This is a genomic window from Mesorhizobium sp. M1338 (assembly GCF_040318045.1).
GTDB lineage: Bacteria > Pseudomonadota > Alphaproteobacteria > Rhizobiales > Rhizobiaceae > Mesorhizobium.
The window spans coordinates 1-56369 of record NZ_JAMYLL010000038.1 but is presented as its reverse complement, the minus strand read 5'-3'; the positions used below and the strand labels follow the sequence as shown (position 1 = coordinate 56369).

Annotated in this window: 45 protein-coding genes and 1 pseudogene; 19 read left to right on the top strand and 27 right to left on the bottom strand. The window is 64.2% G+C overall.

Translation table 11 applies throughout. From position 1 onward, the window contains the following. Positions 1-163: 163 nt before the first annotated feature. From NKH19_RS25235 to NKH19_RS25175, 13 genes and pseudogenes are all read right to left on the bottom strand, one after another. Positions 164-1135 carry a branched-chain amino acid ABC transporter permease gene (locus tag NKH19_RS25235; RefSeq protein ID WP_352870320.1) on the bottom strand — a complete coding sequence of 324 codons (972 nt, stop codon included), beginning with the start codon at positions 1133-1135 and terminating at the stop codon, positions 164-166. Positions 1136-1178: 43 nt separating this feature from the next. Continuing rightward, complete coding sequence (locus tag NKH19_RS25230; protein ID WP_352870238.1) at positions 1179-2066, bottom strand: branched-chain amino acid ABC transporter permease; 888 nt, start codon at positions 2064-2066, stop codon at positions 1179-1181. A 7-nt stretch (positions 2067-2073) separates the two neighbouring features. Further along, complete coding sequence (locus NKH19_RS25225) at positions 2074-2784, bottom strand: ABC transporter ATP-binding protein (RefSeq protein WP_352870239.1); 711 nt, start codon at positions 2782-2784, stop codon at positions 2074-2076. Further along, on the bottom strand, positions 2777-3556 hold the full coding sequence (locus NKH19_RS25220) for an ABC transporter ATP-binding protein (RefSeq protein WP_352870240.1): 780 nt from the start codon (positions 3554-3556) through the stop codon (positions 2777-2779). Before NKH19_RS25220 ends, NKH19_RS25225 begins: the two co-directional genes overlap by 8 nt. Positions 3557-3567: 11 nt before the next feature. After that, entirely contained in the window at positions 3568-4776 is a 1209-nt protein-coding gene (locus NKH19_RS25215) for an ABC transporter substrate-binding protein (RefSeq protein ID WP_352870241.1), read from the bottom strand. Positions 4777-5023: 247 nt separating this feature from the next. After that, on the bottom strand, positions 5024-6787 hold the full coding sequence (locus tag NKH19_RS25210; protein WP_352870242.1) for an ABC transporter ATP-binding protein: 1764 nt from the start codon (positions 6785-6787) through the stop codon (positions 5024-5026). Between the two features lie 208 nt (positions 6788-6995). Beyond that, positions 6996-7940, bottom strand: a complete 945-nt coding sequence (locus tag NKH19_RS25205) for an acetamidase/formamidase family protein (protein WP_352870243.1) — start codon at positions 7938-7940, stop codon at positions 6996-6998. Continuing rightward, entirely contained in the window at positions 7930-9525 is a 1596-nt protein-coding gene (locus NKH19_RS25200; RefSeq protein WP_502911019.1) for an ABC transporter substrate-binding protein, read from the bottom strand. Before NKH19_RS25200 ends, NKH19_RS25205 begins: the two co-directional genes overlap by 11 nt. Positions 9526-9637: 112 nt before the next feature. Beyond that, positions 9638-10558, bottom strand: coding sequence for an ABC transporter permease (locus tag NKH19_RS25195; protein WP_352870245.1), 921 nt, complete (start codon positions 10556-10558; stop codon positions 9638-9640). Continuing rightward, on the bottom strand, positions 10555-11421 hold the full coding sequence (locus tag NKH19_RS25190) for an ABC transporter permease (RefSeq protein ID WP_352870321.1): 867 nt from the start codon (positions 11419-11421) through the stop codon (positions 10555-10557). Before NKH19_RS25190 ends, NKH19_RS25195 begins: the two co-directional genes overlap by 4 nt. Positions 11422-11440: 19 nt before the next feature. After that, positions 11441-12058, bottom strand: coding sequence for an ANTAR domain-containing response regulator (locus NKH19_RS25185; protein ID WP_352870246.1), 618 nt, complete (start codon positions 12056-12058; stop codon positions 11441-11443). Further along, positions 12055-13149 carry a transporter substrate-binding protein gene (locus NKH19_RS25180; RefSeq protein WP_352870247.1) on the bottom strand — a complete coding sequence of 365 codons (1095 nt, stop codon included), beginning with the start codon at positions 13147-13149 and terminating at the stop codon, positions 12055-12057. Before NKH19_RS25180 ends, NKH19_RS25185 begins: the two co-directional genes overlap by 4 nt. A 778-nt stretch (positions 13150-13927) precedes the next feature. Continuing rightward, a pseudogene (locus NKH19_RS25175) lies at positions 13928-14156 on the bottom strand (cupin domain-containing protein); the annotation flags it as partial. Positions 14157-14223: 67 nt separating this feature from the next. Here NKH19_RS25175 and NKH19_RS25170 point away from each other — a divergent pair. Next, positions 14224-14346, top strand: a complete 123-nt coding sequence (locus tag NKH19_RS25170) for a hypothetical protein (RefSeq protein WP_352870323.1) — start codon at positions 14224-14226, stop codon at positions 14344-14346. A gap of 205 nt (positions 14347-14551) precedes the next feature. Here the strand turns inward: NKH19_RS25170 and hpaR are convergent, their stop codons facing one another. Next, positions 14552-14947 carry a homoprotocatechuate degradation operon regulator HpaR gene (gene hpaR / locus NKH19_RS25165; protein ID WP_352870322.1) on the bottom strand — a complete coding sequence of 132 codons (396 nt, stop codon included), beginning with the start codon at positions 14945-14947 and terminating at the stop codon, positions 14552-14554. A 503-nt stretch (positions 14948-15450) separates the two neighbouring features. Here hpaR and NKH19_RS25160 point away from each other — a divergent pair. The 3 genes from NKH19_RS25160 (at position 15451) to NKH19_RS25150 (ending at position 18114) form a co-directional block, all read left to right on the top strand. After that, positions 15451-16305 (top strand): MetQ/NlpA family lipoprotein, encoded by an 855-nt coding sequence (locus NKH19_RS25160; RefSeq protein WP_352870248.1) that lies wholly within the window; start codon positions 15451-15453, stop codon positions 16303-16305. Between the two features lie 86 nt (positions 16306-16391). Continuing rightward, a complete protein-coding gene (locus NKH19_RS25155) occupies positions 16392-17480 on the top strand; it encodes a methionine ABC transporter ATP-binding protein (RefSeq protein WP_352982951.1) in 1089 nt (362 codons plus the stop codon). Next, on the top strand, positions 17461-18114 hold the full coding sequence (locus NKH19_RS25150) for a methionine ABC transporter permease (RefSeq protein ID WP_352870250.1): 654 nt from the start codon (positions 17461-17463) through the stop codon (positions 18112-18114). The genes NKH19_RS25155 and NKH19_RS25150 overlap by 20 nt, the downstream gene beginning before the upstream one ends. 624 nt (positions 18115-18738) lie before the next feature. Here NKH19_RS25150 and NKH19_RS25145 read toward each other — a convergent pair. Together NKH19_RS25145 and NKH19_RS25140 are read right to left on the bottom strand one after the other, a co-directional pair. After that, positions 18739-20478 carry a hydantoinase B/oxoprolinase family protein gene (locus tag NKH19_RS25145; protein ID WP_352870251.1) on the bottom strand — a complete coding sequence of 580 codons (1740 nt, stop codon included), beginning with the start codon at positions 20476-20478 and terminating at the stop codon, positions 18739-18741. A gap of 1 nt (position 20479) precedes the next feature. Continuing rightward, positions 20480-22564, bottom strand: a complete 2085-nt coding sequence (locus tag NKH19_RS25140) for a hydantoinase/oxoprolinase family protein (RefSeq protein WP_352982949.1) — start codon at positions 22562-22564, stop codon at positions 20480-20482. Positions 22565-22784: 220 nt separating this feature from the next. Between NKH19_RS25140 and NKH19_RS25135 the strand changes: the two genes are divergently transcribed. The 5 genes from NKH19_RS25135 (at position 22785) to NKH19_RS25115 (ending at position 29276) form a co-directional block, all read left to right on the top strand. Then, complete coding sequence (locus tag NKH19_RS25135) at positions 22785-23612, top strand: ferredoxin--NADP reductase (protein WP_352870253.1); 828 nt, start codon at positions 22785-22787, stop codon at positions 23610-23612. Positions 23613-23822: 210 nt separating this feature from the next. Beyond that, on the top strand, positions 23823-24869 hold the full coding sequence (gene deoC / locus NKH19_RS25130; protein WP_352973071.1) for a deoxyribose-phosphate aldolase: 1047 nt from the start codon (positions 23823-23825) through the stop codon (positions 24867-24869). 77 nt (positions 24870-24946) lie between these two features. After that, the gene (locus NKH19_RS25125; protein WP_352870255.1) at positions 24947-27319 is read left to right on the top strand and encodes an aldehyde dehydrogenase family protein; all 2373 of its coding nucleotides are present in this window, start codon (positions 24947-24949) and stop codon (positions 27317-27319) included. Between the two features lie 189 nt (positions 27320-27508). Beyond that, positions 27509-28240 carry an SDR family oxidoreductase gene (locus NKH19_RS25120; protein ID WP_352870256.1) on the top strand — a complete coding sequence of 244 codons (732 nt, stop codon included), beginning with the start codon at positions 27509-27511 and terminating at the stop codon, positions 28238-28240. A gap of 190 nt (positions 28241-28430) precedes the next feature. Further along, positions 28431-29276, top strand: a complete 846-nt coding sequence (locus tag NKH19_RS25115) for a fumarylacetoacetate hydrolase family protein (RefSeq protein ID WP_352870257.1) — start codon at positions 28431-28433, stop codon at positions 29274-29276. 195 nt (positions 29277-29471) lie between these two features. On the opposite strand, the gene NKH19_RS25110 is transcribed toward NKH19_RS25115, so the two are convergent. The 6 genes from NKH19_RS25110 to NKH19_RS25085 all read right to left on the bottom strand — a co-directional run bounded on the left by NKH19_RS25110 (position 29472) and on the right by NKH19_RS25085 (position 36002). Continuing rightward, the gene (locus tag NKH19_RS25110; protein ID WP_352870258.1) at positions 29472-30470 is read right to left on the bottom strand and encodes an ABC transporter ATP-binding protein; all 999 of its coding nucleotides are present in this window, start codon (positions 30468-30470) and stop codon (positions 29472-29474) included. 15 nt (positions 30471-30485) lie between these two features. Further along, positions 30486-31547, bottom strand: a complete 1062-nt coding sequence (locus NKH19_RS25105; RefSeq protein WP_352870259.1) for a Gfo/Idh/MocA family protein — start codon at positions 31545-31547, stop codon at positions 30486-30488. Next, positions 31544-32383, bottom strand: coding sequence for a carbohydrate ABC transporter permease (locus NKH19_RS25100; protein ID WP_352870260.1), 840 nt, complete (start codon positions 32381-32383; stop codon positions 31544-31546). The genes NKH19_RS25105 and NKH19_RS25100 overlap by 4 nt, the downstream gene beginning before the upstream one ends. A 228-nt stretch (positions 32384-32611) precedes the next feature. Then, positions 32612-33541, bottom strand: a complete 930-nt coding sequence (locus NKH19_RS25095) for a carbohydrate ABC transporter permease (protein ID WP_352870261.1) — start codon at positions 33539-33541, stop codon at positions 32612-32614. A gap of 242 nt (positions 33542-33783) precedes the next feature. Beyond that, positions 33784-35040 carry an ABC transporter substrate-binding protein gene (locus tag NKH19_RS25090; protein WP_352870262.1) on the bottom strand — a complete coding sequence of 419 codons (1257 nt, stop codon included), beginning with the start codon at positions 35038-35040 and terminating at the stop codon, positions 33784-33786. 2 nt (positions 35041-35042) lie between these two features. Then, on the bottom strand, positions 35043-36002 hold the full coding sequence (locus NKH19_RS25085) for an N-acetylmuramic acid 6-phosphate etherase (protein WP_352870263.1): 960 nt from the start codon (positions 36000-36002) through the stop codon (positions 35043-35045). Positions 36003-36200: 198 nt separating this feature from the next. Between NKH19_RS25085 and NKH19_RS25080 the strand changes: the two genes are divergently transcribed. Genes NKH19_RS25080 through nagA form a run of 4 tightly spaced genes read left to right on the top strand, consistent with a single transcriptional unit; the run spans position 36201 to position 40070 of the window. Beyond that, positions 36201-37082 (top strand): glucosamine kinase nucleotide-binding domain-containing protein, encoded by an 882-nt coding sequence (locus tag NKH19_RS25080; protein WP_352870264.1) that lies wholly within the window; start codon positions 36201-36203, stop codon positions 37080-37082. After that, entirely contained in the window at positions 37079-37861 is a 783-nt protein-coding gene (locus NKH19_RS25075; RefSeq protein WP_352870265.1) for a GntR family transcriptional regulator, read from the top strand. Before NKH19_RS25080 ends, NKH19_RS25075 begins: the two co-directional genes overlap by 4 nt. Continuing rightward, complete coding sequence (locus tag NKH19_RS25070) at positions 37858-38901, top strand: SIS domain-containing protein (RefSeq protein WP_352870266.1); 1044 nt, start codon at positions 37858-37860, stop codon at positions 38899-38901. The genes NKH19_RS25075 and NKH19_RS25070 overlap by 4 nt, the downstream gene beginning before the upstream one ends. Next, the gene (gene nagA / locus NKH19_RS25065) at positions 38898-40070 is read left to right on the top strand and encodes an N-acetylglucosamine-6-phosphate deacetylase (RefSeq protein ID WP_352870267.1); all 1173 of its coding nucleotides are present in this window, start codon (positions 38898-38900) and stop codon (positions 40068-40070) included. The genes NKH19_RS25070 and nagA overlap by 4 nt, the downstream gene beginning before the upstream one ends. 22 nt (positions 40071-40092) lie before the next feature. On the opposite strand, the gene NKH19_RS25060 is transcribed toward nagA, so the two are convergent. From NKH19_RS25060 to NKH19_RS25040, 5 genes are all read right to left on the bottom strand, one after another. Continuing rightward, positions 40093-41607, bottom strand: coding sequence for a malonate--CoA ligase (locus NKH19_RS25060; protein WP_352870268.1), 1515 nt, complete (start codon positions 41605-41607; stop codon positions 40093-40095). A 183-nt stretch (positions 41608-41790) separates the two neighbouring features. Then, positions 41791-42531: a GntR family transcriptional regulator gene (locus NKH19_RS25055; RefSeq protein ID WP_352982945.1), complete on the bottom strand. Its 741-nt coding sequence runs from the start codon at positions 42529-42531 to the stop codon at positions 41791-41793. 409 nt (positions 42532-42940) lie between these two features. Further along, positions 42941-43618: a ribulose-phosphate 3-epimerase gene (rpe, locus tag NKH19_RS25050; RefSeq protein ID WP_352870270.1), complete on the bottom strand. Its 678-nt coding sequence runs from the start codon at positions 43616-43618 to the stop codon at positions 42941-42943. Between the two features lie 213 nt (positions 43619-43831). Next, on the bottom strand, positions 43832-47692 hold the full coding sequence (locus NKH19_RS25045) for a DUF7929 domain-containing protein (protein ID WP_352870271.1): 3861 nt from the start codon (positions 47690-47692) through the stop codon (positions 43832-43834). A gap of 10 nt (positions 47693-47702) precedes the next feature. Then, complete coding sequence (locus tag NKH19_RS25040) at positions 47703-49937, bottom strand: NHL repeat-containing protein (RefSeq protein ID WP_352870272.1); 2235 nt, start codon at positions 49935-49937, stop codon at positions 47703-47705. 213 nt (positions 49938-50150) lie between these two features. On the opposite strand from NKH19_RS25040, the gene dnaK reads away from it, so the two are divergent. From dnaK to NKH19_RS25010, 6 genes are all read left to right on the top strand, one after another. Continuing rightward, the gene (gene dnaK / locus NKH19_RS25035; protein WP_352870273.1) at positions 50151-52067 is read left to right on the top strand and encodes a molecular chaperone DnaK; all 1917 of its coding nucleotides are present in this window, start codon (positions 50151-50153) and stop codon (positions 52065-52067) included. Between the two features lie 213 nt (positions 52068-52280). Then, positions 52281-53411, top strand: a complete 1131-nt coding sequence (dnaJ, locus tag NKH19_RS25030) for a molecular chaperone DnaJ (RefSeq protein WP_352870274.1) — start codon at positions 52281-52283, stop codon at positions 53409-53411. Positions 53412-53586: 175 nt separating this feature from the next. Continuing rightward, the gene (gene pmtA / locus NKH19_RS25025) at positions 53587-54189 is read left to right on the top strand and encodes a phospholipid N-methyltransferase PmtA (RefSeq protein ID WP_352870275.1); all 603 of its coding nucleotides are present in this window, start codon (positions 53587-53589) and stop codon (positions 54187-54189) included. A gap of 355 nt (positions 54190-54544) precedes the next feature. Beyond that, a complete protein-coding gene (locus tag NKH19_RS25020; RefSeq protein WP_352870276.1) occupies positions 54545-55141 on the top strand; it encodes an NADPH-dependent FMN reductase in 597 nt (198 codons plus the stop codon). Continuing rightward, entirely contained in the window at positions 55138-55851 is a 714-nt protein-coding gene (gene pyrF / locus NKH19_RS25015; RefSeq protein WP_352870277.1) for an orotidine-5'-phosphate decarboxylase, read from the top strand. The genes NKH19_RS25020 and pyrF overlap by 4 nt, the downstream gene beginning before the upstream one ends. Before the next feature lie 28 nt (positions 55852-55879). After that, complete coding sequence (locus NKH19_RS25010; RefSeq protein ID WP_352870278.1) at positions 55880-56167, top strand: DUF1330 domain-containing protein; 288 nt, start codon at positions 55880-55882, stop codon at positions 56165-56167. The last annotated feature ends 202 nt before the right edge of the window (positions 56168-56369 follow it).

Below are 56369 nucleotides of genomic sequence, written 5' to 3'. Positions count from 1 at the left end.
GCTCAACGCGAGCGCGACGACCGGTTCTTGATCTCTACCTCAACCGCAGGCGCCCCTCCCGCGCAGCGGGTTCGTTCTCCGGCCCCCGATCAAGACGTTTCTACAACGGGCAAAGCGCCCCTGACGAGGTCCGCTCAATCACGCGCAGTCGATCCGGAGCCGATCACTCCTTCGCCGCCCGCTTGATCACCCGCGCATAAAATTCGCCGACAATGCCGCGCCGGAAGATCAGCACGCACACCATGAAGATCAGGCCGGTGGCGATGGTCACCGGAAAACCGGAGGTGGCAAGCGTGTTTTCCAGTCCGATGACCAGGCTTGCGCCGATGATCGGGCCGACCATCGTGCCGATGCCGCCGAGAAGCGTCATCAGGATCACCTCGCCCGACATCTGCCAGGTGACGTCGGTGAGCGTGGCGAACTGGAAGACGATCGCCTTGAGCGAACCGGCCAGCCCGGCCAGCGCGGCCGACATGACGAAGGCCCCTAGCTTGTAGTTGGCGACGGAATAGCCCAGCGAAATGGCGCGGTTCTCGTTTTCGCGGATCGAGCGCAGGATCATGCCGAACGGCGAATTGACGATGCGCCAGATGGCGAAGACGCCGATCAGGAACACCGCCAGCACGAAATAATACATGTTCAGCGACACGTTCAGGTCGAGCACGCCGAGCAGCATGCCGCGCGGCACGCCTTGGATGCCGTCCTCGCCTTGCGTGAAGGGCACCTGCACGCAGAAGAAGAAGAACATCTGCGACAGCGCCAGGGTGATCATGGCGAAGTAGATGCCTTGCCGGCGAATGGCGAAGAAGCCCATGACAAGGCCGAGCACGGCCGCGCCCGCCATGCCGAGCAGGATGCCCGCTTCCGGCGGCCAGCCCCAGACCTTGACGGCATGCGCGGTGAAGTAGGCGGCGCCGCCAAAGAAGGTGGCATGGCCGAACGACAGGAGCCCGGTATAGCCGAGCAGGAGATTGAACGCGCAGGCAAACAGCGCGAAGCACAGCATCTTCATCAGGAAGATCGGATAGACCAGGAAAGGCGCCACCAGCAGCGCCAGGATGCCGAGCCCGACCAGCGTCCATTCGAGCCGTGCCGAGGTCCTGACGGGCTTCTCGCGAAGCGTCAGTTCGGCCATGTCGGATGTCGCTTCCGACATCTCGGATGTCCCTTCCGACATGTCAGGCGTCCCTTCCGAACAGGCCGGCAGGCCGGACCAAAAGCACGATGGCCATGATGACGAAGACCACGAGGTTGGAGGCCTCGGGGTAGAAGACCTTGGTCAGGCCCTCGGCGAGGCCGAGCATGTAGCCGGTGACGATCGCGCCGAGGATCGATCCCATGCCGCCGACCACGACGACCGCGAAGACGACGATGATGAGATCCGATCCCATCAGCGGGCTCACCTGATAGACGGGTGCCGCCAGAATACCGGCAAGCCCGGCAAGGGCTGAGCCGAGGCCGTAGGTCAAGGTCAGCAGCAACGGCACGTTGACGCCGAAAGCCTGGACGAGGCGGGGATTCTCGGTCGCCGCGCGCAGGTAGGAACCCAACCTGGTCTTCTCGATCAGCGCCCAGGTCCCGAAGCAGACGATCAGCGAGGCGACCACCACCCAGCCGCGATAGTTGGGCAGGAACATGAAGCCGAGATTGGTGCCGCCGGAAAGCAGCGGCGGCACGGCGTAGGCGTTTCCCGAGACGCCGTAGTAGTAGCGGAATATGCCCTCGAGCACGAGCGCGAGGCCGAAGGTGAAGAGCAGGCCGTAGAGCGGATCGAGATCGTACAGCTTCGACAGCGCCAGGCGCTCGACAACGATGCCGAAGACGCCGACGATCAGCGGCGCAAGGATCAAGGCGGGCCAATAGCCGATGCCGAGATAGGTGAGAAGCAGATAACCGACGAAGGCGCCGAGCATATACTGGGCGCCATGGGCGAAATTGATGACGCGCAGCAGGCCGAATATGACGGCCAGACCCAGGCTCAGCATGGCGTAGAACGAGCCGTTGATCAGCCCGACCAGCAACTGGCCGAGGAAGGCCTGAACGGGGATTCCGAAGATCATCGTCATGGCGCCATCATACACCCAGGACTTCGTGGAGCTGCGTCATGCGGTCCGGCAGTTCGCCGACCGGAAACCCCGCCACGACCTTGCCGTGCTCCATCAGATAGAAACGGTCGGCGACACGGCTGGCGAAGCGGAAATTCTGCTCGACCAGCAGGATCGTCATGCCGCGCTCTTTCAACGTCGCCAGCAACTCGCCGATGCGCTGCACGATGACGGGAGCGAGACCCTCCGTCGGCTCGTCGAGAAGCAGCATTTTCACGCCGGTTCGCAACATGCGCGCGATCGCCAGCATCTGCTGTTCGCCGCCCGACAGCCTCGTGCCGGGACTGTTGCGCCGCTCCTTCAGATTGGGGAAGAGTTCGAATATTTCCTCGACGCTCATGCCGCCTTCGGCGACGACCGGCGGCAGCACCAGATTCTCGTCGACGGTCAGCGTCGCGAAGATGCCGCGTTCCTCCGGCACGAAGCCGATGCCTTGATGAGCGGTGCGGTGCAGCGGCAGCCGCATCAGATCCTTGCCGCCGAAAGCGATCTGGCCGGTGCGCTTGCGGATCAGCCCCATGATGGAGCGCAGCGTCGTCGTCTTGCCGACGCCGTTGCGGCCGAGCAGCGTGACCGTCTCGCCGGCAAACACCTCCAGATCGACGCCGTGCAGCGCATGGCCCTCGCCATACCAGGCGTTGAGGCCGCTGACCGCAAGGAGAGGCGCGGCACTAGTCATCGGCGGTGCCCATATAGGCGACCTTCACGCGTTCGTCGCGGCTGACGGTGGCGTAGTCGCCAGCGGCAAGGACCTCGCCGCGCTGCATGACCGTTATCCAGTCGCAAAGGTCGGCCACGACAGTCAAATTGTGCTCGACCATCAGCACGGCGCGATCCTTGGCCACCGAGCGGATGAGGTCGGAAACCGTGGCCACGTCCTCATGCCCCATGCCGGCCATCGGCTCGTCCAGCAGCAGCACTTTCGGATCGAGCGCCAGTGTCGTGGCGATCTCCAGCACGCGTTTCCTGCCATAGGAGAGATCGCCGGCGAGCCTGTTCCTGGCGTCGTCGAGACCGACCGACCGCAGCAGTTCCACGGCGCGCGGCGTCAGCCGATCGAGTGCCGCGAGCGAGCGCCAGAATTGAACGCTGAGCCCGCCCGGCCGCTGCAGCGCGACGCGCACATTGTCGAGCACGCTGAGGTGCGGAAAAATCGCCGATATCTGGAACGAGCGCACCAGACCCATCCGCGCGACCCTGGCCGGCGAGGTTCGGGTGATATCGTGGCCGAGCAGCTCGATCCTGCCGCTGGTCGGCGCCAGGAACTTGGTGAGCAGATTGAAGACGGTCGTCTTGCCGGCGCCGTTGGGTCCGATCAGCGCATGGATGTTGCCATGGCGGACATCGAGATCGACGTTCTTGACGGCGACGAAGCCGGCAAAGTCACGCCGCAAACCGCGGGCGGAAAGCACCACAAGCGGCTCGTTCGCGTTCAAGTCAGGCGGCGCCATGGCCGCGCCGATCACTGGCTGGCCGTCGGACAGCCGCTTTCCTTCTCGCTCAGGAATGCCTCGTTGCCAGGGATGGTGGCGAGGTATTTGTAGTAGTCCCACTCCTTGGTGCTCTCGGCTGGCGACTTGACCTGATAGAGATACATGTCGTGGATCATGTTGCCGTCCGCCTGCACCTTGCCGTTGGCCGTAAAAACGTCGTTCACCGGCATCGAATGCAATTGCTTGGCGACGGCTTCGGTCTCGTCGGTGCCGGCCTTGTCGATCGCCTTCAGGTATTGCGTCACCGCCGAGTAGGTGGCGGCCTGGATCATGTTCGGCATGCGGTTGGTGCGCTTGAAAAAGCGCTGCGCGAATTCGCGGCTCTTGTCATCGCGATCCCAGTAGAAACCCTCGGTCAGCACGACGCCCTGCGCCGCCTGAAGGCCAAGCCCATGCACCTCGGCCAGCGTGAAGAGAAGTGCTGCAAGACGCTGGCCGCCCTGGACGATGCCGAATTCGGCCGCCTGCTTGATGGAGTTGGAGGTGTCGAGGCCGGCATTGGCCAGACCGATGACCTTGGCGCCCGACGATTGCGCCTGCAGCAGGAAGGACGAATAATCGGTCGCCCCCAGGGGATAACGCACTTCGCCCAACACCTTGCCGCCATGGCTCTCGACGAACTTGGCGGTCTGCTCCTTGAGCGAATAGCCGAATGCATAGTCGACGGTGACTAAGAACCAGCTGTCGCCGCCCTGCTGCACGAGAGAGCCGCCGGTTCCCACCGCCTGCGAGTGGGTGTCATAGGCCCAGTGGAAGCCGTAGGGCGAGCACTGCTTGCCGGTCAGCTCGGTGGTCGCCGCACCGGTGACGATATCGATCTTCTTCTTTTCCTTGGAAATCCCCTGGACCGCGAGCGCCACCGAAGAGGTCGTCAGTTCCATGATGGCATCGACCTGTTCGGTGTCGTACCACTGCCGCGCGACGTTGGAGGCGATGTCAGGCTTGTTCTGGTGGTCGGCGCTGATGATTTCGACCGACGCTCCCTGCACCTTGCCGCCGAAATCCTCGACCGCCATCCTGGCCGCCTCGACCGACCACTTGCCGCCGAAATCGGCATAGACGCCCGACTGGTCATTGAGGATACCGATCTTGACCTTGCCGTCGGAAATCTCGGCGGCCGAGGCGGGGATCGCGGCCGCGGCGAGAAGGGCGGCAGAAACGAGATAACATGCCTTCATGGTCTACTTCCTCCCATTACGATGAATCCGGCCGCCCCCTACGATCGATCATCTGCAAAGCACAACTGAACATGAGGAAAATGGGGATGGACGGCAAGGGGCAATGGCGAATTTCATATTCGAGGCGATGCCGCTTTGGCGGCATAATGCCGGCCATGAGCCCGAGATGAAACACCAACATGTGAACCGCCCGGGCGTCGCGGCGGTCGTCCCGAGCTGCTGGAATTCCGGCGCCGCTACGACGTGCTCAGCCCTCCGCGGCGACCAGATGGCCGTTGCCGACATCCATTAGCGCCAGCTTCAGCGGCGCCTCGCCGATCTTGCGGGTGGCGCTCGGGATCTCCTTGTCGAGGCGGGCGAAGCGGCTTCTTCGCTTGCCCGGGTCGGGCACCGGCACGGCTTCGATCAGCCGTCTTGTATAGGGGTGGCGCGGGTTGGAAAAGACCTGGTCGCGCGTGCCCATTTCCACGATCTGGCCGAGATACATGATGGCGACGCGGTCGGAAATGTTCTCGACCACCGCCATGTCGTGCGAGATGAAGAGATAGGCGACGCCGAAATCGCGCTGCAATTCCTTCAACAGATCGAGCACGCGCGCCTGGACCGAGACGTCGAGCGCCGAGACGCTTTCATCGGCGATGATCAGCTTCGGCCGCAGCGCAAGAGCGCGCGCGATACAAACGCGCTGGCGCTGACCGCCGGAAAATTCATGCGGATAAAGCTCCATCTGGTCGGCCGACAGGCCGACGCGCTCGAACAGCCCCGCGACACGCTGGCTGCGCTCTTCCTTCGACGCGATGCCATGGATCAGCAACGGCTCGGCGACGAGGTCGCCGACGCGCATGCGCGGATCGAGCGAGGCGTACGGGTCCTGGAAGATCATCTGCACGTCACGGCGCACCGCCTTGCGCTCGTCGCGCCCGAGGCCCGACAGGTTGCGGTCACCGATGACGATGTCGCCGCTGTAAGGCACCAATCCGGCCAGCGCCTTGGCGGTGGTCGACTTGCCGCAGCCGGACTCGCCGACCAGCGCCAGCGTCTCGTTGGGCGCGATCGAAAAGCTGACGCCTTCGACGGCGTGGACGCGGCGGGTGACTCGGCCGAAGATGCCGCCACGCAGATCGAAGCGGACATGCAGATCGTTGACATCAGCGACATTGGCCGGCGTCACCGTCTCGGCATCCCTGGATTTCTGGCGGCCGACGCCACCGCCGATGCGCGGCACGGCGGCAAGCAGCTCGCGCGTGTAGTCGGCCCGCGGCCGGGCGAAGATGTCTGATGTTTTTCCCTCTTCGACCATGCGGCCATGCCGCATGATGATGACGCGGTCGGCCATTTCGGCGACGACGCCCATGTCGTGGGTGATGAGGATGACGCTGGTGCCATGCTGACGCTGCAGGTCGCGCAGCAGTTCCAGCACCTCGCCCTGCACGGTGACGTCGAGCGCCGTCGTCGGCTCGTCGGCGATCAGCACGTCGGGTTCGAGCGCCAGCGCCATGGCGATCATCACGCGCTGGCGCATGCCGCCGGAGAGTTCGTGCGGAAATTGCTTTAGCCGGCTTTCGGCTTCGGAAATCCGCACCGCCTTCAGCGCCTCGATGGCGCGCCGGCGGGCCTCGGTTGGCGACAGGCTGGTGTGCGCTTCGATGGATTCGGTCAGCTGCCGGCCGATCGACAGCACCGGGTTAAGCGAGGTCATCGGCTCCTGGAAGATCATGGCGATGCGGTCACCGCGAATGCGCCGCATCCGATGCTCGTCGAGCGCTGTGAGCTCGGTCTCACCGAGCCGGATGGTGCCGGAGGAAATCCGGGCGGCAGGCTGCGGCAGCAATTGCATGATCGCCAGCGCGGTCATCGATTTGCCGGAGCCGGATTCGCCGGCAATGCAGAGCGTTTCGCCGCGCGCCAGCGTCAGCGACAGGTTGGAGACGACCTCGCGCTCGCCGTCCTCGCCGCGCACGCTGACGGAGAGGTTGGCGATGTCGAGGATGGGTTTGGGGGTTGAGGTCATTGCGCGTGTGACCCCGAGAGGAATTTACTCCGGCACACCCCCCTCTGTCCTGCCGGACATCTCCCCCGCAAGGGGGGAGATTGGCGGTTTTGCCGCGGCGTCCATTCGTCACTGTTGAAAAGTGGCGAAGCCCGTCGTGACATCCGATCTCCCCCCTTGCGGGGGAGATGCCCGGCAGGGCAGAGGGGGGTGCCTTGGCGCCGACCTCTCATTCAAACACGCAGCGCGGGAAGTAGAACGACACCACCCAGTTCGGCATGTCGACGATCTCGCTGATGCGGAGATCGCCGCAGACCGAGGCCAGCATATAGGCCTCGACCGGGTCGAGTTTGTAGCGAGCGGAAAGCAAATCGATCATCTGGGCAACCGCTTCCCTGGCGCCGGCCATCAGGTCAGGACCGATGCCGGTTGTCACCTCATAGCCCTTGGCGTCGAGATGGCGCGTCACCGGGCCGGATGTGGTGAAGCGCGGCGTCTTCAGCCTGGCATCCTTGACCAGGTCGAGCTTGAGCACGACATCCATCGGGCTTTCGATCGCCGTGCCGCAGACCTCGCCGTCGCCTTGCGCGGCATGGGTGTCGCCGACCGAAAACAGCGCGCCCGCCACTTCCACCGGCAGATAGAGCGTGGTGCCGGCGGCGAGATCGCGGATGTCGAGATTGCCGCCGACGCGGCGTGGCGGCACCACCGAGTGGTGGCCCATCTCGGCAGGTGCGTTGCCGATGGTGCCGGCGAACGGTTTCAACGGCACGCGGGCGTTTTTACCGAACAGCGCCGGCTCGAGTGAACCGGCGTCATATTTCCAGATGTTCAGCGCCGGCTCCTTGAACTCGTCGGCGAGCAGGCCGAAACCCGGAATGTTGGCCGTCCAGCCGAAGCCGGACGGTTTGAACAGCTCGATCGTCACCTTCAGCGCGTCACCCGGTTCGGCACCCTCGACGAAGATCGGACCGGTCACCGGATTGACCATGGCGAAATCGAGCTTGGCGACGTCGGCAACGGTGCTGTCGGGCCTCAGCTGGCCGCCGCCGGCATCGAGGCACTGGAACTCGATGGTCGAGCCGGGCGCCACCCGCTCGGCCGGGGCAAACGAATTGTCCCAGCCGAAATGATGATGGCGCCCGTGGATGGTGTAGTCGCAGCTACTGCACATCTTTTACGTACACATTGTCGTAGTTGATCGGAATATGGACCGGGTCGACATAGAGGTTGTCGGCGCCGCCCATGCGCGCCGATTTCATGGTGAAGCGCTGCTCGTTGAAGACCGGCGCCCAGGGCGCGTCCTCCATCACCTTGTCGTAGATGGCGCTCCACATCTTGTCGCGCTCGCCGGCCTTGGCCGGATCGACCACCGAGTCGGCCTCGGCCGCCTTGGCGTCGAGATCCTTGTTGCAATACCACGACCAGTTCCAGCCGCCCGGCACCGCACCAGCGCAGCCGAGGATCGGGCCGTAGAAGTTCGACGGGTCGGGGAAGTCGGCGATCCAGGCCATGCCGCCGGACCAGATCATCGGCGCGCCGGCCTTGTCGCCGCCGGCGGCAATGACGTTGGCCTGGGCGAGCGACTGGATGCTGGCCTTGATGCCGATCGCCGCCAGGTCCTGCTGGATCGCCTGCGCGATGCGCGGGTTGGGATCGGTGTTCATGGCGAACAGCTGCGTGTCGAACCCATCGGGATGGCCGGCTTCGGCAAGCAGCGCCTTGGCCTTGGCGACGTCGTAGGGGTAGCCCTTGTACTCCTTGTCGTAGCCGGGCATCGACGGGGGAAGCGGCTGGTTGGCCGGCACCGCGCGACCGTTGATGATCTGGATGATGCGCGCCTTGTTGATCGCCATGTTGACCGCCTGGCGCACCTTCACATTGTCGAACGGCGCCATGGTGGTGTTCATGGTGACGTAGCCGGTGTGCAGCTGACCGCCTTCGACGACGCGCGCCTTCTGCTCGGGATCGGCCATCACCTCCTGGAACTTGGCTGGCGGAATGCCGTCGCCGGGGACGTCGATCTCACCCTTCTGCAGGCGCAGCAGCGCCACGATCGGCTCCTGGCCGATCTCGAAGGTGATCTTGTCCAGATGCGGCAGCCCCTTGTGCCAGTAGTCCGCATTGCGCTCAAAGACGATGCGCTGGCCGAGCGTCCATTCGGCGAGCTTGAAGGCACCGGTGCCGACCGGATGCTTGCCGAAATCGGCGCCGTATTTCTCGACCTCTTCCTTCGGCACGACATGTGAGAAGTTGATGGCCATGACATGCAGGAAGGTGGCATCGGGACGGGTCAGCTCGAACTTGACCGTGTAGGGATCGACGACGGTGACGCCGGAAAGGCTCTCGGCCTTGCCAGCGGCGACATCGTCATAGCCCTTGATCGAGCCGAAGAAGCCGGCGCCGGGGCTCTGGGTCTTCGGACTGGTGACGCGGTCGAGCGAATATTTCACGTCGTCGACGGTCATCTCGCGGCCATTGTGGAATTTCACACCATGGCGCAGCTTGAAGGTGAAGGTCTTGCCGTCGGGCGCGATCTCGTAGCTTTCGGCGAGGTCCGGCTTCAGGTTGGTGGTGCCCGGCTCGTAGTCCATCAGCCCGTCGAACAGGCTCTTGATCATCGACCAGTTCTGCCAGTCATAGCCGATCGCCGGATCGAGCGTGGCGACGTCGTCCTTGTAGGTGAGGGTGATGGCGCCGCCCTGCTTGGCGTTCGGATCGACGGTCTCCTCGGCGCGGGCGCTTGTCATGCCGAGCATCAGCGCCAGCGCCGATGCCGCTACCGTGGATGCGAGAAACTTTTTCATTTTTATGTTCCCTTTCTCTGTTTGGTTTCAGTCATGTCGTATTGTTTTCGCTCAGGTCCGGTTGTCATCTGAGCTTGATGCGGGGGTCGATGAACGGCGCGATGATGTCGGCAAGCAGATTGCCGAGCACGATGGCGAAGGCCGACACCAGCGTGACGCCCATGATGATCGGAATGTCGACCCGCTGGATGGCCTGCCACGCCAGTTGGCCGATGCCGGGCCAGCCGAATACGCTTTCGACGATGACGATGCCGCCCATGAAGATGCCGATGTCGATGCCGATCATGGCGATGACCGGCAGGATGGCGTTGGGCAGCGCATGGCGGAAGAGGATGGCGCGGCGCGCCAGGCCCTTGGCGCGCGCGGTGCGGACATAGTCCTGGCGCAGCACGTCGATCATCGACGAGCGCATCATGCGCGCGTACCAGCCGGCGCCGAGGATGCCCATGGTCAGCGACGGCAGCACCAGATGACGCCAGGTGCCGTAGCCGCCGATCGGAAACCAGCTGAGCCGCACGGCAAAGACGTAGAGCAGCAGCAGGCCGACGACGAATTGCGGTGCCGAGACGCCGACGAAGGAGGCGACCATCAGCGTCTGGTCGGTGGCGGTGCCGCGCTTGACGGCGGCGATCAGGCCCATGCTGAGGCCAAGCAACAGCTCGCACAGGATGGCGCCTACCATCAGCAGCAAGCTGGCCGGCAGCCGCGAGACGATCAGCTCGGTGACCTCGGAGCGCTGGATGTAGGAGCGGCCGAGATCGCCGCTGAGCAGCCTGACCAGATAGCGCCAATACTGGACGACGAAGGGCTGGTCGAGGCCGAGCTGCTGGCGGATGTTCTCGACCGTCTGCGGCGTGGCGCTGCGGCCGGCGATCTGTCGCACCGGGTCGGCGGGCAAGAGGTAGAGCAGCGCGAAGGTGATCAGCGAGACGCCGAGCAGGATGAGCAGCGACTGGACGAGGCGGCGGCCGAGATAGGCGATCATGCCCGGCCTCTTTGCGTCGGATCGAGGATGTCGCGCAGCGCATCGCCAATCAGGTTGAAGGCCAGCGCCAGCGCCAGGATCGCGGCACCTGGGAAGAACACCAGCCAGGGTGCCGCCTGGAAATAGGTCTGGTTCTCGAAGATGATGTTGCCCCAGGACGCGGTAGGCGGCTGCACGCCGATGCCGAGGAAGGAGAGCGTCGCTTCGAGCAGCACGGTGGTCGAAATGCCGAGCGTGCCCCAGACGATGATGGTCGGCAGGAGATGCGGCAGGATGTGGCGAAACAGGATGCGCGGCGCGCTCGCCCCAATGGTGCGTTCGGCGTCGATGAACTCGCGCTCGGCGAGCGATGAGGTTTCGGTATAGATGACGCGCGCGGTCTGCACCCAGTTGACCAGGGCGATGACCATGGCGACGATCCACAGGCTGGGCTGGAATACCGCCGCCAGGCAGATGGCGAGCAGCAGCGCCGGGAATGCCATCATCAGATCGGTGAAGCGCATCAGCGCGCCGCCTATCCAGCCGCGGAAATAGCCCGCGGTGACGCCGACCAGCGTGCCGATGAACAGCGCCACGCCGTTGGCGACTATGCCGATGATCAGCGAGGTGCGGGCGCCGTAGAGGATGCGGGTCAGGAGGTCGCGGCCGAGCAGATCGGTGCCAAGCCAGAATTTTGCATCCGGCGGCAAGGGCGAGCCCTCGATGGTCAGGCCGTCGAACATCTGCTCGTTTGGGTCGTAGCCGGTCAGCCACGGCGCCAGCACGGCGCCGGCGACGACGATGGCGACGATCACCAGGCCGAGCATGGCCAGACGGCGTTTGACCAGACGGCGCCAGACGCCGGCGCGCGGCTTGACCGGCATGCGCCCGGCCGCCGGGAGATCAGGCGCGATGGGACTGGTCATCGCCGCCCTCTTCCCCCGTTGCTTCCTCGCTTGTCATCGCCACGATCCGGCGCGCGGCGTCCTCGACGCTGATCTGCCAGCTCATCGCCAACGAGCGCAGCCGCGCATAGGCGCGCTCGTCATCGGTGCCTTTCGACAGTGCAGCCACCGCGCGCACGATGGTCTGGCGCTCGGCGACACGCTGGCGAAGCGAAGCGATCTCGCTGGCCAGGTGTTTTCGCGCCTCGAAACTCTGCCTCGCGATCAGCAGCGCGCTATAAACGCCGGCATTGCCGACGGGCTTCAGCAGTTGCGCATCGGCCTTGTGCGACAGCGCCCATTCGATGCGGCCCGGCGCCTCGGAACCGATCAGCGCCACCAGCGGCATCGGCGCTTCGCCCGGCTTCCACGGAAATTGCTCGTCAAAGCCGAGATCGGCGTCGAAGAAGACGAAATCGGCCGCCAATGCCTCGGGCGGCAGTTCGGGCCAGCAGTCCAGCGTGATCAGGCCGATCGCCGACAATTGCCGGGTGATGGCCTGCACCGTCGGATGCGGGCGATGCAGGATGAAGGCCCTGGCGCCACCGAGATTGGGGATGCGCGGCGTCCTCGTCACGACACCACCCTCAGGCGCGGACGGCCGAACGTTTTGGCGGGGTCGTAGCGCGACAGATAAGGGTCCGGCGCGACCTCGTCCTCACGGCTGACGACCTCGAAGAAGCCGTCCGCGATGCGCCCGATGATCACGGGCAGCGTGGCGTGCTGGGAGTGGGCGTCGATGGCGATCGGCCCTAGCCGGGTGGAGAAGCGCCGTTCGGCGAAGGCTTTGGAGAATTCCGCCGGGCCGGCCTCGGGATCGCTGGAGAGCACGTCGGCCATCACTTGCACGGAGGCATAGGCCGCGGCCTCGAAGGACGAGGCGAATGCGGCCGGGCGTGGCGCGAAATACGGCCCAACCGACAAATGCCCTTTGCCTGATACACCGATCGCCGGCAGCTCGCCCTCGGTGAGGTTGCAGGAGATGACCGGGCAGGCTTCCGGGCTGAAGGCTGGATCCTCAGCCGCGAGGTCGCGATAGGCCGCCAGGAAGGCGTAGGACGAGGTTCCGATCAAATTGTTGAGGACGAAGTTCGGCCGCGTGGCGCGGATCTCCGCGATCAGGCGCGACACGTCGGTCTCGCCGATGCGCAGATAGCGCTCGCCCAGGACCTTGCCGCCGGCATCGGCGATCAGGTCGCGCGCGACGCGGTTCATCTCCCAGCCCCAGATATAGTTCGAGCCGAGCAGGAAGCCGTTGGCGCCGAAGCGCGGCACGACATGCGCCATCAACGGCACCAGATGCTGGTTGGGGCAGGCGTGCATGTAGACGACATGCTCGTTGGCCTCGAAGCCCTCGTAGGGGCAGGCGTACCAGAGCATGCCGCCCGCCTTCTCCAAGACCGGGATCGTCTCCTTGCGGCTCCAGGAGGTGACGCAGCCGACGACATGGCGCGCGCTGCTGGTCTTGAAGATGTCCTCGCAGAGCGTCGCGTAGCGGTCGGCATTGCTTTGCGGATCGCGCTCGACCGGCACCAGCTCGATGCCTGAGCTCCGGTCGGCGTTGATGTCGGCGATCGCGCGCATGGCGCCCATGCGGCACGCATCGGACACGAGCTGGTAGCTCCCCGAGCGGGAATAGAGGATGCCGATCTCGATGCGCCGTTTCAAACAGATCCCCTAGAAATGACAATGCCCCGCAGCCAGCGCCGGAGGGCGAGGCATACGAGGCATATTTGCCGCCCGGCGATCAGAGCCGGTATTTTTCCGATGGCTAACCTATTCGGTAGGGGCGGTCAGTCAAGCCCCAACGATATCCGCGTGCGACACCCACTGGCTGCCATCGCTGTCTCGTTGCCGCCAGCTATCTGGCCGCCGGCCTCTGACTGTGTTGGCGGGCATAGGCCAAGCAGGCGTCCACCGTGCTGACACAAAGCGCGTCGCGGCTGTTCGGCAGATTGTTGTCGCCGGCGTAGGCAACTTCGGCAACGCGGCCGTCGACCATGCGAATTTGCGTGTCGCAATAGCCGCCTGGAGCGACATTGACGGAGCCGCCGACCACCGGGATCGCGCCTACCGCCAGGGTTGGGACGACAATGCTGAGATTGCCGCGCTGAACGACGCGCTTATAGGTCCAGATCTGGCCCGATCGGCCAGCGTCAGCGGTGGCGGTCGGAAACCCCGCGCACATCCGGACGTCGGCTTCGCTGAGGCCGACCATCTCCTTGCGAGCCGCCGCCACCGTGGGGTCAACCTTGGCGACGCGCGACGTATCGTCGGGAATGACACAGGAGGATTGCATGCCGACGAACAGAACAGGAAGGGCAAGCTTTCGAATACAGGAAAATGTCATACCGATTGTGGGATTTGCGTGGCGCCCGCCGCTCCTTTTACCTAGGCAAACAGGCGCTTGGATCAACCCGTGCGGCTTCACGAAAAAGTGGCCACGGGCGGCGAGCGCATCGTCGGCGACCGACACGACGATGACGTCGGCGCCCGGCCCGATCGAGAAGCCATGCACGATCGTACTCGGCAACGAAGCTGACGGCGGGCGCGGAAAAGTCCCAGGACCGGTCTTCAATGCGGTAGGTGCCGGAGCCGCCGGTCCAATAGGTGATCTGGCCCATCTGCGGATGTTTGTGCGCCGCGACCTGGCCAAGATGAACGTTTGCGCGGGCATTTCTGGCAACCAACGCCATAGTTAACGCGTTAAGGGAGGATCCAAGATGCGATCGGAAGATTTCCGTGCCGACAAGGGTGTTCCTGTCCAACCGGCGCTTCTGCGTCAACGTGCTGACGCGTGACCACATGCTCTATGTCGATCGCAACTATACACAGCCGACGCGGCTTGGCAGCTTTGGCGGGTGAGTTTTCGCTGGTAGCGCTACACGAACATTCGAAGTTGGCCGAAGCCTCCCCCCAACTTCGTCATCCTACGGTCTGCGCCGCGTCGCTTCGCTCCTTGCTCCGCCATAGGATGACGAAGCGATTGATGTTTCCGCCAATCTTCAAGGCATGCGGCCTGTAACGCAGGCGACCAGTCAAAACTTCCGCGCGGAGGTGCTGAACTGTCTCAGCCCTCGCCGTCGATCAGGCTTTCCAGGAGATCGAGCAGTTGCTCAAGCTTGTCGTGGCCAAAACGCTGTTCGATATCGTCATAGATGACGCGCCGCTCGGGCGACAGGGCGTCGATCAAAGCGGAGCCGGCCGGGGCGATTGTCAGCACGACGCGGCGGCCGTCGCCTTCCGCCTTGTTGCGGGTGATGAATTTCCGCCCCTCGAGCGCCTTGATGATGCGCGTCAGGCTGGGCGGCAGCACCGAGGCGCGATCGGCAAGCTCCGTCGCCTCGACCGGGCCGGCTTCGCTCAACACACGCAGCACGCGCCATTGCTGTTCGGTCACGTCATGCGCCGCGAGCATCGGGCGAAACCGCGCCATCACCGCTTCGCGGGCGTGAAGGAGCGCCATCGGCAGGGAACGACGGGTGTTTTCAGGCAGCAAGAAAAACAGTCTCCCCACACTGGCTTGCGATCGAAAACAGACCTTCCCTCAGCCAAGGCCCGTTCCTGCCATCCCGTATCGTTGCGCCAAGCCCGATGCAAGACTTGACTTCGTGGATGCCGCATGTAATTAACGCGTTAACTACAACAAAGCAATAACCCTGGGAACGACGCGCCGTGCCTCACTTCTCGATCGAGTATTCGGCCAATCTCGATGACAAGGTCGATATGGGCGCTGAGCCATCTCCGAATCTGATCTCCTCTCGAGGGTACAGGATCGCACCGCGACCCACTGCGGCCTGTCAGGCGGCGTCTTTTGCTCACGCTCTTCAAATTTTTGAGAGAATATTCCCGGCTTTGACGAGAACGGCGAAACACGTTCTTTGATATAATCGATAGAATTTCTGAGGATGTGACCAAGGCTAGGCAATCCGCCTGGCTGCCATGACTTCACAACCGCAGAGATCAATCATGTCCGACTTCAAGAACACTTTGCCATCTTCCCTTTGGTCAACCGTCAACCGGCGCAGCGGCCTTGCTCTGCTGTTCGCATCGGCCGTCGCGGTCGGCAGCCTGATGGCGCCCAGCGTGTCGTTCGCCGAAGACAAGAAGGCGATCAAGGTCGGCATCATCAGCGGCGAGGACGAGGATGTCTGGCGGGTCGTCGTCGCCCAGGCGGCCGAAAAGGGCCTCGCCATCGAGACCGTGGTGTTCAACGACTACACCCAGCCCAACGAGGCGCTGGAGCGTGGCGAAATCGACGCCAACGCCTTCCAGCACCAGCCCTATCTCGACAACCAGATCAAGACGCAAGGCTATCACATCGTCCGGGTCGGCTACACCGGCGTCTGGCCGATCGGCCTCTACTCGAAGAAGTACACAAAGGTCGCCGAGCTGCCCGAGGGCGCGGTCATCGGCGTGCCGAACGACCCGTCCAATGAAGGCCGGGCACTGCGCGTCTTGCAGAATGAAGGCGTGATCAAGCTGAAGGACGGGACCGGCATCTTGGCCACCACCGCCGACATCGCCGAGAATGCCAAGAAGGTGGTGATCAAGGAACTCGACGCCGGTATCGTCGGCCGCTCGGTGGAGGATCTCGATGCCGCCGTGGTCAACACCGACTGGGCGCTGAAAAGCGGGCTGACGCCGGAAAACCGCATCGCGCAGGAGCCCATTGCCGACAATCCGTACCGCAACTTCATCGCGGTGAAGACCGGCAACGAGAACGAGGCCTGGGTGAAGACGCTGGTGGCTTCGTACCAGAACGAGGCGGTGAAAGCCGAGTTCGACAAGGTCTACAAGGGCACCGGCCTCAGCGCCTATTGAGGACATACAGGCGCTAAAGCGTCAGCTTTGACTGCAAGGCGGTCCGCGCCACGCGCGGGCCGCACTCGTATTTTCAGGATCCGCCCATGAACCAGCACTTTACCTTGACCGCCGAGACCACGGAGCAGGCCAGCGCAACACAGCAAGATGTCGTGCGCCTTGTCGACCTGAAGCGCCGCTTCGGCGCGACCGCGGCGCTCGACGGCATTTCGCTGACCGTGCGCAAGGGCGAGATCCTCGGCATCATCGGCCGTAGCGGCGCCGGCAAGTCGACGCTGATCCGCTGCCTGAACGGGCTGGAGCGGCCTGACTCCGGCGAGGTGTTCATCGAGGGCCGCGAGATCAGTCGGCTCGGCGAGCGCGACCTGCAGCCGCTGCGCCGGCGCATCGGCATGATCTTCCAGCATTTCAACCTTTTGTCGGCCAAGACCGTCGAGGACAATGTGGCGCTGCCGCTCAAGCTCGAAGGCCGCCCGAGGGCCGAGCGGTTGGCACGCGCGGCCGAGCTGCTCGATCTCGTCGGTCTGTCGGAGAAGGCAAAAGCCTATCCGGCATCGCTGTCGGGCGGCCAGAAGCAGCGCGTCGGCATCGCCAGGGCGCTTGCCGCGCGCCCGGCGCTGTTGCTGTCGGACGAAGCGACCTCGGCGCTCGACCCGGAGACGACGCGCTCCATTCTCGCGCTGCTCAAGGACATCAACCGGCGGCTTGGCCTGACCATCCTGCTGATCACCCATGAGATGGAAGTGATCCGCTCGATCGCCGACCGGGTGGCGGTGATCGATGCCGGGCGCATCGTCGAGCAAGGGCCGGTGTGGTCGGTGTTCGCCGACCCGCGCTCCGACATCACAAAAAGCCTGCTCGGCGCCACCCGGCCGCAGCTGCCGGCCGAACTGGCGGCCCGGCTGCTGCCGGCGGCCGGCGCGGAGACGATCCTGCGCGTGGACGTGGCCGGCGAGGCGGCAAGCGGCCCGCTGCTGTCCGACCTCGCCACTGCTATTCCAGGCGCATTCCGCCTTGTCCATGGCGGCATCGACCATATCCAGCAGCGGCCCGTCGGGACGCTGTTCCTTTCTGTTCCGGGCAGCGATGCAAACCATCTCGCCGAAATCATCACATTCCTGAAGGCCCGCCAGGCGCGGGTGGAGGTGCTTGGCCATGTCGCCAATCCTGTTTGAGCTTCTGCTGCGTTCGATCTGGGAAACGGTGCTGATGACGGCCGCGTCCGGCCTCATCTCGCTGGTCTTCGGCCTGCCGCTCGGCCTGGCGTTGATTGCCACCGAACGTGGCGGCATTGCCGAGAGCCTGTGGGTGAACCGGGCGCTTGGCGCCGTCATCAACGGCTTCCGCTCGGTGCCCTTCATCATCCTTCTGGTGGCGCTGATCCCGGTGACGCGGCTGATCGTCGGCACCTCGATCGGCACCTGGGCGGCGATCGTGCCGCTGTCGATCGCCGCCACGCCCTACTATGCGCGCATCGCCGAAGTGTCGCTGCGCGAGGTCGACCACGGCTTGATCGAGGCGGCGCGGGCCATGGGCGGCAACCGCTGGACGATCATTCGCGAGGTGCTGGTGCCCGAAGCCCTGCCCGGCATCGTCGCCGGCTTCACGGTCACGCTGGTGACGCTGATCGGCGCCTCCGCCATGGCCGGCGCCATCGGCGCCGGCGGCCTCGGCGACCTCGCCATCCGCTACGGCTACCAGCGCTTTGAGACCTCGGTGATGATCGCCGTGGTGATCGTGCTGATCATCCTGGTCTGCGGCATCCAGTGGGTAGGGGACCGTCTGGTGGCGAGGCTGGACCGGAGATAATGGTCAGCGGCTGAACATTCGGTTCGGCCGAGGCCTTCTACCGTTGGCGCCGCCCCTCACTGTCCTGCCGGACATCTCTCCCCGTAGAACGGGGAGAGAGGGGCTGGCCGTAACGCCGACATTCTTCCTGTAACGCTGGTAACTGGCGAAATCGTCAACGACAGCGCCCCTCTCCCCGTCACTATACGGGGAGTGGATGCCGGCAGGCAGGTGAGGGGCAGCGCCTAGGGTTGGCCACTATGACGCTTTGGGACTAGCCGAGTTAGCCTCGCAACCTAACGCCCTCCGGATCGAAGAACGGTATCGGCGCCACCACCGCGCGTGTGGGCTTGCCGTCGATGTCGACGCTGAGCTGCGTACCAACAGCGGTGAACGGCAGCCGCAGATGCGCGGTGGCACCTTGCCGAGAGAATAACCGTGGTCGCTATAGGTGACCGCACCGGCATCCTCGCCATGAGCCAGAACCCTCGCATCGGTCGCGGCCGGTTTGTCGCCGTCGAGGATCAGTCCTACCCATTGCTCGTCGAGGCCCCTGTCGCGGACCTTGTACGAAGGAGACGGAAACGACATGCGCCAGGCGATCGCGGCGCGGCGAACGGACCAAGCCGTTGCAATGGCGGTGCGTCAGCCGGCGCGCTGCTTGTCCGTCGCTTTCCGGTCAATCGCGAGCTCGCCCGAGAGGACCACGCCGAATTTTTCGCTGGCTTCCGCTGGCGTGTAGTACCCCAGCGCCACATCGCGCAGCACCAGATCGGCATTCCGCTCAAGCGGATCGCCATAGCCGCCGCCGCCCGGCGTGCCGACCCTGACCCGATCTCCCGCCTTAAGCGCGATGTCCTGCTCCTTGGAGAGATGCGCCGGCACATGTTCCTCACCGCCGCGGAAGACCGTCACCGTGTTGACCGCACCATCCTTGCCGCCGAGCGCGCCTTGCGGGCCGAAACGGCCGTGATCCATGACGAAGGAGGCGCGGGCATCGCCGCGCAGGATCTCGACCTCATAGGCGAGGCCGAAGCCGCCGCGATGTTTGCCGGCGCCACCGGAGCCTTCGCGCAAGGCATAGTGGCGGTAGAGCACAGGAAAAGCCTGTTCCATGATCTCGACCGGCGGCGATTTGGAAATGCCGATGGTCGAGCAGCCATTGGTCAGGCCGTCATGGCTTGAATTGCCGCCATAGCCGCCGCCGGAGATCTGGTACATGACGTAGTCGCGGCCGCGCGCGGGATCATTGCCGCCGAGCGCGAAATTGCCGCTGGAGCCGGCGGGGGCGGCCGTCACCTTCTCCGGCAACGCCTGCACCATCGCCGCGAACACCGCCTCGGCGATGCGCTGCGAGACTTCGGCCGCACAGCCGGAGACCGGGCGCGGATATTTGGCGTCAAGGAAGGTGCCTTCCGGTCGCTTGACGATCAGCGGCTCGAAAGCGCCGGCGCTGATCGGCACGTCGGGGAAAATGTGGCGCATGGCCAGATAGACCGAGGACAGGGTCGTCGCCAGCACGCTGTTCATCGGTCCGGCGCACGGCTTTGACGAGCCGGCGAAATCGAAGGTCAGCGTGTCGCCCTGTTTCTCGACGGCGAGCGCGATGGTCAGCGGCTCGTTGACCACCCCGTCGGAATCGACGAACGCCTTGGAACTGTAGGTGCCGTCGGGGATGGCTGATATGTTGGCGCGCATCTGCTCGGCGGCGCGGCGGCGCAATTCGGCGATCGCCTCGACAACAGTTTCGTCACCGTAACGATCCAGGATTCCGTTGAGCCTGTCCTGACCGATCAGCAGGGCCGCAGCCTGGGCCCTGATGTCGCCGATGCGCTGGTCGGCGACGCGGATGTTGGAACAGATGATGGCGTAGATCTCTGGATCGAGCACGCCCTTCTTGAACAGCTTCACCGGCGGCAACCTCAGGCCTTCCTGCTCGACCGCCGTTGCCGAGGCTGAAAACCCGCCCGGCACCGAGCCGCCAATGTCGGGCCAGTGGCCAGTGTTGGACAGCCAGCAGAAGATCTTGCCGTCGCGATAGACCGGCATGGCGAAGCGCACGTCCATCAGATGCGTGCCGCCGAGATAGGGATCGTTGACGATGTAGATGTCGCCCGGCTCCGGAGCCAAGCAGCGGCCATCGGCGATCATCTCGATCACCGTCCTGGTCGAATACTGCATGACGCCGACGAACACCGGCAGGCCCTGGCTGCCTTGCGCGATTAGCGAACCGTCGACGGCCGAATAGATGCCGTCGGAACGGTCGTTGGCTTCGGCGATGACAGGCGAGAAGGCGGCGCGCGAGAACGTCAGGTCCATCTCGTCGCAGACCTGCTGCAGCGCCGCCTGAAGGACCGAAAGCGTGATGGCGTCGAGCTTTGCCATATCAGGCCTCGCCAATGTCGATGATGATGTTGCCGTCGGCGTCGCAGCGTGCGCGGTCGCCGGGTTCGAGCACGGTGGTGGCGTCCATCTGTTCGAGGATCGCCGGCCCTTCGATGACCGCGTCGAGCGGCAGCTTTTCCCTGCTATAGACCGGTGTGTCGTGCCAGCGCCCAGCGTACCAGACCGGCCGGATTTCTCGTCGCGCCTCGTCGAGCGTTGTTGCGCGCCCGGCCGGATCGATCAGCCGCGACAGATCGATCGCCGGACGCACGCCCGTGACCGAGGTGTTGAGGTTGACGAGATTGGCGCGGATTTCCGGCAATTCGACCTTGAAGCGGGCGAAATAAGCCTTTTCGAAAAGCTGCTGCAGCGCCGCCCGCGTCACTGACGACGACGGCAATGGCACGTTGATGATGTGGGTCTGGCCGACGAACTGCATATCGGCGGAGTGCGTGACGCGGATCGTCTCCGGCTTCACCGCTTCCTTGCCGATCAGCTCCTCGCCTTCGTTTCGGTGCCGTTCCAATACAGCGTGAAGCTCGGTTTCGTCGAGCACCGACACTGGCTGGTTGATGGTGTTGACGAAGTCGTGGCGCAGATCGGCGACGACGCAGCCAAGCGCGTTGGTGATGCCGGGCCGCGCCGGCACCAATACCCGGGGCAGGCCGAGCTCGCGGGCTAGGGCGGTGGCGTGCAGCGGGCCGGCACCGCCAAAGGCGAACAGCGCGAAATCGCGCGGATCGTGGCCGCGCGACACCGAGACCATGCGGATGGCGCCGGCCATCTTCATGTTGCCCAGCCGCAGCACCGCACCCGCTGCCTCGACGCCGGACAGGCCGGTCGCCTTGCCGATCTTGTCCTTGAATATGCTGGTGACGCGCTCTGACGTGACGGGATTTTCGACCGCCAGCAGCTTCTTGGGCGCCAGCCGGCCGAGCACAAGATTGGCGTCGGTGATGGTCGGCTCGAGACCGCCGCGCCCGTAGCAGATCGGGCCAGGATTGGCGCCGGCACTTTCCGGACCGATCTGGATCAGGCCGGCCGCATCGACACGGGCGATCGAGCCGCCGCCGGCGCCGACCGTGTGCACCGCCACCATCGGCACGTGGATAGGCATCGCATATTCGATCTCGATCTCGTTCGAGACAGCCGGCTCGGCGTTGCGGATCAGCGCCACGTCGGTGGAGGTGCCGCCCATGTCGTAGGTGACGAGGTTTTCGAAGCCGGCGCGCTTTCCGGTATAGGCGGCGGCGATGACGCCCGAGGCCGGACCGGACATCACCGTCTTGGCCGATTCACGTGTGACGAAGCGGGCCGAGATCATGCCGCCATTGCCGTTCATGATCAGGAAATCGCGGGCATAGCCCTTTGCAGCCAATTCCTTGCGCAGCCGCTCGACATAACGCTCGAGGATCGGCTGCACCGAGGCGTTGACCGAGGCGGTGACGCCGCGCTCGAATTCGCGCGCTTCCGACAGCAGCGCGTGACCCGCCGTGATGTAGCCGTTCGGCCAGAATTCGGCGGCGATTTCGGCGGCGCGCCGCTCATGCGCCGGGTTGGCGTAGGAATGCAGGAAATGGATGACGAGGGATTCGCAGCCGGCCGCGATCAGCGTCTTCACCGCCTCGCGCATTTCCGCCTCGTCGAGCGGCGTGCGGATCACCCCCGACGCCTCGACGCGCTCCGACACTTCGAGCCGCAGATTGCGCGGAATGATCGGCACGAAGCTGCCGGTCATGCCATAGGCCTGCGGCCGTGTCCGTCGGCCAAGCTCGATCACGTCGCGAAAGCCGCGCGTGGTGATCATGCCGGTTTTCGCCAGCCGGCGTTCGAGCACCGCATTGGTGGTGGTTGTCGTGCCATGCACGATCAGGTCGATGCCGTCGATCGGAAATCCGGTGGCGCCGAGTGCCGAAACGACGCCGAACGCCTGGTTGTCGACCGTGGTCGGGGTCTTGGCGATATGCACCCTGCCGCCGTCGCGTCCGTCGATCAGGAGCAGGTCGGTGAAGGTACCGCCGACATCGATACCGGCAACGACATTTCCCAGGGAATCATGTGCTTGCGCCGAAAAATTCTCTTCCATCGTCGAAACCCGAAATGCGCGGACTACGGATATGCGTCAGTTTGGAAAGCTGTTTTAAGGGAGCATCTTGACGCAAATATCGTTTGTATACTAATAAATTCGGGACACAAGAGCTTGCCGCTTTGGAGTGTGCGAACAGCACGCCGGGACCTGAATGGTTCGGGCGCGCAGGTGAAGGTTTGGCGCCCGCATCCACAGTTGGGCCAGAAGGTTGGATTTGATGAACACCACATCCGCTCTCAACACCGTCGGCGCCCGCCCGCTGCAATTCCCGATTCCGGCCAACGTCTACGCCGAAACCGTCGTCTCGGTGAAGCACTACACCGACCGGCTGTTCTCGTTCCGCATCACCCGTCCGCGGTCGCTGCGCTTCCGCTCCGGCGAGTTCGTCATGATCGGCCTGCCCAATGCCGAGAAGCCGGTGTACCGCGCCTATTCGGTGGCAAGCCCGGCCTGGGACGAAGAGCTGGAATTCTTCTCGATCAAAGTGCCGGACGGCCCGCTGACCTCGGAACTGCAGAAGATCCAGGTCGGTGATACGATCATCATGCGGCAGAAATCGACCGGCACTTTGGTGGTCGACGCGCTGACCCCGGCCAAGCGGCTGTTCATGATCTCGACCGGCACCGGCATCGCGCCCTTCGCCAGCCTGCTGCGCGACCCCGACACCTACGAGAAGTTCGAGCAGGTCATCCTGACCCACACCTGCCGTGACAATGCGGAACTGACCTACGGCCAGGAACTGGTCGCGGCGCTGGAAAGCGACCCGCTGATCGGCGAACTGACCGGCGGCCGCGTCACGCTCTACAACTCGACGACCCGCGAAGAATCGGAGCGCATGGGCCGCATCACCGCGCTGATCGGCTCCGGCAAGTTCTATACCGATCTCGGCATCGACAAGCTCAATCCGGAAACCGACCGCATCATGATCTGCGGCTCGATGCATATGCTGAAGGACGTCAAGGAGCTGGCCGAAAGCCTCGGCTTCGTCGAAGGCTCGCTGAGCCATCCGGCGACTTTCGTGGTCGAGCGCGCCTTCGTCGGCTGAGCAGCACTCAGCATTTCAATTCTGCGTTTTGACCACGTGGTCAAAAATTGGCTGCTTTCGCCGCCTTTTTCGGTTATGACCGCCTGAAGGACTCGTGAAGTGCGACTTCACGGGCTATCTTCGTGCGTGTCGCCCAAAAGTGTCGAGCGGTTTTGGGAAAACGATACGCACCAAGACATAAGCACACGTCGCTGAATGAAAGGGCAGGAGATGAGCAGCACAATCCGCGAAGCCGATCTCGGCACCAAGGTGACGCCGCTGCCCGCGCGTGCCGCCGCCAACACAGCCGTTCCGCTGGACCATCGCATCGCGCGCAATCCCGGCATGAAGCTCGACCTCGGCTTCATGGAATCGGTGCGCGGCGTCAATCGCTCGGCGCTGGAGCGGCGCGTCGCCAGCCTGACCAAACGGCGCTCGATCAAGGCCGACAACCAGGCGGCCTGGCTGCTGCGCGCCGTCGCCTGCATGGATCTGACGACGCTGAATTCCAACGACACCGAGGAGCGCGTGCGCCGGCTCTGCGCCAAGGCGATCAACCCGTTCCGCCGCGACATCGTCGAGGGTCTCGGCATTGCTGGTGAACCGATCCGCCCGGCGGCCGTCTGCGTCTATCACCCCTTCGTCTCCACCGCCGTCGATGCCGTGCGCGGCACCGGCATCCATGTCGCCGCCGTCTCCACCGCCTTTCCGCATGGCCTCGCACCGCTGTCGACCCGCCTGCAGGAGATCGAGGCATCGGTCCGCGACGGCGCCGACGAGATCGACGTCGTCATTCCGCGCGGGCTGGTGTTCGGGGCCAAGTGGCGGGAGCTCTACAATGAGATCGTCTCGATGCGCGCCGCCTGCGGTGACGCGCATCTGAAGGTCATCCTCGGCACCGGCGACCTCGCCACGCTGCGCAATGTCATGCTGGCTTCGATGGTGGCGATGATGGCGGGTGCCGATTTCATCAAGACCTCGACCGGTAAGGAGAGCGTCAACGCGACGCTGCCCGTCGGCCTCGCCATGGTGCGCGCCATCAGGGCCTATTTCGAGGAAACCGGCTACCTCATCGGCTTCAAGCCGGCCGGCGGCATTTCCACTGCCAAGGCCTCGCTCGACTGGCTGGTGCTGATGAAGGAAGAACTCGGACGGCCGTGGCTGGAGCCCGAGCTGTTCCGCTTCGGCGCATCGAGCCTGCTGACCGACATCGAGCGCCAGCTCGAGCACCATCTGACCGGTCACTATTCGGCCAATCATCGCCACGCAATGGCATAGGGATCGGGCTAAAGCTTTGAACGTGGAGTTCTTTCGCGCGAAAGAACGCCTTCCAAGACAATTATCTGGAGCGATCCATGAACATTCTCGACCGCTATCACGCCATGGATTACGGCCCGGCGCCGGAAGCTCGCAACGAGGCCGATGCATGGCTTGCCGCGCGCGATTTCGGCAAGGCGCTGTTCATCGGCGGCGAGTGGAAAGCCGCGTCCGGCGGCAAGACTTTCGACACCAGCGAACCGTCTTCCGGCACGCTGCTGGCCAAGGTCGCGGACGCCACTGCCGCCGACATCGACGCGGCGGTTGCGGCGGCCGCCAAGGCGCTGCCGAAATGGTCGGCATTTTCAGGCTACCAACGCGCCAAAGTGCTCTATGCCATCGGCCGCGCCATGCAGCGCCATCAGCGCCTGTTCGCGGTGCTTGAGACAATCGACAATGGCAAGCCGATCCGCGAAAGCCGCGACATCGACGTGCCGCTGGCGATCCGTCATTTCATCCACCATGCCGGCTGGGCACAGGCGCTGGACAGGGATTTCCCCGGCCACAAGGGTGTCGGCGTCGTCGGCCAGATCATCCCGTGGAATTTTCCGCTGCTGATGCTGGCCTGGAAGATCGCGCCCGCACTCGCCGCCGGCTGCACGGTGGTGCTGAAGCCGGCCGAGTTCACGCCGCTGACATCAATCCTGTTCGCCGAAATCTGTGAGCGCGCCGGCGTACCGAAAGGCGTCGTCAACATCGTCCAGGGCGGGCCTGAGGCCGGCGCGGCCATCGTCAACCACCCCGGCATCCAGAAGATCGCCTTCACCGGCTCTTCCGAGGTTGGCAAGGTCATCAGGAAAGCCACGGCGGGGACCGGGAAAAAACTGTCGCTGGAGCTCGGCGGCAAGTCGGCCTTCATCGTCTTCGAGGACGCCGATCTCGACAGCGCGGTCGAAGGCTTGGTCGACGGCATCTGGTTCAACCAGGGCCAGGTCTGCTGCGCCGGATCGCGGCTCTTGGTGCAGGAAGGCATTGCCGATGCCTTGATCGCCAAGGTCAAGGCGCGGATGAGCCGGCTGCGCGTCGGCAGCCCGCTCGACAAGAACACCGACATCGGCCCGCTGGTCGACTTGACACAGCTCGACCGGGTCAAGGGTCTGGTTGCCGAGGGCGCCAGACAGGGCGCCGTCTGCTGGCAGCCGGATGCGGCGCTGCCGTCCACCGGCTACTATCATCTGCCGACGCTCGCCACAGGTGTTTCGCCGGCTAACATCCTGGCGCAGGAGGAGGTGTTCGGCCCGGTGCTGGCGACCATGACCTTCCGCAACACCGAGGAAGCGATCGAGCTTGCCAACAACACGCGCTATGGGCTGGCGGCTTCGGTGTGGAGCGAAAACGTCAACCTCGCTTTGCATGTCGCGCCGCAGCTGAAGGCAGGCGTCGTCTGGGTCAACGGCACCAACATGTTCGACGCCGCCTGTGGCTTCGGCGGCTATCGCGAAAGCGGCTTCGGACGCGAGGGCGGACGCGAGGGCATGTTCGAATATCTCGCGGCGAAACTGCCGCTCGGCCCGGTCATCAAGCCGGCGACGATCTCGGCGCAACCGGTCGAGCAATCCGACGGCGACGCGATCGACCGCACGGCAAAGCTGTTCATCGGCGGCAAGCAGGTTCGCCCGGACGGCAATTACTCGCTGGCGGTCGCCACCGCCAAGGGCAAGCTTGCCGGCGAGGTCGGTCTCGGCAGCCGCAAGGACATCCGCGATGCCGTCTCCGCCGCCCGCGCCTGCAAGGCATGGCCGGAGGCGACCGCCTATAACAGGTGCCAGGTGCTCTATTATCTGGCCGAGAACCTTTCCGGCCGCGCCGGCGAGTTCTCGGCGCGTCTCGTGCAACTCACGGGCGTCTCCGCCAAGGCGGCGCGCGACGAGGTCGAGCAGTCGATCGAACGCCTGTTCCTCTATGCCGGTCTTGCCGACAAGTTCGAGGGCCGCGTGCACCAGCCGCCAGCGCGCGCTGTCACGTTGGCACTGCATGAGCCGGTCGGCGTGGTCGGCATCGTCGCGCCTGACACCTCGCCGCTGCTGGGTCTGATCTCGCTGGTCGCACCGGCGCTGGCGATGGGCAACACGGTGGTGGCAGTGCCGTCCGAGCGCTATCCGCTGCTGGCGACCGATCTCTATCAGGTCATCGAATATTCCGACGTTCCGGCCGGCGCCATCAACATCGTCACTGGCCGCACGGCCGAACTTGCCGGCGTGCTGGCCAAGCACGACGATGTCGACGGACTGTGGGTCTTCGCCGACGCCGACACCTGCGCCAAGGCGGAAGCCGAGTCGATCGGCAACCTCAAGCGCGTCTGGAGCGGCAATGGCCGCGGCCTCGACTGGGCGTCCGACGAGGCTGCCGGCGACGCCTTCCTGCGCCGGGCCGTCGAGGTGAAGAATGTGTGGGTGCCCTACGGCGATTGAGCCCCCGTGGCTATCGCGATGGTGATCGTGTTCGGGCTTGACGCTCGGACAGATGTTCTTTAACGAGAAAAAACATCTTTATCAGTGAACCGGCGATGGCGCGGGCCACCCGATGGCGCGTGACCGGCACATGACGTCTTGGCCAGCCGCCGGTAAATGCGGATGACCCAAGCGGACGAGGAGAACAGCATGGCGGATCTGGCAGGCAAGGTCGTTGTCGTCACGGCAGCGGCGCAAGGCATCGGCAAGGCGAGTGCGCTGGCCTTCGCCAAGGCAGGTGCCGTCGTCCATGCCACCGACATCAACGAGGTGCTGCTGGCTGAGCTCGCCAAGACATCCAGCATCAAGACCCGCAAGCTCGATGTGCTCAACGACGAGGCCGTCAACGCCGCCTTCGCCGAGATCGGTGCCGTCGACGTGCTGTTCAACTGCGCCGGGTTCGTCCATTCCGGCTCGATCCTCGAAATGAAGGACGCCGATCTCGACTTCGCCTTCAACCTCAATGTCCGCGCCATGATCCGCACCGTGCGGGCCGTGCTGCCCGGCATGCTGGAGCGCGGCGACGGATCGATCATCAACATGTCCTCGGTCGCCGGCGCCGGCAAAGGCGTGCCCAACCGCTTCGCCTATGGCGTCACCAAGGCCGCCGTCATCGGCCTGACCAAGGCGATCGCCGCCGATTATGTCGGCAAGGGCATACGCTGCAACGCCATTTGCCCCGGCACGGTCGAGAGCCCGTCGCTGCAGGACCGCATGCACGCGCAAGGCGACTATGAGGCCGCCCGCGCCGCCTTCATCGCCCGCCAGCCGATGGGCCGGCTCGGCACGCCGGAGGAAATCGCCGATCTCGCCGTCTATCTGGCCGGCGCCACCTATACGTCCGGGCAGGCCTACAATATCGACGGCGGCTGGTCGATCTAGAGCGCCCCGCTCGAGAAGATCGGTACCTTGTTCCAAAGGTCTGAAAATGATGGTTCGCCCGACATCAGGCGTGGCATCCACGCTTGCCCGGCCACCATCCACTGGCTAGGTTCCGCCCGCCCAGAACCACGTCGTCGCGGCGACGGAGCGAAATTGTAAACGGCCGTTGGCCGCAATCAGGAGAAGATGCATGAAACTGCTGCGCTATGGCGAGGTGGGAAGCGAGCGCCCAGGTCTGCTCGATGCCGATGGCACCATCCGCGATCTGTCCGCTCACGTCAGCGATATCGGCGGCAAGGCGCTCGATCCGGCGGCGCTGGCTGATCTGGCCAAGCTCGATCCGAAGTCGCTGCCGGCCGTTCCCGGCAGCCCGCGCCTCGGCGCCTGCGTCGCCGGCACCGGCAAGTTCATCTGCATCGGCCTCAACTATTCCGACCATGCCGCCGAAACCGGCGCCACCGTGCCGCCGGAACCGATCATCTTCATGAAGGCAAGCTCGGCCATTGTCGGGCCGGATGACGACGTGCTGATCCCGCGCGGCTCTGACAAGACCGACTGGGAGGTCGAGTTGGCCGTGGTCATCGGCAGGACGGCGAAATATGTCAGCGAAGCCGACGCGCTGGACTATGTCGCCGGCTACAGCGTTGCCCATGACGTGTCGGAGCGGGCCTTCCAGGCCGAGCGGCAGGGCCAGTGGACCAAGGGCAAGTCCTGCGACACCTTCGGACCCACCGGCCCGTGGCTGGTGACCAAGGATGAAGTGGCCGACCCGCAGAACCTCAAGATGTGGCTGACGGTCAACGGCAAGACGATGCAGAACGGCTCGACCAGGACCATGGTCTACGGCGTCAAGTATCTGGTGTCCTACCTCAGCCAGTTCATGTCGCTGCACCCCGGCGACATCATCTCCACCGGCACGCCGCCCGGCGTTGGCCTCGGCATGAAGCCGCCGGTGTTCTTGAAGGCTGGTGATGTGGTGGAACTCGGCATTGAAGGCTTGGGTCAGCAGAAGCAGACGTTCAAGGCTGACGTGTAGGAGCGATATTTCGGAGGCTCGCGCCGCCCCTCATCTGGCTGCCGCCATCTTCTCCCCGTTGAACGGGGAGAAGGACGCTGCCGTTGATGCTTTCGCCAATCGCCAGCGCTTGAGCTATCTCCCTTCTCCCCGTCACTATACGGGGAGAAGGTGCCGGCAGGCGGATGAGGGGCAGCGCCAGCCTATGCTGCGATACTACTTCAGCACCTTCCCATCCGCCCCAAATCGATAGGTCTTCGCCGGGTCCGGCGTCGCATAGAGCGTGGCGCCCGGTTCTGCATCGTATACCCCGAAAATGCGCACTGTGATCAACCCGGCCTTCTCGCAGTCGAGATAGAGATTGGTGTCGGCGCCGAGATGCTCGGCATGCACGACCGTACCCTTCCAGGCGCCGGATTTCGGATCGACGGTCAGATGTTCCGGCCGCACGCCGATGGTCTTGGCGGTTTCGCCGAGACGGGCGCCGTCGACGAAATTCATCTTCGGTGAGCCGATGAAGCCGGCGACGAACTCATTTGCCGGCGAATTGTAGAGCTCCATCGGACCGCCGATCTGCTCGATCCTGCCGGCATTGAGCACGACGATCTTGTCGGCCAGCGTCATCGCCTCGACCTGGTCGTGGGTGACGTAGATCATCGTCGCTTTCAGCCGGCGATGCAGTTGCGCGATCTCCAGCCGCGTGTTGACGCGCAGCGCAGCGTCGAGGTTCGACAACGGTTCGTCGAACAGGAACAGCTTCGGCTCGCGCACCACGGCGCGGCCGATGGCGACGCGCTGGCGCTGGCCGCCGGAGAGTTCGGCCGGCCGTCTCTCGAGGTAGGGTTCCAGAGACAGCATCGACGAGGCGATGCCGATGCGGCGATCGATCTCGGCCGCCGGCGTGCCGGCCTGCTTCAGCCCGAGGCCCATATTGTTCTTCACCGTCAGATGCGGGTAGAGCGCATAGGTCTGGAACACCATGGCGATGCCGCGCTTGGCCGGCGGCGTGGCCGAGACATCCTGACCGTCGATGACCACCCGGCCCGAGGTCGAATCCTCCAGCCCGGCAATAACCCGGAGCAAGGTCGACTTGCCGCAGCCGGACGGGCCGACGAAGACGACGAATTCGCCGTCATTCACTTCGAGGTTGATGCCCTTCAGCACCTCGACCGGCCCGAAGGCCTTCTTCACGTTCTCGATGTTCAGCGAGCCCACGGCTTCGTCCCTGTTCTAGAGTTTGATGGCTGCGCCACTGCGCACGCTCTCGTCGGCGGCGAGGCAGACGGCGAGCGACTTGACCGCGTCGTCCATGTGTTTGGTCAGATCCAGATCCTCGCGGATCGCTTTCAGCACGAAGGCCTGTTCGAGGTCGCAGAGGTCCTGGTGGCCGGGCTCGCCTTCCATCGACAGCATTTCGTCCGGCCCGGCGAATTTGCCATCCGCTCCGGTCGCGGCACTGTGCAGGCGGATGGTCGAGGTCTTGGTGTGGGTGTCGATGTCATCCGACTTCACGCCTTCCTTCATCACGATCGACACGCAGCCATTGGGAGAGATGACGTCCTTCACGAAGAAAGCCGTCTCCGAAATCATCGGCCCCCAACCGGCCTCGTACCAGCCGACCGACCCGTCATCGAACAGCACCTGCAGGTGGCCGTAATTGTACATGGAGGGCGCGACCTCCTCGGTCAGCCGCACGCCCATGCCGCGCACCTCGACCGGCCTGGCATCGGTGATCTGCAGCATGACGTCGAGATAGTGAACGCCGCAGTCGACGATCGGCGAGGTCGTCCGCATCAACTGCTTGTGCGTCTCCCAGGTAGGCCCTGAGGATTGCTGGTTAAGGTTCATGCGGAAGACATAGGGGCCGCCGAGCTTGCGCGCCTCGGCGATCAGCCTGATCCAGGACGGATGATGGCGCAGGATGTAGCCGATCACCAGCTTCTTGCCGTTGGCCGTGGCCGCCGCGACGACGCGTTTGGCGTCGGCCACGGTCGTTGCCAGCGGCTTTTCGACGAAGACATGGCAGCCGGCCTCGAACGCCTTCACCGCATAGTCGGCATGGCTGTCGGAATAGGTGGCGATGCAGGCGATATCGGGCTTTTCGTCGCGCAGCGCTTCGTCGAAGGAGCGCCTGATGCCATAGCCGGAAAGCCCTTCCGGCAACGGCACGTCCGAGCGGTTGACCAGCGCGGCGATCTCGAAGCCCGGATTGGTGTGATAGGCCAGAGCATGGCTACGGCCCATATTGCCGAGGCCGGCAACGACAACGCGCAGGGGTGTTTCAGAACTCACTTGACGGCTCCAGACGTGATGCCGCGGATAAGCTGCCGCGAGAAGATGACGTAGAGGATCAGCACCGGCATGATGGCCAGCGACAGTGCGGCCAGGATGGCGTTCCAGTTGGTGACGAACTGGCCGAGGAACAGCTGCGCGCCGAGTGTCACCGTCTTGGTCTCTTCCGACGGCGCCAGGATCAGCGGGAACCACAGATCGTTCCAGATCGGGATCATGGTGAAGACGGCGACCGTCGCCATCGATGGCCGCACCAGCGGCAGCACCAGGCGGAAAAAGATGGTGTATTCGGAGAGGCCGTCGATACGGCCGGCATTCTTCAGATCGTCGGAGACCTGCTTCATGAATTCAGACAGGATGAAGACGGCCAGCGGCAGGCCTTGCGCGGTGTAGACCAGGATCAGTGCCGTCAACGTGTTGACCAGCCCGCTCGCCACCATCAATTGCAGGATGGCGACGGTGCCGAGCCGGATCGGGATCATGATGCCGAGCGCCAGATAGAGGCCCATCAGCGAATTGCCGCGAAAGCGGTATTCCGACAGTGCGAACGCCGCCATGGCGCCGAACAAAAGCACGAAGAACAGCGAGGCGACGGTGACGACGAGGCTGTTCTGGAAATAATGGATGAAATCGCCCTGGCCGATCACCGTCGTGTAGCCGATCAGGTCGAACGTCTTTGGCGTCGGCGGCGTCAGCGGCGCACCGAAGATGCCGGCGCGCGACTTGAACGAGTTCATGATGACGAGGATCACCGGAAACAGCGCGATCCCCGTGTAGGTCAGTAGGATCGCGTGGGCGCCGATGGTGCGGGGCACGGAATGGGTCGCGGTGCTCATTGGGAGGTCTCCTGACGAGCTGCGGCTGGTAGGGTCGGCGCCCAAGCACCCCCCTCTGTCCTGCCGGACATCTCCCCCGCAAGGGGGGAGATTGGCAGTTTTAGCGTTGCCGCACATCTTGCAACGCTGGAGATTGGCGAAGGCCGAAATGACATCCGATCTCCCCCCTTGCGGGGGAGATGGCCGGCAGGCCAGAGGGGGGTGTTCAAGCTCGACATTCTACCCCCCTCAGAACTGATAGCGACGCAGGCGCGTCTGCACGAGGAAGAGGTAGACGCAGACGCCGCCGAGGATGATCAGGAACATCATCGTGGCGATCGCCGCGCCCATATTGGGGTCGCCCACCTGCAGCTGGAAACCGAAGAAGGCGCGATAGAGGAAGGTGCCGAGAATGTCGGTCGAGTAGTTCGGCCCGGCGAGCGCCCCTTGCGCGGTGTAGATCAGATCGAAGGCGTTGAAATTGCCGACGAAGGTGAGGATCGAAATGATGCCGATCGCCGGCAGGATCAGCGGCAGCTTGATCTTCCAGAATTGCGACAGGCCGGTGATGCCGTCGCATTCGGCGGCCTCGATCACCTCTTCGGGGATCGACAGCAGGGCTGCGTAGATCAGCATCATCGGGATGCCGACGAACTGCCACACCGAGATCAGGCTGAGCGCGGTCAGCGCATATTGCTCCTTGCCCAACCACGGCGTGAACAGGCTTTTCAGGCCGACAAGGTCCATCAGATGCGGTGCCACGCCCCACAGCGGCGACAGGATCAGCTTCCAGGCGAAGCCGACGATAACGAAGGACAGGATCGTGGGCACGAAGATCGCCGTGCGGTAGAAGGCCGCGAATCTCAGTCTCGGGCTGGACAGCAACGCGGCCAGCATGACGCCGATCGGGTTCTGCACGACCATGTGGATGATGAAGAACCAGGTGTTGTTCCTGAGCGCGTTCCAGAAACCCACCGACCAGTTGGGGTCGCCGAACAGCATGCGGAAGTTTTCCAGCCCGACGAAGACCTGGTGCTGCTCGATGTTGCGGAACAGCGACAGCTGCAGCGTGCCGGCGAGCGGCAGGATCATGATCGCCGTGTAGACGAGCACCGCCGGCGCCAGGAAGATGCCGATGTGCCAGCGGAATGGTCTTTTCGGTCGTGTTTCTGCGGCCATGAGTTCGGTCCCCGCCGATCAGGTTGGCAAATGCCGCCAAAGGCGCGGCGCCTCCCTCCCCTCGAGGGGAGGGTGCCTCGCGAAGCGAGGCGGGTGGGGTCGGTCAAGGCAGCGCGCCATCGACATTTGACCGTGCTTTCCAGCAACGATCAAGTCGCGGCCTGCCTCCACCGACCCCCTCTGTCGCCTTTGGCGACATCTCCCCCTCAAGGGGGGAGATAAGCAGCGCTCAGCCTGAGCTCTTACTTGGCCGGCTTGTACCAGCTGTCGAGACCGGCCTGCAGCTTCTTGGCGGCGGCTTCCGGCGTATCGGTGCCGTTGATGACGTTGGCCGATTCAACCCAGGTCTCGTTCTCGAGGTTCGGCGTGCCGCGCGACAGGATCTGGTAGGTCGAGCGGATCGTCGATTTGCACTTGCCGCGCCAGGAGACGAATTCCTGCGCCAGCGGGTCTTCCATCTTCACCGGCGCGGAGTTCAGGCTGAAGAAGCCCGGCAGCGCGTTGGCGTAGATGGTGGCGAAGTCCGGCGAGGCGACCCAGGACAGGAAGGTCTTGGCCGCATCGGCGTTTTTCGAAGCCGCGTTCAAGCCCATGCCGATATCGGTATGGTCGGAGATGTAGCAGGTGTCGCCGGCCTTCTCGACCGGCGGCGGGAAGGCGCCCATCTTGAACTGGGCCTGGGTGTTGAACAGGCCGATTTCCCACGAGCCAGCCGGGTAGATGGCGGCGCGGCCAAGCGTGAACAGGTTCTGGCTGTCCGGGTAGGTCTGCGCTTCGAACCCATCGCCGAGATAAGGCTTCCACTTGGCCAGTTCCTCAAACGGCGCGACCCATTCCTTGTCGGTAAGCTTCTGATCGCCCTTGATCAGCGCCGCGCGGCCGTCCTCGCCCTTCCAGTAATTGGGGCCGATGTTCTGGTAGCCCATGGTCGCGGCTTCCCAGAGATCCTTGGTGCCCATCGCCATCGGGATGTAGGTGCCGTCGGCCTTGATCTTGTCGAGCGCGGCGAAGAACTCGTCGCGGGTCTCCGGCACCTTGATGCCGAGCTTGTCGAAGGCGTCCTTGTTGTAAATGAAGCCGTGGATGACCGAGGCCATCGGCACGCAGAAGCTCACCTTGCCGTCGTCTGTCTGCCAGGCGGACTTGGCCACCGGAGAGAAGTTTTCCATGCCGGGCAGCGCCGAGAGATCGGCAAGGTTGCCCTTCTTGAACAGTTCAAGCGACTTGTCGAACGGGCGGCAGGTGATCAGGTCGCCCGCCGAGCCGGCGGCGAGCTTAGCGCCGAGGGCTGCGTCATATTCGGTCGGAGCCGACGGTGCGAACACCACCTTGATGCCCGGGTTCTTGGCTTCGAACGCCGGGATCAGCTTGTCCTTCCAGATGGCAAGGTCATCGCCGCGCCAGCTTTCGATGTTGAGCGTTACGTCGGCATAAGCCACCCCGGCCGAGCCGAGAATGCTGGTGCCCAAAAGCAGTGCCGTCAGTAGTTTCGTTGTCATGCTCAGTCTCCCTGTTGACCTTTTTCAGGTTCGGTTTTGATGAGAACGGAGGCAGTGCGCCCCTTGCTCCCCTCTATAGCGGAAAGGGCCGGCCGCAGCTTCTGGCCGGCCTCTTCCAGTATCTTCCGCGCCGCATCGGCACTGTCGGCGCCGGCGGCGAGCAGAATGGCGGTCTTGACCGCGCCGCCGCTCTTCTCGAGCAGGCGGGCCGCTTCGTCCGTGCCGCGCCCGCTGACGGCGGCGACGATGCGCGCCGCGCGGTCGCGCAGCTTGATGTTGTCGGCCATCAGATTGACCATGTAGCCATCATGGACATGGCCGAGATGGACCGCGGTCAGCGTCGACAGCATGTTGAGCGCGATCTTCTGGGCGGTGCCGGCGCCCATCCGCGTCGAGCCGGCGATCAGCTCCGGCGGCGTTTCGAGCAGGATGGCGGTTTGCGCCTGGCGAAGCAGCGCCGAGTCCCGGTTGTTGGCGATGCCGATCGTCGCTGCACCACGGCGAGCGGCTTCCTCGATGGCCCGCACCGCATAGGGTGTGGTGCCGCTGGCGGAAATGGCGATCAGGCAATCGCTGCTGCCGAGGCCAGCATTGACGACCGCTGCCGCGGCCTCCTCGGTGTCGTCTTCCGGTCCGCCGGCCAGCGTCCGGAAGGCCTCGTCGCCGCCGGCGATCAGGATGGCGATGCGGTCGCGATGAATGCCGAAGGTGCCAGGCAACTCCAGCGCATCGGCCAGCGCCATCAGGCCCGAGCTGCCGGCCGCCGCGTAGGCAAGCTTGCCGCCGCCGTTCAGTCTGCTGGCGACGATTTCGGCCGCCCTGGCAATGGAAGGAATGGCATGGCGCACCACTTTCGCAGCTTCAATCTGCGCATCGGCCAAATAGGAAAGGATGGCGTCCGGAGTCTGGATATCCAGCCCCTCGGCATTTTTATGAAGCGCTTCGGTGCGCGTTTCGGCCATCCCGGTTCCTCCAATACCAGAACAATACCAAAAAAATACCACTTGTCCACACGCATTAACGAACTCGTGGGCTGGAAATCGGCGAAGCGACGGAATACCTTGATTATTCAATAAAATACGCCCTAATTTTTTTGAGCCGGAAATTAACCCTTGGCTATTGGTATTTTATTGGTATTATCTCCTCGGAGGAGAAATCGTGTGAATTTCGTGCTCGGAATCGATGGCGGCGGCACCAGCTGCCGGGCAGCCCTGGCGACAGCGGACGGCACTGTTGTTGGCCGCGCCAAAAGCGGCGCCGCCAACATCCGCACCGATCTGACCGGCGCCCGGTCGAACATCGTCGAGGCGGCGCGGCAGGCGTTCATCGACGCCGGGCAGGACCCGGACCTGATCCCGCAGACACCGGCAATTCTTGGCCTCGCCGGCGCCAATGTCGGCACCTACCGGCAGCAGCTCGAAGCGATCCTGCCGTTCAGCATCAGCCGCGTCGAGACCGACGCCGAGATCGCGCTGGAAGGCGCTGTCGGCTCCGGTGACGGCGCCATGGCGATCCTCGGCACCGGCACCGCCTATATGGCGCGCAAGAACGGCAAATCGCGCGCCATCGGCGGCTGGGGTTTCCAGGTCGGCGACCAGGGCAGCGGCGCCCGCATCGGCCGCGACCTGCTCGAGCAGACGCTGCTTGCCTATGACGGCGTCCGCGAGGGTTCGCCGTTGACGCTGAGCATGCTGGCCGTTTTCCGCAACAATCCGGAGGACGTGGTCGAATTCACCACCAATGCCAAGCCCGGCGATTTCGGCGGCTTCGCACCCAAGGTGTTCGAGCATGCCGAGAAGGGCGACAGCATCGCCAACTGGATCCTCGACAGGGCGGTCGCCGACGTCGAAGCCTCGCTCGGCGCGCTCGACCTTTCGGACGACGCGCCGCTCTGCCTGCTTGGCGGGCTGGCTCCGCTCTACGCGCCGCGCCTGTCGGCCCGCTACCGGGCGCTGCTCAAGCCGCCGCTCGACGACGCGCTGGGCGGCGCCGTGCAGATGGCGGTCCGCCTTTTCACTGGACGCGCGGAGGCGGCTCGATGAGCGAGGCCGCCGACCAGATCTTCGCCATGCTGAAACAGTCGTCGCAGAGCGGCGCGCCGCTCTACCTGCAGCTTCGCAAGAGCATCGAGGATGCGGTCAATCGCGGCCTGATCGGGCCGGGGGACGCACTGCCCTCCGAGCGCGACATCGCCACCAAGGCCGACATTTCGCGCGTCACCGTGCGCAAGGCGGTGCAAGACCTGGTCAAGGGCGGCATACTGGTCCAGCGCCATGGTTCCGGCACGTTCGTCGCGCCGCGCATGGAGCGCGTCGAACAGTCGCTGTCGCGGCTGACCTCATTTACAGAGGACATGGCGCGGCGCGGCATGGCGGTGCGTTCGGCCTGGCTCGATCGCGGCCTTTACGCGCCCTCGCCCGACGAGATGATGGTGCTCGGCCTGTCGTCGAGCGAACTGGTGGCTCGGGTGGCTCGCCTGCGCATTGCCAATGACACGCCGCTGGCGATCGAACGCGCCTCGCTGTCGGCGAGAGTATTGCCCGACCCGGCTGATATAGGCTCCTCGCTCTATGCGGCGCTGGAATTGACCGGCAACCGGCCGGTGCGGGCTGTGCAGCGCATTTCCGCCGCCAATCTCGGCGACAGCGACGCGCGCCTGCTCGAAGTATCACCGGGCGTCGCCGGCCTGCATATCGAACGCATTTCCTATCTGGCGAGCGGCAAGGTGATCGAATTCACCCGCTCTATATACCGGGGCGACGCCTATGATTTCGTCGCCGAACTGCGGCTGGCGGGGCCAAGCGAAGAGGGCCGACCATGAGTACAGAGCCAACGAAGCCGACCCATATGCGGCGCGAGATCGCGGAGATCCCGCAAGCCGTCGCCCGCCTGCTCGACGGCTCCGGCGCGGTATTGACCGAGGCCGGGCGCGGCATACGCGAACGCGACCCGCAGTTTGTCGTTACCGTGGCGCGCGGCTCGTCCGATCATGCCGCGACCTTCATGAAGTATGCCGTCGAGCTGACGGCGGGCCTCGCCGTCGCATCGGTCGGACCGTCCATCGCCTCGATCTATGGCCGCAAGCTCAGGCTCGCCGGCTCGGCCTGCCTGGCGATCTCGCAGTCGGGCAAGAGCCCCGACATCGTTGCCATGGCCGAAACCGCGCGAGCCGGCGGCGCCCTGACCATCGCCATCACCAACACCGCCGATTCGCCGCTGGCGCGTGCCTCGGATTACGCCATCGATATACTGGCCGGCCCCGAGCGCAGCGTGGCGGCGACCAAGACTTTCATCAATTCCGCCGTTGCCGGCCTCGCTTTGATGGCGCATGCCACCGGCGATGATGCGCTCCTGACGGCACTGGCCCGCTTGCCGGAGCATTTCCGCAAGGCGATCACCTGCGACTGGATGAGCGTGCTGGCCGAAACGATCGAGAAGCAGAAGTCGCTGTTCATCCTCGGCCGCGGACCATCGGCGGCGATGGCCAACGAGGCGGCGCTGAAATTCAAGGAAACCTGCGGCATGCACGCCGAGGCCTACAGCGCCGCCGAAGTCATGCATGGCCCGCTGGCGCTGATCGGCCCCGATTTTCCGGTGCTGGCGCTGGCCGCGCGCGACGCGTCGGAGCCATCAGTCGCCGAGGCCGCCGACAGCCTGGCGGCCAAGGGCGCGCCGGTGTTCGTCACCTCCGCGCTTGCCCAGCGTGCCGTGCCCCTGCCGCATGTCGCCACCGGCCATCCCCTGACCGACCCGCTGGCGCTGATCGTTTCCTTCTACATGTTCGTCGAGGCCTTTGCCCGCCATCGCGGTCTCGATCCGGACACGCCGCGCAATCTTCGCAAGGTGACGGAGACGCTATGAGCGACCGTTTTGCCCTGACCGGCGCCCGGATTTTCGACGGCGACGACTGGCATGACGGCCACGCGCTGGTCGTGCGCGACGGCCTCGTCGAGGCTATTTTGCCCTCCGGTGCCATAGCCGCCGATGTCCGCGTCATCGAGACCGGCGGCGGCATGCTCGTGCCCGGCTTCGTCGACCTCCAGGTCAATGGCGGCGGCGGCGTCATGCTCAACGACCATCCCGATGTCGCCTCGCTCGAAACCATCTGCAAGGCACATGCGCCCTTCGGCACGACGGCGCTGCTGCCGACGCTGATCACCGACACGCCCGACATCACCGCCGCCGCCGTCGCCGCCGGCGAAGCCGCGGCGCTGCGGAAGATGCCCGGTTTTCTCGGCCTGCATCTCGAAGGCCCGCATCTGTCGATCGCCCGCAAGGGCGCGCATGATCCGGCGCTGATCCGGCCGATGTCGGATGCCGACCAGGCGATGCTGATCGCGGCGCGGCAAAAACTGCCGGTGCTGCTCACCACCGTAGCGCCGGAATCCGTCGAGCCGGCACGCGTCGCGGCACTCGCCAAGGCCGGCGTCATCGTCAGTCTTGGCCATTCCGACACCGGATACGCCACCGCCAGCACCTTCGCCGAAGCCGGCGCGAGCGTGGTCACCCATCTGTTCAACGCAATGAGCCAGATCGGCAATCGCGAGCCTGGTCTGGCCGGCGCGGCCATCGACATCGGCACCTTGTCCGCCGGTCTTATCGCCGACGGCATCCATGTCGATCCCGCCACCATCAAGATCGCGCTGCGTGCCAAGCAAGGTCCCGGCAAGATCGTGCTGGTCAGCGACGCCATGGCAACAATCGGCACCGACATGACCTCATTCACGCTGAACGGCCGCACCATCTACCGCAAGGATGGCAGTTTGCGGCTTGCCGACGGAACGCTGGCGGGTGCCGATCTCGACATGATCTCGGCGGTTCGATACGTCCACCGGGTTGTCGGGCTGGACCTGTCAGAAGCGTTGCGCATGGCCTCGCTCTATCCGGCGCAGGCGATCGGCCAGTCGCACCGGCTCGGCCGCTTCGCCAAAGGCACGGCGGCGGATATCGTTTCGCTGTCGGACGATCTCGACATGAAGAGCGTTTGGATCGGTGGCGGCAAGGTTTTTGAGGCTGGCGCCCAAGGCTGACCGACCGGCCGCGCCTCCAATTTCAGGCTGTGTAGAGATCCTTATATGTCTCGCGCAAAAGATTTTTCTGCACCTTGCCCATGGTGTTGCGCGGCAGTTCGTCGACGAAGATCACCCGCTTTGGGTGCTTGTATTTCGCCACGCGTCCGGCGATGGCGCCGAGAATTTCGGCGCCGGTGATCCGCGATGCCGGCGCACGCACGACGACAGCGGTGACGCCTTCGCCGAAATCCGGATGGGCAACGCCGATGACGGCGCTTTCGCTAACCCCGTCGAGCGCGTCGATCTCGCTTTCGAGTTCCGTCGGATAGATGTTGTAGCCGCCGGAAATGACCAGGTCCTTGCCGCGGCCGACGATGTAGACGTAGCCGTCGGCATCGATGATGCCGAGATCTCCCGTGATGAAGAAGCCGTCGGCGCGGAATTCCGCCTTGGTCTTCTCCGGCATGCGCCAATAGCCGCCGAAGACGTTTGGGCCCTTGACCTCGATCATGCCGACCTCGCCTTGGGCGAGCGCTGCGCCGCTGTCGGGATCGGCGATGCGAAGCGTGACGCCGGGCAAGGGGAAACCGACCGTACCGGCGCGCCGTTCACCCTCATAGGGGTTCGAGGTGTTCATGTTGGTCTCGGTCATGCCATAGCGTTCGAGGATCGCGTGGCCGGTTCGTTCGCGCCAGGCCTTGTGCGTCTCGGCCAGCAGCGGCGCCGAACCGGAAATGAACACACGGATGTTTTTCGCCGCCTCGCGGCCCAGCCCATCCTGCTGCAGCAGGCGCACATAGAAAGTCGGCACGCCCATCAGAACCGTGGCGCGCGGCAAAAGCGTGACGATGCGGGCCGGATCGAACTTCTGCTCGAACAGCATTGAGCCGCCGGCCACCAGGATGACGTTGGTGGCGACGAACAGGCCGTGTGTGTGGAAGATCGGCAATGCGTGGATCAGCACGTCGTCTCCGGTGAAGCGCCAGTGCTCGACCAGCACGCGCGCGTTGGAGGCGAGATTCTCGTGGCTGAGCATGGCGCCCTTCGAGCGGCCCGTGGTTCCCGAAGTGTAGAGGATCGCCGCGAGGTCATCCGGCCCGCGCGCCACGTCATGAAAATCCGTCGGCAGCCGCGAGGCCTGATCGGTCAGCGATCCCTGGCCGTCGCGGCCGAGCGTGACGGCGACGGCGCCCGTTTTTTCCGCCAGCGCGCCGATGTCGGCCGCCCTTGCCGGATCGCAGACGACCAGCCGTGGCTCGGCATCGCCGAAGAAATACTCCAGCTCGGTCAATGTGTAGGCCGTGTTGAGCGGCAGGAAGACGGCGCCGGCGCGCAGGCAGGCGAGATAGAGCAGGACCGCCTCAGGGCTCTTCTCGACCTGCACGGCGACCCGGTCGCCGGGTTCGACATCCAGTTGCAAGAGCGCATGCGCGAGCTGTGCCGAGCGCTCCAGCATGTCGCCATAGCTGAGCGAGCGGCCGTCATCGGTTTCCATCAGCAGGCGCCCAGGCGCCGGCATCCGGGACCGGAACGCGTCGAACAGATGATTGCTCATGAAGATTTCCCTGGGGTGGCGGAACGGCGGGCCTTGCACATGCGCCTGGAGCGGCATGCCTTGGCGGCGAAGAGTTCGCGGTTCTTGGCCGCGCCGTCAAGGCCGCCGACAGCGGGTCACGTCGGCCGTGCCGATGCCACAGGCTACCAGCAATGGGTTATAAAAGACCGCCGGAAACGACCGCTATCGCCGGGTAGCCTTGCCGGCGATCACCTTTGTAGCTTCGTCCTGCTTGAGGCGTTTCATGCACATGGCGGCGGTCAGTTGGTAGTGGTTGATCAATGCCTCGACGGCGCCGTCGGCATTGCCATCAAGGGCACATTCGGCGATCAGGCGATGCTCGCCGAAATCGTCGCGTTGGACGCCTTCGCCGTCATTGACCATTTGCCGGTAGCGATAGGCGTGATCGGAAAGCTGGTCGCAGAATCCCACCAGCCATTGCGACCGGCAGGCCGAAATCAGCACCCTATGGAAGATGCGGTGCAGCCGTTCCCAATCCGGATTGAGCGAGACGGGATCCTGCGGCGAAAAACGTGACGCGCGGCCCAGGCGATGCAGCGCCAGAACGAGTTGTTCTTCCCATTCGGCGGTGCGGTGGGCGATGGATTCGCGAAGCGCCCGCTCCTCGAGCCAGCAGCGCGTGCGCGTCAGCTCTTCGAGTTCCAACGCGCTGACCGGCATGATGAAGAAGCCGCGCTGGTCGTGGCGGCCGAGAAGCCCTTCCGAAGCGAGGCGATTGAGGGCCTCGCGGACAGGGGAGGCGCCAGCCCCATATTTGGAAACCACCCACTCGACCCGCAACTTGCTCTCGGCCTCAAGAACACCACCGAGAAGGTCGTCACGCAATTGCTGATAGACGGTGCTGGCAAGCGTGCTCTTGGAGCCTGCGCCGTCGTCGCTCAGATTGGCAGCTCCATATGTCACAGCGACTCCTTGTCCCTAATTTTTATTTTGGGCAATTCGAGTCCGAAAACATCCCCCTTTTTCGCATATGTACCATACAGCGCCTGCGGTCGTGTGCTCAAGCAGAAGATCACGCTATTGTACTCAAGCACAAAGAAATATGCGACTTTCCAGGGCTCGATGCTGTAATTCCGCGCGTTCCCACAACCTGTGGAAACTTAACATGTTTTGTATGCACGCAGGAGAATCTATTCCCTGTTCTTTTGTATGCGCGTGAGACCACCTGTTCTGTTGTGCGCGCTGGCGACGAACATTGGAACCGAATCAGGCCGGCTGCCGCTTTGGGGCATCATATCCTCATAAGCCGCGCTCCGGCACCAGATCCCTTGGCCGGCATATCGGATTGATTGAAGACGGAATGCGCCGTGAGTTAGCCGACTGCGTTGTCGGCTGCCGTCCTGATCGCCTGGATGTTTTGCCGGTAGGCTTCGACGCTGCCGCCCTTGAAGATGGCGGCGCCCGCCACCAGAACGTCGGCGCCGGCGGCGGTCACCAGCGGCGCGGTTTCGGCCGAAACGCCGCCGTCGATCTCGATGCGGATCGGCCGGCCGCCGATCAGCGCCTTGACCCGCTTCACCTTGTCCACAATCGCCGGAATGAAGGCCTGGCCGCCGAAGCCCGGATTGACGGTCATGATCAGGATCAGGTCGAGCCGGTCGAGCAGGTATTCGACCGCGCTTTCCGGCGTTGCCGGATTGAGCGACACACCGGCCTTCTTGCCAAGGTTCCTGATGGTCTGCAGCGAGCGGTCGAGATGCGGCCCGGCCTCGGCATGCACGGTCAAGCCATCGCAGCCGGCCTCGGCAAAAGCGGCCAGATAGGGGTCGGCCGGGGCGATCATCAGATGGCAGTCGAAGAAGGCCTTGGTGCGGTCGCGGATCGCCTTGATCACCGGCGGGCCAAAGGTGATGTTGGGCACGAAGTGCCCGTCCATCACATCGAGATGGATCCAGTCGGCGCCGGCCGCCACCACCGCTTCGACCTCATCACCTAGTTTGGAAAAATCCGACGCCAGCACCGAGGGTGCGATCAGGGTCTTTTTGCTCATGGGTGCGGCCTTTCCGAGCGCCTTTTTCGTCCGGCCACTCTATCGACTGCCTAATGCGCTCCAGCCAACTTGTCGAGAGCGCGGGCGCGGCGGATGCACTGGCGTTGCGGCGTCTCCGATCGTGTCGCAGCCAATTTCCACTTGCCCCGGAGCATTGACGAAAAACCCGCCGGATTGCTCCGGCGGGTTCCTGGTCTGGCGTCGAGCAGATTCCTATTGCTGCTGGAGTTTCAGGATTCTGTTTGGATCCGGATCCTGCTGCTGATCGACCTGCGGCTGGCGCCGTGGCAGTACCTGCAGCAGCAGGCCCGGGTTGAGCTCCAGCGACGGTTGCCCGCGGACCGGACGGCAGTTCGGATACCGCCCGATCGTGCCTTCAGGGCAGCGCCGTCTGATGATCGGCTGGCACTGGCCATTGATCATCTGCGAGCCCGGTGCGCATTCCACCTCCTGCCTGGGCTTGCGGCATGCGCCGTCGATCACTTCGGTCCCACGCGGACAGACACACTCGCCGCGCTTGTTATGGACCTGGCCGCGTATGTCGCACTGCTCCTGCGTCGGCTGCTTGCGCCGGCAGGCATTGCCCTGCACCTCGGTACCCTTCGGGCAGACGCAATCGCCGTTGGCGTCGTGGACCTGGCCACGGATCGTGCACTGCTCAGGCTTTGGCCGGATCGGACGGCAGGCGTTGTCCCTGACTTCCGTACCCTTGGGGCAGACGCAATCGCCGTCTGCATTGTAGACTTGGCCACGGATCGTGCACTGCTCGGGCTTCGGCCGGATCGGACGGCAGGCGCCATTGCGCACCTCGGTCCCTCTCGGGCAGATGCAATCGCCGTCGGCATTGTGGACCTGGCCACGGATCGTGCACTGCTCGGGCTTCGGCCGGATCGGACGGCAGGCATTGTCCCTGACTTCCGTACCCCTGGGGCAGACACAATCGCCATCCGAATTGTGGATCTGGCCACGGACGGTGCATTGCTCGGGCTTGTCGGTCCTGACGCATTTGCCGTTCTCAAGCCCGGTTCCGCGTGGGCAGACGCAGCGTCCGTCCTCGGTGCGGATCTGGCCTTCGAGCAGCACGCAGCGCTTCGGCTCCGGCTTCGGCACGATACCGCCGCCTGGCGAGCACTGGCCGTTGCGGAACGTCGTACCGCGCGGGCAGACACACCGGCCGGCATCGTTCAAGACGAAGCCCGCCGAGCATTCCTTCTTGGTCTCCTGGCTGATGGCGAAGGGATGGCAGGCATAGGCCCTGCCGCGATCGCCCTGCACATTTGTCAGGTCACCGCCAAGCACGTCGCCGCCGCCTTGCACCCGCGTGTCAGGAGACAGGACGCCGACGCAGTTCTGGCCGCTGACGTTGCCCCGCAGATTGGCCAGGCGGCCGTCGTCGGGAATGACCACGGTGACATGGTGCACCCGGCTTTCGCCGGCGCCCAGCGTCAGGTTGGCAATGCAGGACAGCGGCAAGGTCGCCGGCTCCGGCGAGCAGCCGAAGGGCGGTTGGATCGAAATGATCTCAACGCCTTCCAGCCTGCCGAAACCCTCCACGCCGATCGCATCACCGATGCGGACCGGCCCGGAGAAGGGGCTTGTGCCGTCGTTCGTGATGGTGATCTCGAACGAGCAGGGTTGGCCGAGCTTGCATTCGCGGTCGCCGGTCTTTTCGACACGGATGGTCGAAGAGCCGCCGCCCTTGGCGCAGGCCTGGCCGATCGGATAGACGATGTCGTCGCCCGGCGCCGGACCATACGAACCCCGCGCGCAGTTCTCGAACGCGCCGTTCGCCGAAACCGTCACGTCGAAGTGGCGGCTGGTTCCAGGTGTCATCACGGCACCGGGAATCTGGCACGACAGCGCATTGGCCGGGACCGGTCCGCACGCCCATTCCGCGCCGTCAGGGGTGACGGTCTGGATCTGGACGGGCGCGCCGCCAGCCACCAGCGTGGCGGCATCGTTGACCCGCACCGGACCGGTTGGGGCAGCGGTGCCAAGGCTGATGACGGTGATGCGGCAAGAGACGACCGCGGCGCCGGCGAGCGAGCCGTTGCACACCTTGGTGATGCGCACGATGGGCTTGCCGCCATTGGGATGACGGAAGCGTTCCTTGGCGCAGGCCTTGTTGTTGGTGAGGTCGTCTTCACCGGGGATGGCCTTCACCAATGCGCAGTTCTCCACCGTGTCCGACTGGTAGCCGGCCGGCATGACCGCCTTGACGACGATCGGTGTCGAGGCGCCCGGAGGCAGCGAGATTCCCGCATTGTCGCAGCGGAACTGGCCGGGGCCGTTCGGTCCGCATGTCCAGGGCGGGCTCGGGCCGAAGGTCGAGGAGGACGGGGCACCGCCCGAATAGCTGTCGATCACCGTCAACGGCCCGTTATAGGTTGATGTGCCGTTGTTGATGATGTCGATCACGAAATAGCAGATGCCGTCGGCCGTGCAGACCGGGATGCGGGCACGCTTCTTCAGGATCAGGTCGACCTTCTTTTCGACGGGCGGCCGGCAGTCGCGGTCACGATCGCCACGCCGGCAGATCGGGATCGAGGCACAGCCGCGATCATTCGATTGGCTGCCGAAAAGCGGCTTGCCGCTGGCCCCATAATTATAGGTGGCGCAGTTGCGCAAGACGCTGCCTTGCCAGCCCCCGGCCGGCTTGAAGCCGAGCTTGAGGTCGATGGAGGCCCCCGGATTGAGCGTGGTCACCGGATAGGTGCACGTCATCGGGGTGGTGCCGGGCACGCAGACCCAGGGCGGATTGGGCCCTGAATCGAGCGTCGAGCCGGCCGGCAGCGTCACCTCGTCGAGCACGATCTTGCCGTGGTAGGCACCGGTGCCGACATTGGTGACCCTGATGGTGAAGTCGCAGCCGCCGCCCATCGTGCAACGCGTCACGTCAGCGCGTTTCTCGACCTTGAGGTCCGGTTCCTTGTCCTTGGGCGGGCACCTCTGGTCTCGCGGGATGACGATGTCGATCGTCTGCGTGCAGCACAAGCCCCAGCCTTCCTTCGGACCGGCATAGGTTTCGATGCCGGTGACGATGAGGTGGATGACGTCGCCGGGCGAGGCGCCGACGATCTTCCAGTTGAGCACACCGCCGCCCGCCGGCACCAGCTGCGTGTCGGGGATGATGATGATGCCGGGCGTGGTCGTCGACACCTGCACCCACTTGCCGCCCATCTCTGGGCCGACCGGCATGTGGTAGATGAAGGCGCCGCCGCCTGGCACGCAGTCGACCGTGCCGCGCTCCACCTTGAAGCATTCCTTGCCGGGAGGTGGCGGTGGCGGGTTGCACTTGGTGACGTCGATCTTGATCGAGGTCTTTTCACCGGTCTTGAAGTCGCCGTCGTCGGGCTTGCTCGGATCCTGCGACGGGATGATGGTCCCGGTGCCCGGTCCGGCGGTCACCTTGATCATGCCCTGGTTGTCGATGATCGTCGGCGCGGGAAATGCCCCATGATCGATCTTGGCCGTGATCACGAAGTTGATGACGCGCTCGTTGGGAGCGCCGACGCCGTCGAGATCGGAAGTGGAGATGCGGAAATCGGAAACGACAGCCGTGTCGTTCGGATTTGCCGACGTGCTGATCGTCGCCCCCGGCAGCGGTCCGCCGGACGAATCCGTGCCGTCGCCGGACACATTGACGTTGACGATCTCAAGGCCGTGCGGAAGCTGATCCTTGAAGTCGACCCTGACCTTCTTCAGCCTGGCCTCGAGGCTCGGGTCGGCAAGGCCCCGCGGATCGCCGCGCAGGCCGAAGCTCAGCGAATAGACGACGTAGTCGCAGCCTCTTTGAGTGCCTTTCTTGGTGAAGAAGGGCACGACCCGGTCAGGCCTCGGGGTGATGACGCGCGAACTGTCGAGATCGAGCTTCAGCTCCGGGGTGATCGGGGCAGCGTCCTCCGCAAAACTCTGTATCGGGGCGAGCGTGGCGACCGCGATACCGGCCGCCATCAGCCAGCGCGCGCCGCGCCTGGCGTATGACAGGGGTTTCATGATCGTCTCCATGACGGTTGTTTGAGTGCCGGTTGATCGGCTGTTCTGGGCGAGCGGGGAGAGTGCGAGATTTTTCATCTTCCCCTCCTCAACGTTCGCAGCTGACGGCTGGGGTTCTGAGCGGCAAAGTCATCTTGCAGCAAGGGTAGTAACCACCCTTGTCCTTGTCGGACTTCCTGTAGAAGCAGAGCCCGACATCGACTGTGTCGCCCGGATAGTGGCCGGTGATGTCGATCGTGTAAGGCTTGCCGGGCGCATGCGACTGCCGGGTGGTTACCCCGACGCCTGGCGTCCTGGACTGGGCCTTGATCGAATCGCCGCCGAAGCCGGCATGGTCATGGAGATAGAGATCGGCCTCGAGGCCGGAAGGCGTGCAGTAGTACTGGACGTCGTCGACATCGAGACATGGAGGCAGATTGCCGGGCGGTGGGAAGTCCGGCGGATAGAATGGCGGCAGATAGCCGCCCGGGATTTCTTCATAATAGCCGGCGCGGCCTTCGCAGGGATGCCAGACGGCGACGTCGCCGACATGGCCCTCGACCTCCGGGTCGTCGAAATAGCTGTCGAAGTCGACGAACCAGGAGCCGAAGGGCGGCACATTGGCCGGCTTGACCAGCTCCTTGGGCGTGATCTGCACGCCATGCACGGCGAACGGCCCGCCGGCGGCGAGCTGTTCGGCGAGAGCCGGATTGTCGCGCAATTTGTCGCCGGTGTTGACCAGCGTCTGGGTGCAGACCGAAGTGTCGAGATTGCCGTCGGCATCATAGCCATATTGCAGGTCGAGGCCGCCGGCCGACTGCCGGTTGCCCTGCGGGAAGCCGACCGCGTATTCCTGCGGCACTTCGACCCAGACCGATTCCGTTTCCGGATCGTCCGGGTTCTCTCTGAAGTAGCGGATGACCTCGCCCTTGCCGGAATCGGCGAACTGGCTGTAGTCGTAGCGGTTCTCGACCGGGCCGCGCTGGGCCAGGTACATGAAGCCGCTGTTGTCGAAGGCGATGTCGGTGACGGCGTAGTCCTTGTCGGCCTTGACCGTCAGTTCCCAACGCGGGTCGCCGGCGAGAGTGCCGTCGCGGGCGATGCCCACCGACCAGATTTCCGACTTTTCACCGACCGAATAATAAAGCCGGCCGCCATGATAGGAAACGGCCCAGATGCGGCGCTCGTCCTGCGTGTAGCCCCAGCTGTCGGGGTCTTCGCTGTCGAAAGCCGCGCCTTGTATGTCCATCACCGAACCATCGTCGGCGACGGGAACGAGCCCATGCGCGGGGCGCCCGGCAACGCCATGGTCGAAGCTGTCGATCAGCGCGCCGGCGGCGTCGATGCGATGGATCAGGCCGGTATCGAGGTCGGAGGCGAAGAACTGGCGGTGAGCGGCGTCGAAGGTCAGGTTGCCGATGCCGGGACCGCTGTTGGTGTCGATGTCGGCGAATTTGGAGACCTGGCCGGTGATGCCGTCGATCTTCCAGATGGTGCCCGGCCCGCCACCGTTTTCGGTGCCGAACTGGCCATCCATGAAGGTGGCGCCTGGTGTGCCGCGGCGCTGCCGCTCGGGGCGACCGTCATCGTCGGCGTCCGGCGTGACGATGCGGATGCCGTGCAGCGAGGTGGCCCCGGCATAGAGATTGGGAATGCCTGATGGAACGCCGTCGCGCACGCCGTCGTCATAGGTGACGCCGAACACCTGGCCGATCTGGTCTGCCGTCACCTCGAAAGGCGGCGGCGTGTTGACAAGCTGGCCGGCGGCCGGCCCGCCCAGATGCGAGACGTCGAACACGCGCAAGGTGGCGCGCGTGGCGTCGATGAAGGTTTCGTCGACCGGATCGACGCCGGGCGGCAGGCCCTCGTCGAAATTGGGAATGATGGTGCCGGAAAATCCGGTCACCGCCATGGAACCGGGATAGATGATCCGGGTTTCCTGCGCCTGCGCGGCGCCCAGCCACAGACCGGCGCTGAGCGCCAGCGCCAGCAATCCGCCGCTTGCGTGCGCGATACCGCGTAAATGTCCATCAAGAGACGACACGAACGAGTCGCGGATGCGAGACATGACACTCCCCCCGTAGTCGACGGGAGAAATGTCCGGTTGGGCCGCGCAAATCAGGGCAAGGCGCGGCGGTCCGGCTCGTTCTTCCCTGATCGAATTGTCTGCTTTCCTCATTGTCACGATACGCCTGCTCTTACGCTGGGTCAACGGAATCAGCGGAAAGCCCAGCGCATCGACCCCGTCCCGAAGGCGGTGGTCGCGCCGAGCTCCCGTTGTTCCCGGAGACCGCGGAGCCTCTGGGTTATAGGTCATGGGTGCTTCCTTTCCGGGCCGCACCATGCGGCACCTGGAGATCAGTCGCGGGCGGAAGTGGAAAGGTTCATGGAAGCCTTGCGCAGAATGCTTGCGCGCGCTGCAGCCTGTTCTTATATACGCGCCAAGCCGTTCGGTGCCGGAACGCCGGTTGCCGGAACGGAATTTCTTGTGAACAGGGGCTTTCGTCGGAATGCCTGTACGGGTCCTGAGAGCCTGCTTAGCGGAGAGATTAGAAAAATGGCAAAAGTAATCGGTATCGATCTTGGCACCACCAACTCCTGTATCGCCATCATGGATGGCAAGGAGCCGAAGGTAATCGAGAATGCGGAAGGGGCGCGCACGACGCCTTCCATCGTCGCCATCAGCGGCGACGACGAACGTCTCGTCGGCCAGCCGGCCAAGCGCCAGGCGGTCACCAATCCTGAAAACACCATCTTCGCGGTCAAGCGCCTGATCGGTCGCCGCTATGACGATCCGGTGACGGAAAAGGACAAGAAGCTTGTCCCCTACAAGATCATCAAGGGTGACAATGGCGATGCCTGGGTCGAGGCCGGCGGCAGGAAGCAGTCGCCCTCGCAGATTTCGGCCATGATCCTGCAGAAGATGAAGGAAACGGCGGAAGCCTATCTCGGCGAGAAGGTCGAGAAGGCGGTCATCACCGTTCCAGCCTATTTCAACGACGCCCAGCGCCAGGCAACCAAGGATGCCGGCAAGATCGCCGGCCTTGAAGTGCTGCGCATCATCAATGAGCCGACGGCCGCGGCGCTTGCCTATGGCCTCGACAAGAAGGAAGGCAAGACCATCGCCGTCTATGACCTTGGCGGCGGCACGTTCGATATCTCGGTGCTCGAAATCGGCGACGGCGTGTTCGAGGTCAAGTCGACCAATGGCGACACCTTCCTCGGCGGCGAGGATTTCGACATGCGCCTGGTCGAATACCTGGCGGCCGAGTTCAAGAAGGAACAGGGCATCGACCTGAAGAACGACAAGCTCGCCCTGCAGCGCCTCAAGGAGGCGGCTGAAAAGGCCAAGATCGAGCTGTCGTCGACAACGCAGACCGAAATCAACCTGCCCTTCATCACCGCCGACGCGACCGGGCCGAAGCACCTGACGCTGAAGCTGACGCGCGCCAAGTTCGAGCAGCTGGTCGATGACCTGGTCCAGCGCACGATTGCCCCCTGCAAGGCGGCCCTCAAGGATGCCGGCCTGAAGGCCGGCGAGATCGACGAGGTCGTCCTGGTCGGCGGCATGACCCGCATGCCCAAGATCCAGGAGATCGTGAAGCAGTTCTTCGGCAAGGAGCCGCACAAGGGCGTCAATCCGGATGAGGTCGTCGCTCTCGGCGCCGCCATCCAGGCCGGCGTGCTGCAAGGCGACGTCAAGGACGTGCTTTTGCTCGACGTGACGCCGCTGTCTCTCGGCATCGAGACGCTGGGTGGCGTGTTCACCCGCCTGATCGAGCGCAACACGACGATCCCGACCAAGAAGAGCCAGGTGTTCTCGACGGCCGAGGATAGTCAGTCGGCCGTGACTATCCGCGTCTTCCAGGGTGAGCGCGAAATGGCCGCCGACAACAAGGCGCTCGGCCAGTTCGACCTCGTCGGCATCCCGCCGGCGCCGCGCGGCGTGCCGCAGATCGAGGTCACCTTCGACATCGACGCCAACGGCATCGTCAACGTTTCGGCCAAGGACAAGGGCACCGGCAAGGAGCACCAGATCCGCATCCAGGCATCGGGCGGTCTTTCGGACGCCGACATCGAGAAGATGGTCAAGGACGCCGAGGCCAATGCCGAGACCGACAAGAAGCGGCGTGCGCTGGTCGAAGCCCGCAACCAGGCCGAAGCGCTGCTGCATTCCTCGGAGAAGTCGCTGAAGGAATATGGCGACAAGGTTTCGGAAACCGAGCGCACGGCGATCTCCGACGCGATCGCGGCGCTGAAGACCGCGACCGAAGGCGATGACGCAGCCGACATCGAAGCCAAGAGCCAGGCGCTTGCCGAGGCTTCGATGAAGCTTGGCCAGGCCATGTACGAGGCTTCGCAGAAGGAAGCGGCGGAAGCCGACGCCAAGGCGGATGCCGCCAAGGACAGTGACGTTGTCGACGCCGATTTCGAGGAAATCGACGAGGACGACGACAAGAAGAAGTCGGCCTGAACCGTTTGACGGCAAGATAGTGCGAAAAGCCCGGCACAGAGCCGGGCTTTTTTGCAACCCTTTGCGGAAAAACAGCGGACCACGCCGAAAAAATGCGGGCAAAGCCGCGCCGACACTGGCATCGCGGTTCCATCGCACCTAAATCGAGGCGTCAGTGCCGGCAAGAGACGCAACAATGCTTCAAGACGTTGAGCATCCGGACAGCGGGAAAAAATGAAAGCTGATTTCTACGAGACGCTGGGCGTCCAAAAAGGCGCCGACGAGAAGGAGCTCAAGAGCGCTTTCCGCAAGCTCGCCATGCAGTTCCATCCCGACCGCAACCCCGGCGATCATTCCTGCGAGCACAAGTTCAAGGAAATCAACGAAGCCTACGAGACGCTGAAGGACCCGCAGAAGCGCGCGGCCTATGACCGCTTCGGCCACGCCGCTTTCGAGCAGGGCGGCATGAATGGCGGCGCGCAGGGCTTTGGCGCCGGCGGCTTCGCGGACATCTTCGAGGATATTTTCGGCGACATGATGGGCGGGCGCCAGCGCCGCTCGTCGGGCGGCCGCGAACGCGGCGCCGACCTGCGCTACAACATGGAAATCTCGCTGGAAGAGGCGTTTACCGGCAAGACCGCGCAGATCCGCGTGCCGGCTTCGATCTCCTGCTCGGAATGCTCGGGCAGCGGCGCCAAGCCCGGCACCCAGCCCGTCACCTGCTCGATGTGCAACGGCCACGGCAAGGTGCGCGCCACGCAAGGCTTCTTCTCGATCGAGCGCACCTGCCCGCAATGCCAGGGGCGTGGCCAGACGATCAAGGACCCATGTCCGAAATGCGCCGGCCAGGGCCGCGTCACCGAGGAGCGTTCGCTGTCGGTCAACATCCCGGCCGGCATCGAGGATGGCACCCGCATTCGCCTTGCCAATGAAGGCGAGGCCGGCCTGCGCGGCGGGCCGTCGGGCGACCTCTATATTTTCCTGGCGGTCAAGCCGCACGAGTTCTTCCAGCGCGACGGTGCCGATCTCTATTGCAAGGTGCCGATCTCGATGACGACGGCCGCCCTTGGTGGCTCCTTCGAGGTGACGACGCTGGATGGCACACAGACCAAGGTGAAAGTGCCGGAAGGCACCCAGAATGGGCGCCAGTTCCGCCTCAAGGGCAAGGGCATGCCGGTGCTGCGCCAGCCCAATATCGGCGACCTCTACATCCAGACCGCGGTCGAGACGCCGCAGAACCTCACCCGTCGCCAACGCGAACTGCTGGAGGAGTTCGAACAGCTCTCCTCGCAGGACAATTCGCCCCAATCGAGCGGCTTTTTCACCCGCATGAAGGATTTCTTCGAGTCCTTCGGCGAGCGTTGATGCACGTTGGCCAGCGGCGGAAGCCGGTTTGGGTCGCGAAAATCCGTGACCCGCGCATTGTCTTGAGACGCGACGAAGATTATCTTATCCACGACATGCGCCTGGCCGCGCCTTGCCTTGCGCCGCTCAAGTGTTAAGTAGCTTGAAGGGGAGCGCTGAGGAGAGGAGAGCTTGCATGACACGTCCCGGACTGCGCAAGGCGCTTGCCGAAAAGTTCGACGACGAGCTCAAATTCTTCAAGGGCTGGATCGATAAGCCAAAGACGGTCGGCTCGATCGTGCCGACCAGTTCGACCACCGCCCGCAAGATGGCCTCGATCGTCAATCCGAAATCCGACCTGCCGGTGCTCGAAGTCGGTCCCGGCACCGGCGTCATCACCCGCGCCATCCTGGCGCAGGGCGTGCGGCCTGAAAATCTCTACGCCGTCGAATATTCCACGGATTTCGTGCGCCATCTGCGGCGGCTCTATCCCGGCGTCAACGTCATCGAGGGCGATGCCTTCAACCTCAACGCCACGCTTGGCGACAAGAGCGGGATGATCTTCGATTCCGTCGTCTCCGGCGTGCCGCTGCTCAACTTTCCGGTCGCCCAGCGCATCGCCTATATCGAGAGCCTGCTCGACCGCATCCCGGCCGGGCGACCGATCGTGCAGCTGACCTATGGCCCGATGTCGCCGATCCCGGCTGGCCGTGGTAACTACAGCGTCGAACATTTCCATTTCGTCATCCGCAACATCCCGCCGACGCAGCTGTGGATTTACCGGCGCGGAGCGCATTAGTTCCTCCGTGCGGAGCCGTTCGCGGTTCCTAGCGCTGGCTGCATACCTTGGCGATTGGCGTAAACATCTCTCATTTCGTCATCCACGGGCGGAGCAAGGAGCGTAGCGACGCAGCGCAGACCCGAGGATCCATGCCGCGACTTTTGGGCGCCGCTACGGCGCAAGATTCTGCACCGCGGCACTCTCCGACCATCGTCGCGGCATGGATCCCAGGGTCTCCGCGACGGAGCTTCGCTCCTGCTTCGCCCAGGGATGACGAAGTTCGGGGGCTTCTGCTAATCTCGAACCTTTTGTGGCGCCAACGCGTTGATTTGCTCGAACCTTGGCTGTACCTGTCCGGGAACAAGGGTGGCCAATGGCAGTGATCCCGAAAATCCTCGTCTTCGCCGGCTCGGTGCGCAGCGGCGCCTACAGCGGCAGGACCGCCGACGTGGCGCAAAAGGAACTCGCCATGCAAGGCGCCGAGGTGACCCGCATCTCGCTCGCCGACTATCCCCTGCCGATCCTCGACGAGGATCTGGAAAAGGAAAGAGGCGTTCCCGAAAACGCCGTGAAACTCGGCCGCTTCATTATCGCCCATGACGGGCTGCTGATCGCCACGCCCGAATATAACGGCTCCATTCCACCGCTGCTCAAGAACACGATCGACTGGGTGAGCCGGGTGCGCAGGGATGGTGGCCGATCGGTCCGGCCGCTGGCCGGCAAGGTTGCCGGCCTCTGCTCGTCCTCCAAGGGCCGCTTTGCCGGGGTCCGCTGCATCAACCATCTGCGCGCGGTCCTGGTGCGCTGCCAGATGGAGGTGGTGACGCCGGAATGTTCGGTGCCTGAGGGCGGCGACGCCTTCGACGAGGACGGCCATTTCCGTGACGAAAGACTGCATAAATCGATGGAGCACCTATGCCGCACGCTGATCGAAACCTCGCGCATGCTGTCCACCCGGATCGAGACATGATTGCCGGAACGATGCAGGCCCAATCCATGCAAGAAAGACTGATCGTCGGCCTCGATGTACCGACCGTGAAGCAAGCCGAGCAGGCGGTGCTCGAACTCGATGGCGTCGTCTCGTTTTACAAGATCGGCTATCAGCTGGCCTTCGCTGGCGGGCTCGACTTCGCCAGGGAACTGGCCAGCGGCGGAACGAAGATATTCCTGGACATGAAGCTGCTCGACATCGACCACACGGTGGCCAAGGGCGTCGAGAACATCGTCAAGATGGGCATGACCATGCTGACCATCCACGCCTATCCCAAGGCGATGGCGGCGGCTGTGGAAGCGGCGCGCGGCAGCGACCTTTGCCTGCTTGCCGTCAGTGTGCTGACCTCGATGGACGAGCAGGACATGATCGATGTCGGCTACGAATACGACCCGCATACGCTGGTGCTGCGACGTTCGGAACAGGCGCTGCATGCCGGCATGGGCGGCATCGTCTGCTCGGCGGCGGAGGCCGAAGCGGTGCGCCGCATCGTCGGGCCCGACATGGCGGTGGTGACGCCCGGCATCCGGCCGGCCGGCAGCGACCATGGCGACCAGAAGCGCGTCGTGACACCGGGGCAGGCAATCCGCAACGGTGCCAGCCACCTCGTCGTCGGCCGGCCTATCATCGCGGCAAGCGACCGGCGCGCAGCGGCCGAAGCCATCCTTGACGAAATGCGCGCCGCATAATCCAAAAGAACGACTTCGGAGACAACAAATGCCCAAGGGATACTGGATCGCCCGCGTCGATGTACGCGACACCGAAGGCTACAAGGACTATGTCGCCGCCGCCAAGCCTGCCTTCGAGCGCTTCGGCGCGAAATTCCTGGCGCGCGGTGGCGAACATGAAAAGGCCGAAGGGCCGGGCCGCGCACGCAACGTCATCATCGAATTCGAATCGCTCGCCGCCGCACATGATTGCTACCACTCGCCGGAATACCAGCGCGCCGCCGCCATCCGTCAGAAGGTCGCCGATGGCGAGATCGTGCTGGTCGAAGGCGCCTAAAATCCGCCTGGAGCAGTTTTGACGAATCGCGGGCATACCTTGGCGATTGGCGCAAACGCCCAGCGCCTTCGTCATCCACGGGCGAAGCAAGGAGCGTAGCGACGCAGCGCAGACCCGAGGATCCTGTGTGTTGTTCCCATGCTATGTTTGAAGTGGGAAGGAGACCGAGAGGATCCTGGTCGTCCTTTCACAGGACAGGCCG

Excerpts from the sequence above, each read along its gene's own strand:
- NKH19_RS25060 (WP_352870268.1), bottom strand. The coding sequence starts at position 41,607 with ATGAGCAATCATCTGTTCGACGCGTTCCGGTCCCGGATGCCGGCGCCT.
- NKH19_RS25115 (WP_352870257.1), top strand. The coding sequence starts at position 28,431 with ATGAAACTGCTGCGCTATGGCGAGGTGGGAAGCGAGCGCCCAGGTCTG.
- pyrF (WP_352870277.1), top strand. The coding sequence starts at position 55,138 with ATGATTGCCGGAACGATGCAGGCCCAATCCATGCAAGAAAGACTGATC.
- nagA (WP_352870267.1), top strand. The coding sequence starts at position 38,898 with ATGAGCGACCGTTTTGCCCTGACCGGCGCCCGGATTTTCGACGGCGAC.
- NKH19_RS25075 (WP_352870265.1), top strand. The coding sequence starts at position 37,079 with ATGAGCGAGGCCGCCGACCAGATCTTCGCCATGCTGAAACAGTCGTCG.
- NKH19_RS25070 (WP_352870266.1), top strand. The coding sequence starts at position 37,858 with ATGAGTACAGAGCCAACGAAGCCGACCCATATGCGGCGCGAGATCGCG.
- NKH19_RS25210 (WP_352870242.1), bottom strand. The coding sequence starts at position 6,787 with ATGACCTCAACCCCCAAACCCATCCTCGACATCGCCAACCTCTCCGTC.
- NKH19_RS25220 (WP_352870240.1), bottom strand. The coding sequence starts at position 3,556 with ATGGCGCCGCCTGACTTGAACGCGAACGAGCCGCTTGTGGTGCTTTCC.
- pmtA (WP_352870275.1), top strand. The coding sequence starts at position 53,587 with ATGACACGTCCCGGACTGCGCAAGGCGCTTGCCGAAAAGTTCGACGAC.
- NKH19_RS25155 (WP_352982951.1), top strand. The coding sequence starts at position 16,392 with ATGAACCAGCACTTTACCTTGACCGCCGAGACCACGGAGCAGGCCAGC.
- hpaR (WP_352870322.1), bottom strand. The coding sequence starts at position 14,947 with ATGGCGCTCCTTCACGCCCGCGAAGCGGTGATGGCGCGGTTTCGCCCG.
- NKH19_RS25235 (WP_352870320.1), bottom strand. The coding sequence starts at position 1,135 with ATGGCCGAACTGACGCTTCGCGAGAAGCCCGTCAGGACCTCGGCACGG.
- NKH19_RS25195 (WP_352870245.1), bottom strand. The coding sequence starts at position 10,558 with ATGATCGCCTATCTCGGCCGCCGCCTCGTCCAGTCGCTGCTCATCCTG.
- NKH19_RS25100 (WP_352870260.1), bottom strand. The coding sequence starts at position 32,383 with ATGAGCACCGCGACCCATTCCGTGCCCCGCACCATCGGCGCCCACGCG.
- NKH19_RS25200 (WP_502911019.1), bottom strand. The coding sequence starts at position 9,525 with ATGCTCGGCATGACAAGCGCCCGCGCCGAGGAGACCGTCGATCCGAAC.
- NKH19_RS25010 (WP_352870278.1), top strand. The coding sequence starts at position 55,880 with ATGCCCAAGGGATACTGGATCGCCCGCGTCGATGTACGCGACACCGAA.
- dnaK (WP_352870273.1), top strand. The coding sequence starts at position 50,151 with ATGGCAAAAGTAATCGGTATCGATCTTGGCACCACCAACTCCTGTATC.
- NKH19_RS25145 (WP_352870251.1), bottom strand. The coding sequence starts at position 20,478 with ATGGCAAAGCTCGACGCCATCACGCTTTCGGTCCTTCAGGCGGCGCTG.
- NKH19_RS25120 (WP_352870256.1), top strand. The coding sequence starts at position 27,509 with ATGGCGGATCTGGCAGGCAAGGTCGTTGTCGTCACGGCAGCGGCGCAA.
- NKH19_RS25020 (WP_352870276.1), top strand. The coding sequence starts at position 54,545 with ATGGCAGTGATCCCGAAAATCCTCGTCTTCGCCGGCTCGGTGCGCAGC.
- NKH19_RS25140 (WP_352982949.1), bottom strand. The coding sequence starts at position 22,564 with ATGGAAGAGAATTTTTCGGCGCAAGCACATGATTCCCTGGGAAATGTC.
- NKH19_RS25160 (WP_352870248.1), top strand. The coding sequence starts at position 15,451 with ATGTCCGACTTCAAGAACACTTTGCCATCTTCCCTTTGGTCAACCGTC.
- NKH19_RS25150 (WP_352870250.1), top strand. The coding sequence starts at position 17,461 with ATGTCGCCAATCCTGTTTGAGCTTCTGCTGCGTTCGATCTGGGAAACG.
- NKH19_RS25215 (WP_352870241.1), bottom strand. The coding sequence starts at position 4,776 with ATGAAGGCATGTTATCTCGTTTCTGCCGCCCTTCTCGCCGCGGCCGCG.
- NKH19_RS25230 (WP_352870238.1), bottom strand. The coding sequence starts at position 2,066 with ATGACGATGATCTTCGGAATCCCCGTTCAGGCCTTCCTCGGCCAGTTG.
- NKH19_RS25095 (WP_352870261.1), bottom strand. The coding sequence starts at position 33,541 with ATGGCCGCAGAAACACGACCGAAAAGACCATTCCGCTGGCACATCGGC.
- NKH19_RS25090 (WP_352870262.1), bottom strand. The coding sequence starts at position 35,040 with ATGACAACGAAACTACTGACGGCACTGCTTTTGGGCACCAGCATTCTC.
- deoC (WP_352973071.1), top strand. The coding sequence starts at position 23,823 with ATGAGCAGCACAATCCGCGAAGCCGATCTCGGCACCAAGGTGACGCCG.
- NKH19_RS25190 (WP_352870321.1), bottom strand. The coding sequence starts at position 11,421 with ATGCCGGTCAAGCCGCGCGCCGGCGTCTGGCGCCGTCTGGTCAAACGC.
- NKH19_RS25225 (WP_352870239.1), bottom strand. The coding sequence starts at position 2,784 with ATGACTAGTGCCGCGCCTCTCCTTGCGGTCAGCGGCCTCAACGCCTGG.
- NKH19_RS25135 (WP_352870253.1), top strand. The coding sequence starts at position 22,785 with ATGAACACCACATCCGCTCTCAACACCGTCGGCGCCCGCCCGCTGCAA.
- NKH19_RS25045 (WP_352870271.1), bottom strand. The coding sequence starts at position 47,692 with ATGAAAAATCTCGCACTCTCCCCGCTCGCCCAGAACAGCCGATCAACC.
- NKH19_RS25125 (WP_352870255.1), top strand. The coding sequence starts at position 24,947 with ATGAACATTCTCGACCGCTATCACGCCATGGATTACGGCCCGGCGCCG.
- rpe (WP_352870270.1), bottom strand. The coding sequence starts at position 43,618 with ATGAGCAAAAAGACCCTGATCGCACCCTCGGTGCTGGCGTCGGATTTT.
- NKH19_RS25205 (WP_352870243.1), bottom strand. The coding sequence starts at position 7,940 with ATGTGCAGTAGCTGCGACTACACCATCCACGGGCGCCATCATCATTTC.
- dnaJ (WP_352870274.1), top strand. The coding sequence starts at position 52,281 with ATGAAAGCTGATTTCTACGAGACGCTGGGCGTCCAAAAAGGCGCCGAC.
- NKH19_RS25040 (WP_352870272.1), bottom strand. The coding sequence starts at position 49,937 with ATGGTGCGGCCCGGAAAGGAAGCACCCATGACCTATAACCCAGAGGCT.
- NKH19_RS25085 (WP_352870263.1), bottom strand. The coding sequence starts at position 36,002 with ATGGCCGAAACGCGCACCGAAGCGCTTCATAAAAATGCCGAGGGGCTG.